Annotated in this window: 53 protein-coding genes, 4 tRNA genes, 2 pseudogenes and 1 riboswitch (2 of these 60 only partly in view); of the genes and pseudogenes, 31 read left to right on the forward strand and 28 right to left on the reverse strand. The window is 61.0% G+C overall.

Features of this window, described 5'->3' with window-relative positions; translation table 11 throughout:
• Positions 1–2808, forward strand: partial view of an EAL domain-containing protein gene (locus IB241_RS02720; protein WP_192296844.1) — the 3' portion only. Its footprint begins 471 nt before the window's first position; only the last 2808 of its 3279 coding nucleotides appear in the window; its start codon lies off the left edge, out of view; its stop codon occupies positions 2806–2808.
• A gap of 3 nt (positions 2809–2811) precedes the next feature.
• On the opposite strand, the gene IB241_RS02725 is transcribed toward IB241_RS02720, so the two are convergent.
• The 10 genes from IB241_RS02725 to gltX all read right to left on the reverse strand — a co-directional run bounded on the left by IB241_RS02725 (position 2812) and on the right by gltX (position 9388).
• Positions 2812–4065, reverse strand: a complete 1254-nt coding sequence (locus tag IB241_RS02725; RefSeq protein ID WP_192296845.1) for a hypothetical protein — start codon at positions 4063–4065, stop codon at positions 2812–2814.
• A 123-nt stretch (positions 4066–4188) separates the two neighbouring features.
• Entirely contained in the window at positions 4189–5148 is a 960-nt protein-coding gene (locus IB241_RS02730) for a tRNA dihydrouridine synthase (RefSeq protein ID WP_192296846.1), read from the reverse strand.
• Positions 5149–5203: 55 nt separating this feature from the next.
• Complete coding sequence (locus IB241_RS02735) at positions 5204–5638, reverse strand: acyl-CoA thioesterase (protein ID WP_192296847.1); 435 nt, start codon at positions 5636–5638, stop codon at positions 5204–5206.
• A gap of 38 nt (positions 5639–5676) precedes the next feature.
• On the reverse strand, positions 5677–6510 hold the full coding sequence (locus IB241_RS02740; RefSeq protein WP_192296848.1) for an alpha/beta fold hydrolase: 834 nt from the start codon (positions 6508–6510) through the stop codon (positions 5677–5679).
• A gap of 15 nt (positions 6511–6525) precedes the next feature.
• Positions 6526–7065: a TetR/AcrR family transcriptional regulator gene (locus tag IB241_RS02745; RefSeq protein ID WP_192296849.1), complete on the reverse strand. Its 540-nt coding sequence runs from the start codon at positions 7063–7065 to the stop codon at positions 6526–6528.
• 183 nt (positions 7066–7248) lie between these two features.
• A tRNA-Glu gene (locus IB241_RS02750) sits at positions 7249–7324 on the reverse strand.
• A 78-nt stretch (positions 7325–7402) separates the two neighbouring features.
• Positions 7403–7478 (reverse strand) — tRNA-Ala (locus tag IB241_RS02755).
• A 50-nt stretch (positions 7479–7528) separates the two neighbouring features.
• Positions 7529–7604 (reverse strand) — tRNA-Glu (locus IB241_RS02760).
• A 79-nt stretch (positions 7605–7683) separates the two neighbouring features.
• Positions 7684–7759: transfer RNA gene (locus tag IB241_RS02765), tRNA-Ala, on the reverse strand.
• 147 nt (positions 7760–7906) lie between these two features.
• A complete protein-coding gene (gene gltX / locus IB241_RS02770) occupies positions 7907–9388 on the reverse strand; it encodes a glutamate--tRNA ligase (protein WP_053128828.1) in 1482 nt (493 codons plus the stop codon).
• Between the two features lie 183 nt (positions 9389–9571).
• On the opposite strand from gltX, the gene IB241_RS02775 reads away from it, so the two are divergent.
• On the forward strand, positions 9572–10618 hold the full coding sequence (locus tag IB241_RS02775) for an HlyD family secretion protein (RefSeq protein ID WP_192296850.1): 1047 nt from the start codon (positions 9572–9574) through the stop codon (positions 10616–10618).
• A 49-nt stretch (positions 10619–10667) separates the two neighbouring features.
• The gene (locus IB241_RS02780) at positions 10668–12158 is read left to right on the forward strand and encodes an MDR family MFS transporter (protein ID WP_192297232.1); all 1491 of its coding nucleotides are present in this window, start codon (positions 10668–10670) and stop codon (positions 12156–12158) included.
• 121 nt (positions 12159–12279) lie between these two features.
• Here IB241_RS02780 and uvrB read toward each other — a convergent pair whose 3' ends face one another.
• A complete protein-coding gene (gene uvrB / locus IB241_RS02785; RefSeq protein ID WP_192296851.1) occupies positions 12280–14295 on the reverse strand; it encodes an excinuclease ABC subunit UvrB in 2016 nt (671 codons plus the stop codon).
• Positions 14296–14638: 343 nt separating this feature from the next.
• Here uvrB and IB241_RS02790 point away from each other — a divergent pair, with 343 nt between their 5' ends.
• Together IB241_RS02790 and IB241_RS02795 are read left to right on the forward strand one after the other, a co-directional pair.
• Positions 14639–15835, forward strand: coding sequence for an amino acid aminotransferase (locus tag IB241_RS02790; RefSeq protein ID WP_192296852.1), 1197 nt, complete (start codon positions 14639–14641; stop codon positions 15833–15835).
• A 99-nt stretch (positions 15836–15934) separates the two neighbouring features.
• Positions 15935–16144 carry a hypothetical protein gene (locus IB241_RS02795; protein ID WP_105524885.1) on the forward strand — a complete coding sequence of 70 codons (210 nt, stop codon included), beginning with the start codon at positions 15935–15937 and terminating at the stop codon, positions 16142–16144.
• A gap of 108 nt (positions 16145–16252) precedes the next feature.
• Here the strand turns inward: IB241_RS02795 and ptrR are convergent, their stop codons facing one another.
• Complete coding sequence (ptrR, locus tag IB241_RS02800) at positions 16253–17125, reverse strand: putrescine utilization regulator PtrR (RefSeq protein ID WP_192296853.1); 873 nt, start codon at positions 17123–17125, stop codon at positions 16253–16255.
• 103 nt (positions 17126–17228) lie between these two features.
• Here ptrR and IB241_RS02805 point away from each other — a divergent pair, with 103 nt between their 5' ends.
• A complete protein-coding gene (locus IB241_RS02805) occupies positions 17229–18611 on the forward strand; it encodes an aldehyde dehydrogenase family protein (protein WP_192296854.1) in 1383 nt (460 codons plus the stop codon).
• A 166-nt stretch (positions 18612–18777) separates the two neighbouring features.
• On the opposite strand, the gene IB241_RS02810 is transcribed toward IB241_RS02805, so the two are convergent.
• The gene (locus IB241_RS02810) at positions 18778–19221 is read right to left on the reverse strand and encodes a hypothetical protein (protein ID WP_192296855.1); all 444 of its coding nucleotides are present in this window, start codon (positions 19219–19221) and stop codon (positions 18778–18780) included.
• A 70-nt stretch (positions 19222–19291) separates the two neighbouring features.
• Positions 19292–19486: riboswitch (cobalamin riboswitch) on the forward strand.
• Between the two features lie 116 nt (positions 19487–19602).
• Between IB241_RS02810 and IB241_RS02815 the strand changes: the two genes are divergently transcribed.
• The 3 genes from IB241_RS02815 to IB241_RS02825 are packed head-to-tail and all read left to right on the forward strand — an operon-like array spanning position 19603 to position 22375.
• Positions 19603–20613: an ABC transporter substrate-binding protein gene (locus IB241_RS02815; protein ID WP_192296856.1), complete on the forward strand. Its 1011-nt coding sequence runs from the start codon at positions 19603–19605 to the stop codon at positions 20611–20613.
• A complete protein-coding gene (locus tag IB241_RS02820; protein WP_192296857.1) occupies positions 20610–21614 on the forward strand; it encodes a FecCD family ABC transporter permease in 1005 nt (334 codons plus the stop codon). The genes IB241_RS02815 and IB241_RS02820 overlap by 4 nt, the downstream gene beginning before the upstream one ends.
• Entirely contained in the window at positions 21611–22375 is a 765-nt protein-coding gene (locus IB241_RS02825) for an ABC transporter ATP-binding protein (protein ID WP_192296858.1), read from the forward strand. The genes IB241_RS02820 and IB241_RS02825 overlap by 4 nt, the downstream gene beginning before the upstream one ends.
• Before the next feature lie 33 nt (positions 22376–22408).
• Here the strand turns inward: IB241_RS02825 and IB241_RS02830 are convergent, their stop codons facing one another.
• The 6 genes from IB241_RS02830 to IB241_RS02855 form a co-directional block, all read right to left on the reverse strand.
• Positions 22409–22894: a GNAT family N-acetyltransferase gene (locus tag IB241_RS02830; protein WP_192297233.1), complete on the reverse strand. Its 486-nt coding sequence runs from the start codon at positions 22892–22894 to the stop codon at positions 22409–22411.
• 2 nt (positions 22895–22896) lie between these two features.
• Positions 22897–23835 (reverse strand): alpha/beta hydrolase fold domain-containing protein, encoded by a 939-nt coding sequence (locus IB241_RS02835; protein ID WP_192296859.1) that lies wholly within the window; start codon positions 23833–23835, stop codon positions 22897–22899.
• Complete coding sequence (gene tspO, locus IB241_RS02840; RefSeq protein WP_192296860.1) at positions 23835–24275, reverse strand: tryptophan-rich sensory protein TspO; 441 nt, start codon at positions 24273–24275, stop codon at positions 23835–23837. Before tspO ends, IB241_RS02835 begins: the two co-directional genes overlap by 1 nt.
• 130 nt (positions 24276–24405) lie before the next feature.
• Entirely contained in the window at positions 24406–24984 is a 579-nt protein-coding gene (locus IB241_RS02845) for a nucleotidyltransferase family protein (RefSeq protein WP_192296861.1), read from the reverse strand.
• A gap of 37 nt (positions 24985–25021) precedes the next feature.
• Complete coding sequence (locus IB241_RS02850; protein WP_192296862.1) at positions 25022–25321, reverse strand: hypothetical protein; 300 nt, start codon at positions 25319–25321, stop codon at positions 25022–25024.
• A gap of 38 nt (positions 25322–25359) precedes the next feature.
• A complete protein-coding gene (locus IB241_RS02855) occupies positions 25360–25593 on the reverse strand; it encodes a hypothetical protein (RefSeq protein ID WP_192296863.1) in 234 nt (77 codons plus the stop codon).
• A 310-nt stretch (positions 25594–25903) separates the two neighbouring features.
• On the opposite strand from IB241_RS02855, the gene IB241_RS02860 reads away from it, so the two are divergent.
• The 4 genes and pseudogenes from IB241_RS02860 to IB241_RS02875 all read left to right on the forward strand — a co-directional run bounded on the left by IB241_RS02860 (position 25904) and on the right by IB241_RS02875 (position 29413).
• Positions 25904–27319 carry a PAAR domain-containing protein gene (locus tag IB241_RS02860; protein ID WP_192296864.1) on the forward strand — a complete coding sequence of 472 codons (1416 nt, stop codon included), beginning with the start codon at positions 25904–25906 and terminating at the stop codon, positions 27317–27319.
• Positions 27316–27702 (forward strand): hypothetical protein, encoded by a 387-nt coding sequence (locus IB241_RS02865; protein WP_192296865.1) that lies wholly within the window; start codon positions 27316–27318, stop codon positions 27700–27702. Before IB241_RS02860 ends, IB241_RS02865 begins: the two co-directional genes overlap by 4 nt.
• A gap of 458 nt (positions 27703–28160) precedes the next feature.
• A pseudogene (locus IB241_RS02870) lies at positions 28161–28679 on the forward strand (suppressor of fused domain protein).
• Positions 28680–29173: 494 nt separating this feature from the next.
• Positions 29174–29413 (forward strand): DUF6124 family protein, encoded by a 240-nt coding sequence (locus tag IB241_RS02875; RefSeq protein ID WP_192296866.1) that lies wholly within the window; start codon positions 29174–29176, stop codon positions 29411–29413.
• A gap of 288 nt (positions 29414–29701) precedes the next feature.
• Here IB241_RS02875 and IB241_RS02880 read toward each other — a convergent pair whose 3' ends face one another.
• Both IB241_RS02880 and IB241_RS02885 read right to left on the reverse strand, forming a co-directional pair.
• Positions 29702–31075 carry a transposase gene (locus tag IB241_RS02880; RefSeq protein ID WP_192296867.1) on the reverse strand — a complete coding sequence of 458 codons (1374 nt, stop codon included), beginning with the start codon at positions 31073–31075 and terminating at the stop codon, positions 29702–29704.
• Between the two features lie 140 nt (positions 31076–31215).
• On the reverse strand, positions 31216–31944 hold the full coding sequence (locus tag IB241_RS02885) for a hypothetical protein (protein WP_192296868.1): 729 nt from the start codon (positions 31942–31944) through the stop codon (positions 31216–31218).
• Positions 31945–32244: 300 nt separating this feature from the next.
• On the opposite strand from IB241_RS02885, the gene IB241_RS02890 reads away from it, so the two are divergent.
• Positions 32245–32772, forward strand: coding sequence for a hypothetical protein (locus IB241_RS02890; protein WP_192296869.1), 528 nt, complete (start codon positions 32245–32247; stop codon positions 32770–32772).
• A gap of 49 nt (positions 32773–32821) precedes the next feature.
• Here the strand turns inward: IB241_RS02890 and IB241_RS02895 are convergent.
• A pseudogene (locus tag IB241_RS02895) lies at positions 32822–33142 on the reverse strand (response regulator); the annotation flags it as partial.
• A 66-nt stretch (positions 33143–33208) separates the two neighbouring features.
• Here IB241_RS02895 and IB241_RS02900 point away from each other — a divergent pair.
• Both IB241_RS02900 and IB241_RS02905 read left to right on the forward strand, forming a co-directional pair.
• Positions 33209–33571 (forward strand): hypothetical protein, encoded by a 363-nt coding sequence (locus tag IB241_RS02900; RefSeq protein ID WP_192296870.1) that lies wholly within the window; start codon positions 33209–33211, stop codon positions 33569–33571.
• 69 nt (positions 33572–33640) lie between these two features.
• Positions 33641–34900: a hypothetical protein gene (locus IB241_RS02905; RefSeq protein ID WP_192296871.1), complete on the forward strand. Its 1260-nt coding sequence runs from the start codon at positions 33641–33643 to the stop codon at positions 34898–34900.
• A gap of 181 nt (positions 34901–35081) precedes the next feature.
• Here the strand turns inward: IB241_RS02905 and IB241_RS02910 are convergent, their stop codons facing one another.
• Positions 35082–35708 (reverse strand): glutathione S-transferase family protein, encoded by a 627-nt coding sequence (locus IB241_RS02910; RefSeq protein ID WP_192296872.1) that lies wholly within the window; start codon positions 35706–35708, stop codon positions 35082–35084.
• Between the two features lie 132 nt (positions 35709–35840).
• Between IB241_RS02910 and IB241_RS02915 the strand changes: the two genes are divergently transcribed.
• The gene (locus IB241_RS02915; RefSeq protein WP_192296873.1) at positions 35841–36296 is read left to right on the forward strand and encodes a VOC family protein; all 456 of its coding nucleotides are present in this window, start codon (positions 35841–35843) and stop codon (positions 36294–36296) included.
• Positions 36297–36387: 91 nt separating this feature from the next.
• Here IB241_RS02915 and IB241_RS02920 read toward each other — a convergent pair whose 3' ends face one another.
• The 3 genes from IB241_RS02920 to IB241_RS02930 form a co-directional block, all read right to left on the reverse strand.
• A complete protein-coding gene (locus IB241_RS02920; protein WP_192296874.1) occupies positions 36388–38445 on the reverse strand; it encodes a methyl-accepting chemotaxis protein in 2058 nt (685 codons plus the stop codon).
• A 319-nt stretch (positions 38446–38764) separates the two neighbouring features.
• Positions 38765–39466, reverse strand: a complete 702-nt coding sequence (locus tag IB241_RS02925; RefSeq protein ID WP_192296875.1) for a tRNA (adenine(22)-N(1))-methyltransferase — start codon at positions 39464–39466, stop codon at positions 38765–38767.
• Positions 39467–39471: 5 nt separating this feature from the next.
• Positions 39472–40182 (reverse strand): FadR/GntR family transcriptional regulator, encoded by a 711-nt coding sequence (locus IB241_RS02930; RefSeq protein ID WP_192296876.1) that lies wholly within the window; start codon positions 40180–40182, stop codon positions 39472–39474.
• 337 nt (positions 40183–40519) lie between these two features.
• Here IB241_RS02930 and IB241_RS02935 point away from each other — a divergent pair, with 337 nt between their 5' ends.
• From IB241_RS02935 to IB241_RS02970, 8 genes are all read left to right on the forward strand, one after another.
• Positions 40520–41881, forward strand: a complete 1362-nt coding sequence (locus tag IB241_RS02935; protein ID WP_192296877.1) for an MFS transporter — start codon at positions 40520–40522, stop codon at positions 41879–41881.
• A 19-nt stretch (positions 41882–41900) separates the two neighbouring features.
• Positions 41901–43226: a glucarate dehydratase gene (gudD, locus tag IB241_RS02940; protein ID WP_192296878.1), complete on the forward strand. Its 1326-nt coding sequence runs from the start codon at positions 41901–41903 to the stop codon at positions 43224–43226.
• A gap of 613 nt (positions 43227–43839) precedes the next feature.
• The gene (locus tag IB241_RS02945) at positions 43840–44865 is read left to right on the forward strand and encodes an alpha/beta hydrolase family protein (RefSeq protein ID WP_192296879.1); all 1026 of its coding nucleotides are present in this window, start codon (positions 43840–43842) and stop codon (positions 44863–44865) included.
• A 27-nt stretch (positions 44866–44892) separates the two neighbouring features.
• Entirely contained in the window at positions 44893–45276 is a 384-nt protein-coding gene (locus IB241_RS02950) for a hypothetical protein (protein ID WP_225595210.1), read from the forward strand.
• A gap of 54 nt (positions 45277–45330) precedes the next feature.
• Entirely contained in the window at positions 45331–45483 is a 153-nt protein-coding gene (locus IB241_RS02955; protein WP_192296881.1) for a DUF2986 domain-containing protein, read from the forward strand.
• A gap of 81 nt (positions 45484–45564) precedes the next feature.
• Complete coding sequence (locus tag IB241_RS02960; protein WP_192296882.1) at positions 45565–45840, forward strand: metal/formaldehyde-sensitive transcriptional repressor; 276 nt, start codon at positions 45565–45567, stop codon at positions 45838–45840.
• On the forward strand, positions 45837–46748 hold the full coding sequence (gene dmeF, locus IB241_RS02965; protein ID WP_192296883.1) for a CDF family Co(II)/Ni(II) efflux transporter DmeF: 912 nt from the start codon (positions 45837–45839) through the stop codon (positions 46746–46748). The genes IB241_RS02960 and dmeF overlap by 4 nt, the downstream gene beginning before the upstream one ends.
• Positions 46749–46781: 33 nt before the next feature.
• Positions 46782–46961, forward strand: a complete 180-nt coding sequence (locus IB241_RS02970) for a DUF1289 domain-containing protein (protein ID WP_192296884.1) — start codon at positions 46782–46784, stop codon at positions 46959–46961.
• Between the two features lie 8 nt (positions 46962–46969).
• Here the strand turns inward: IB241_RS02970 and IB241_RS02975 are convergent, their stop codons facing one another.
• Positions 46970–47767 (reverse strand): DNA/RNA non-specific endonuclease, encoded by a 798-nt coding sequence (locus IB241_RS02975; RefSeq protein WP_192296885.1) that lies wholly within the window; start codon positions 47765–47767, stop codon positions 46970–46972.
• Positions 47768–47861: 94 nt separating this feature from the next.
• Entirely contained in the window at positions 47862–49079 is a 1218-nt protein-coding gene (locus tag IB241_RS02980; RefSeq protein WP_192296886.1) for an MFS transporter, read from the reverse strand.
• 119 nt (positions 49080–49198) lie between these two features.
• On the opposite strand from IB241_RS02980, the gene IB241_RS02985 reads away from it, so the two are divergent.
• From IB241_RS02985 to IB241_RS03010, 6 genes are all read left to right on the forward strand, one after another.
• Positions 49199–49837, forward strand: coding sequence for a TetR/AcrR family transcriptional regulator (locus tag IB241_RS02985; RefSeq protein WP_192296887.1), 639 nt, complete (start codon positions 49199–49201; stop codon positions 49835–49837).
• Positions 49838–49983: 146 nt separating this feature from the next.
• Positions 49984–51846 carry a DUF3857 domain-containing transglutaminase family protein gene (locus IB241_RS02990; protein WP_192296888.1) on the forward strand — a complete coding sequence of 621 codons (1863 nt, stop codon included), beginning with the start codon at positions 49984–49986 and terminating at the stop codon, positions 51844–51846.
• A gap of 403 nt (positions 51847–52249) precedes the next feature.
• The gene (locus IB241_RS02995; protein WP_192296889.1) at positions 52250–53101 is read left to right on the forward strand and encodes an AraC family transcriptional regulator; all 852 of its coding nucleotides are present in this window, start codon (positions 52250–52252) and stop codon (positions 53099–53101) included.
• Positions 53102–53411: 310 nt separating this feature from the next.
• Positions 53412–55724 carry a TonB-dependent siderophore receptor gene (locus IB241_RS03000; protein WP_225595211.1) on the forward strand — a complete coding sequence of 771 codons (2313 nt, stop codon included), beginning with the start codon at positions 53412–53414 and terminating at the stop codon, positions 55722–55724.
• Between the two features lie 119 nt (positions 55725–55843).
• Complete coding sequence (locus IB241_RS03005) at positions 55844–56257, forward strand: hypothetical protein (protein WP_318652579.1); 414 nt, start codon at positions 55844–55846, stop codon at positions 56255–56257.
• Positions 56244–56458, forward strand: partial view of a hypothetical protein gene (locus tag IB241_RS03010; RefSeq protein WP_192296891.1) — the 5' portion only. It continues 187 nt past the right edge of the window; only the first 215 of its 402 coding nucleotides appear in the window; the start codon lies at positions 56244–56246; the stop codon falls past the right edge of the window. The genes IB241_RS03005 and IB241_RS03010 overlap by 14 nt, the downstream gene beginning before the upstream one ends.

The raw sequence follows: 56458 nt of genomic DNA on the forward strand, positions 1-56458 counted from the left end.
AAGCGCTTCGCCACGCTGTTTCACCTATGCCCGAACATGGTGCTGCTGACCCGCCAGGCCGACGGCCTGATCAGTGAAGCCAACCAGTATTTCGAGATCCATTTCGGCTGGCCGGTCGCCGATGCCATCGGCCGCACCACCCTGGACCTGGGCCTGTGGCGCCACCCCGAGCAGCGCGCGCAGCTGGTCAAGGCTACTCAGCGCAAGGGCGAGCCGATCACCATGGACGTGCAGTTTTGCGCCAGCAACGGCCAGATCCACGATGGCACCCTCAGCGCGCAAAAGGTCGAGCTGGAGGGTGAGGCTTATCTGATCAGCACCTTTGTTGACACCACCGAACGCAAAAACGCCGATCAGGCGCTCAAGGACAGCCAGGAACGCCTCGACCTGGCGCTCAATTCCGCGCAACTGGGCACCTGGGACTGGCACATTCCCACCGGCATGCTCTACGGCTCGGCTCGCGCCGCGCAACTGCACGGCCTGCCGCCCGAGCCGTTCCACGAGTCCTTCGACGCGTTTTTCGAAGGCATGCCCAATGAAGAACGCGACAATATGCGCAATGCCTATCGCACCCTGCGCGAAGGCCCGGCCGGCAACTACCAACTGACCTACCGCGTGCCCATGGAGGACGGCAGTTCGCGCTACCTGGAAAGCCGCGCGCGCCTCTACCGCGACGAAAAGGGCGCGCCATTGCGTATGGCCGGCACCCTGCTGGACATCACCGACCAGGTCGAGCGCGAGCAACGCCTGAGCGCCTCCGAAGAGAAATTCGCCAGCCTGTTCCAGGCCAGCCCCGATCCGATCTGCGTCACCGGCCTGGACAGCGGCGTATTTATCGAAATCAACCCCGCGTTTACCCAGACCTTTGGCTGGACCGCGGCCGAAGTGCTCGACAAAAGTGCCGAGCAGATCGGCCTGTGGGACGACTCCAGCAAGCGCCTGCAACGCATCGAGCGGGTGATTCGCGAACAGTCATTGAACAATGTGGCCATCATCGCTCGCCACAAGGATGGGCGAAGCCTGACCTGCGTGATCGCCAGCCGGCTGATCAAGGTCGGCGACCAACCGTGCATCGTCACCACCTTGCGCGACATCACCCAGCAACAACGCTCGGAAGCCGCGCTCAAGGCCAGCGAAGAGAAGTTCGCCAAGGCGTTCCATTCCAGCCCCGACGCCATTTCCATTACCGAGCGCGACACCGGTCGGTATGTCGAGGTCAACGATGGTTTTTGCCGCCTCACGGGTTACCGCGCGGAAGAAGCCATCGGGCTCACGCTGTATCAAATCGGCATCTGGGCCGATGAAAACCAACGCTCGGCGCTGCTGGCTGAATTGCAGATCAAGGGGCGCATCCACCACCTGGAGATGCTTTGGCACAACAAGCGCGGCGATGTGTTGGCGGTGGAAGTTTCGGTCGAGCCGATCACCCTGAATGAAACGCCGTGCCTGCTGCTGACCGCCCGCGATGTGAGCCTGTTGAAGAATGCCCAGGCGCAGATCCGCCACCTGGCCTACCATGACCCGCTGACCAACCTGCCCAACCGCGCCCTACTGATGGACCGCCTGAGCCAGCAGATCGCCCTGCTCAAGCGCCACAACCTGCGAGGCGCGCTGCTGTTCCTGGACCTGGACCACTTCAAGCACATCAACGATTCCCTTGGCCACCCGGTCGGCGACACCGTGCTGAAAATCGTCACCGCCCGCCTGGAAGCCAGCGTGCGCATGGAAGACACCGTGGCCCGCCTGGGCGGCGATGAGTTTGTGGTACTGCTCAGCGGCCTCGACGGCACGCGTTCGCAGGTCAGTACCCAGGTGCTGGAATTGGCCGACACCCTGCGTGAGTTGCTCTCGGAGCCGATGTTCCTCGACGGCCACCGCCTGCAGGTCACCCCGAGCATTGGCGTAGCGCTGATCCCCGACCATGGCTCGACGCCGGCCGACCTGCTCAAGCGCGCCGACATCGCCCTGTACCGCGCCAAGGATTCGGGGCGCAACACCACGCAGATGTTCCACAACAGCATGCAAAGAACCGCCAGCGAACGCCTGCGCATGGAAACCGACCTGCGCCTGGCCCTGTCACGCGGCGAATTCAGCGTGCACTACCAACCCCAGGTCGATGCACGCGGCAACCACATCATCGGCGCCGAAGCCCTGGTGCGCTGGCAGCACCCGCAACTGGGCGCGCAGTCCCCTGCCGAGTTCATCAAGGTGCTGGAGGACAGCGGGCTGATCCTGGAAGTCGGCACCTGGATTCTCGATGAAGCCTGCGGTGCATTTCAGCAATTGATCTCTGACGGCCTGGTGGACCCGTTGCGCTTCAGCCTGTGCGTGAATATCAGCCCCCGGCAGTTTCGCCAGAACGACTTCGTTGAACGCGTGGTGCACAGCCTCGATCAGCACGACCTGCCCTACAGCCTGCTGAAACTGGAGATTACCGAAGGCATCGTGATCCAGAACCTGGACGACACCGTGGCCAAGATGCGCCGCCTGAAAAAGCTCGGCGTGAGCTTCGCGATGGATGATTTCGGCACCGGCTATTCATCGCTGACCTACCTCAAGCGCCTGCCGGTGGATGCACTGAAGATCGACCAGTCGTTTGTGCGCGATGCGACTCATGACCCGAACGACGCGGAAATCATCCGCGCCATCGTGGCCATGGCTCGCAGCCTGAACCTGGAAGTGATTGCCGAGGGCGTGGAAACACTGGAGCAGTTGGCGTTCCTGCAACGGTTGGGGTGCCATGTGTTTCAGGGGTATCTGCACAGTCGGCCGTTGCCGATTGAGGCGTTCAGGCGCTTGCTGGAATAGCGGTCACACCAATTTCAGCGCCCGCAAATAAGTCCCCTTCCATTGCGACGTCTGCAGCGTGTGCCGGCTCCCATAATAATCGAGCACGCCGCCAATCACCGTCATCGAGTGACCACCGTCAGACAGGGTGCCGATAGCGCCGGCAATCAACTCGTTCACATCGCTTTCGCGGATATAGGCGTACAACCCCAACCGACGCAGCGCCTGCCCGGGGTATTCACCGTCATTGAGGGTATCGATGGCAACGTCGAAACTCTGCCCGCCACGAAAGTCGTTGTTTTCCAGCTGTGCGCGCCTGGCGCTCACGGCGAACAGGAAATAGGCATCCTCCAGCATCGCACAGTCGTTGCCGCGAAAGCCGGAAGCGGCCCTCGCCTTGCGCAATTGCTCATGGGTCAGCGTCAGCCTGAAACCATCGCGCATAACGACTGCATAACCTTCGGCAGTGGCAGTGACCTCCCGAAAAATATCCGCGGGGCACTGCCCGAACCTCATCATAGCCGCCTTGATTGCCGACACCGTCACGCAGTTCCCCGGTGTCCCTTGGTAGAAACCACCCCAAATATCCAGGGGTCTTCGGCCCGCAAACACCTTCGGTGTGGGTGCGCCTCCCCGAGGCTTGTCGGCGAACAGCCTGTAACCATAGCGACCGCCTACCTGACGCGGCTTGCCGTTAGCGTGCCCAAGCCCGTCCACTACCAGCGCACTGCCAAAATTATGGGTCTCCATCACTGCCACTACGCCTTCGCCAACCATCCTGCTCGGCGGCACATACTGGGAAAGCCCATACACCCCCATACCCTGCAAGCAACGCAGAGTGGTTTCGCCCTGGAGTGACTTTGTCAGCGCCGCGTGAAAATTGGCGTAGCCACCGATCTGCTGCCTGCGCTTTACAAACACCGTCAACGCAAAGTTGGCGGCCCTGACGGCTTGCGCATCATTGCCACTGAATTTGGACACCTGCGCGACTAGCTGCAGCTCTTCGTGCGTGATGCGAGCGTTGAACTCATCCTTCATCATCACGTCGTAGCCGTTTGCGGTACGTGTCACTTGATTGAACATATCGGCAGGCGTGGGGCCAAGCGTCGCCATCATCATTTTGATGACGGCAGCATGGGTGCTTACGTCAAAGTGCTCACCAAAGCGCCGCTCGCCGACGTCGAAGGCGTTCACGACAGACTTTATGGCCTTTGATGCAGAGAGCGTCGACGGGGCAGTGAAGGCAAAGGTAGGGGATTTCAAGTTCGAAGCATTCATGGGCGAAGATTCCTGTGAGATATGCCCAGAAGTTCGTGGGATTTTGCCTTGCCCGGTTCCGAGGATCACGTTTCACAATAAGAAAAGGGCGCCGATGGCGCCCTTGCTGCAGATCTCTTCGCGTTATGCCGCCGCCGGATGGGGCATGCCCAACAGCCGGCTGACCTGCTCTAGATCGGTCTCCCGGCGCATCGCGGTGAACAGTTCAACCGCTTCAGGGTAGTTGCGCGTCAACATTGCCAGCCATTGTTTCAAACGGCCCGGCGCCTGGCGCTCGGTCAGTTGCGCCACCGATTGGGTCCAGAACTCCTGGAGCATGGGCTGCATCTGCGCCCAGGTCATTTCCACGACTTCTTCACCGGCCCGCGCCGCTGCAATCTGCCGCGCCAGGTCTGGCCGCGCCACCAGGCCACGGCCGAGCATGATGTCTTCGGCGCCGCTGACTTCGCGGCAACGCTTCCAGTCTTCAACGCTCCAGATGTCGCCGTTGGCAAACACCGGCACCTTGACCACATCCTGCACGCGCGGAATCCACTCCCAGTGCGCCGGCGGTTTGTAGCCGTCGGTCTTGGTCCGCGCATGCACCACGATATGCGCGGCGCCGCCTTCGGCCAGAGCCGTGGCGCAGACCAGGGCGCCATCCGGGCTGTCGAAACCCAGGCGCATCTTCGCGGTAACCGGGATGTGCGCGGGAAGGGCACGGCGTACGTGCTCGACGATCTGGTTGAGCAGCTCCGGCTCCTTGAGCAACACCGCGCCGCCACGGGACTTGTTCACCGTCTTGGCCGGGCAACCGAAGTTCAGGTCGATCACCTCGGAGCCCAACTCGGCAGCGAGCGCGGCGTTTTCCGCCAGGCACACCGGGTCGGAACCAAGCAACTGCACGCGCAGCGGCACGCCCGCCGCGGTGTGGGCACCGTGCAGCAGCTCGGGAGCAAGTTTGTGGAAATACGCCGGGGTGAGCAGGCGGTCGTTGACGCGGATGAATTCGGTCACGCACCAATCGATCCCACCCACGCGGGTCAACACGTCCCGCAGGATGTTGTCGACCAACCCCTCCATGGGCGCCAAAGCAATTTGCATGGAAAACACTCAACAAAAATCGTGGCGCAGTTTACTGGGTTTCCTGCGGCAACCGTTAACCCCCTGTCAGGGCGGGGCCATAACCGTCAAGAAACTCGGCGGGCATACGCTTGGGCTTGCCGCTGGACAGCTCGATGCAGACAAAGGTGGTGTGTGCCCGTAGCAGGGTCGCGCCGTCGCGGGGGCGGACCAATTGGAAGCGGCGGGTCATTTTCAGGCGCTGGTCCCAGTCGACGATCCAGGTGGCCAGTTGCAGTTCGTCGCCTTCGTAGCCGGCGGCGAGGTAATCGATCTCGTGGCGCACCACCGCCATGGCGCGATCCAGCCTGCGGTATTCGGCGAGGTCCAGGCCCAGGCGCTGGGAATGGCGCCAGGCGCAGCGTTCCAGCCAGGACACGTAAACGGCATTGTTGGCGTGGCCCAGGCCGTCGATGTCTTCGGCGCCGACCTGCAGGTCGATGATAAACGGCGTTGCCAGATCCCAGCCCATGCCTTGCTCCAGTCGATTGATCTCGGCCGGGCAGTGTATCAGGCGGTTTGCCGCGCCTGTAGACGGCGGCCGGCCAACAGCGCCAGCACCGCGTCGGTCACTCGGGGGTCGGCCAGGACTTTCTGATGACCGCCCTGCTCCAGACGCAACAGGCGGCTGTCGAACCAGGCTTCGTGGATCGCCTGGGAGGCTTTGACGGGGACGAAGGTGTCGTCTTCGGCATGCACGATCAGGCCGGGGATGTTCATTTGGTAGTGGGCCACATCCAGATGCTTCAACGGCATGCCGAAGGTGTGTTCGACCTCCTGGATAAACGCCGAGCGGGCCCGCGCCGGCAAGCCGACCATCTGGGTGAACCCTCGGAGCACATCAAGGAATCGCGACGGCGCGGCAATGCTTACCAGTGCTTCGGTACGCAGCCCCAGTTGCACCGCCAGCATCGCGCTGGCGCCGCCCATGGAGTGACCAATCACGGCGTGCAGCGGCGGCAACTCGGCCGCCGCCTCCAACATCGCGCGGGCGAACAGCAGCACATGGGCTTCACGCCCGGGCGAACGCCCGTGGGCGGGGCCGTCGAGGGCAATCACGGAATAACCGTCATTCACCAAGGCGCTGATCAGGCTGGCGAACTGCGTGGGGCGCCCTTCCCAGCCATGCATCAACAGCACGGCGGGCCCTTGGCCCCAGCGCAACGCCGACAGGCCGAAACGCAGGGTGATGCGCTCTGATTGCGCCAGCAACGGCAACTCCCAGTCGCGTGGCGGCAGCTCGCGTGGCGTCATGAACGCACGTCGCATCTGGTTGGCCACGGTTTGCGGCGCCAGATGCCCCAGGGTGCCGTTGAAGCGACGAATCCAGGTCAGCGTGCCCATCCTTAGAACCCTCTTCTAGCGCACGGCCGACTTGGCGGCACGCAATACACGGTCAGACAATTCACCAGGGCCGAGTGCCCGCGCCAGGGCCAGGCCACCGATCATCAACGCCATGTCGGCCAGGGCCTTGTCGGTGTCTTCCGGGCTGGCGGCCAATTGGGCGGCCATCAGCTCACAGTGCTCGTTCAGCGCCTGGCGGAATTCATCCGGCAGGCGGCTCATTTCGCCGACGGTCGCCGGGATCGGACAGGCCTGAACGGTGGAATCGCGGTGTTTGCGCGACAGGTAAAACGCCGCCACAAGGCCTCGGCGCTCTTCACCGGTCAACAGCGCATCCATATCGTCAATGGCCGCACGACGCTTGGCCAGCAATTGAGTGAATGCCTCCAGCATCAGCGCGTCCTTGCTTTCGAAGTGCGCGTAAAAACCACCGACGGTGAGCCCCGCCGCCCCCATGACTTCACCGACACTCGGCTCGGCCGGGCCACGCTGGATCAACGCCGCGCTGGCCGCCTGCAAAATGCGTTCGCGGGTTTGTGCTTTTTTATCGCTCATCAAAGCCTCCGGTTCTCATGGGTTGAATATTATTACCATAATAATATTTGGCAAGCGACCGACATGACCATTGGTCTGAAGAGGAAGTAGGAAGGGAGTAAAAGAATTGGCCGAACGCCAGACAAACAAAAGGGCCATTCAATAATTGAATGACCCTTAAAAATCCCGCAGAGCGGGTAATCGTGGCGTCCCCTAGGGGACTCGAACCCCTGTTACCGCCGTGAAAGGGCGGTGTCCTAGGCCACTAGACGAAGGGGACACAAACCTTCTGTACAACTGATCAGGCTGAGACTGATCGATCCAAGGACGGTGTGGCCGGAACCTTGGAACTGTAAATTGGTGGAGCTAAACGGGATCGAACCGTTGACCTCTTGCATGCCATGCAAGCGCTCTCCCAGCTGAGCTATAGCCCCGGATTTTTCGTCTCGCGACGCAGCAGACCTTGCGAACTGCTTGTTGAAACTGGCGTCCCCTAGGGGACTCGAACCCCTGTTACCGCCGTGAAAGGGCGGTGTCCTAGGCCACTAGACGAAGGGGACAAAACCTTCTGTACAACATGATCAGCGCTGAGAACTGATCGATTCAAGGACGGTGTGGCCAGACCTTGAACCTGTAAATTGGTGGAGCTAAACGGGATCGAACCGTTGACCTCTTGCATGCCATGCAAGCGCTCTCCCAGCTGAGCTATAGCCCCTCATCGGTGAGGACGGGGCGAATCTTAATGGCGGTTTGGAAGTGTGTCAAATTTATTTTCAACAATTTCCAAAGTTTTTTGCCGGGATAACAATCACTTACCGGCGAAACCCCGGAAAACCTGGGTTTCGCCGTTGCAGCAGGCTGATTAAGCGATAGCGCCCAACAGCTTTTCCCACTCTTTGTTTTCTTTCTTCGACACACCACCAAGCAAATCAAGGGCTTGGCGCAGACGGAAACGCGTGAGGTCCGGGCCGAGAATTTCCATCGCATCCAGCACCGATACCGAACTGGCCTGCCCGGTGATCGCGGCAAACATCAGCGGCATGGCATCGCGCAATTTCAATTCGAGGGATTCCACCACCGCCTGGATCGTCGCGGTGATCGCGTCCTTCTCCCATTGGCGCAGGCTTTCCAGCTTCCACAGGATCAACTGCATCAATTGGCGCACCTGATCGCCCGAGAGCTTCTTGGATTCGAACAACTTGGCATCCGGGTTCACGCCACCGGCGAAGAAGAAACTGGCCAACGGTGCGACCTGGCTGAACGTCTCCACCCTGCCCTGCACCAGCGGTGCGATCTTCATCATGTACTCGGGGTTCAACGCCCACTGCTGCACACGGCTGGCGAACTCTTCCACCGGCAGGTCACGCAGCCATTGGCCGTTGAGCCACGACAGTTTCTCGATGTCGAAGATCGGCCCCCCCAAGGACACGCGGGACAGGTCAAAATTGTCGACCATTTCCTGCAGCGAGAACTTCTCGCGCTCGTCCGGCATCGACCAGCCCATGCGGCCCAGGTAGTTGAGCATCGCTTCCGGCATGAAGCCCATGCGCTCGTAGAACGTCACCGAGGTCGGGTTCTTGCGCTTGGACAGCTTGCTCTTGTCCGGGTTACGCAACAGCGGCATGTAGCACAGTTGCGGTTGTTCCCAGCCGAAGTACTCGTAGAGCAGGATCAGCTTAGGCGCCGACGGCAGCCATTCTTCACCGCGCAGCACGTGGGTGATGCCCATCAGGTGGTCGTCGACCACGTTGGCCAGGAAGTACGTCGGCAGGCCGTCGGTCTTCATCAGCACTTGCATGTCCATGCGATCCCACGGGATCTCGACGTCACCGCGCAGCATGTCCGGCACCACGCACACGCCTTCGCTCGGCACTTTCATGCGGATCACATGGGGCTCGCCGGCCGCCAGGCGCTGGGCCACTTCTTCTTTCGACAGCAGCAGCGCGCGGCCGTCGTAACGTGGGGTTTCGCCACGCGCCTGTTGCTCGGCACGCATCTGGTCCAGCTCTTCGGCGGTGCAGAAGCATGGGAACGCGTGGCCCATGTCGACCAGTTGCTGGGTGTACTGCTTGTAGATGTCGCTGCGCTCGCTCTGGCGATACGGGCCGTGCGGACCACCGACATCCGGGCCCTCGGCCCAGGTAATGCCCAACCAGCGCAGGGCATCGAAAATCTGCTGCTCCGACTCACGGGTCGAGCGCAATTGGTCGGTGTCTTCGATCCGCAGGATGAATTCACCACCGTGCTGCTTGGCAAAGCAGTAGTTGAACAAGGCGATGTAGGCAGTGCCGACGTGGGGATCCCCAGTAGGCGATGGCGCGATGCGCGTGCGGACGGTGGTCATGGCGGGTCTCGAATTGGCGATAAAACTGGAATTGAAACAAGGCGCGAATGGTAACAGCCCTCGGCACTTGGGCTCCAGCAGAAGGGCATTTAGGCCAAGCTTCGGTCTGGAGGCCAGTCATGGCTATTGGACAGATGTTTGGCTGGCTATATTCCATTACCTCTTGTTACAGACACCTCGCCCATGCCAGCTCCACTGAAACGCCGACTGTTTATCTTCGTGTGCCTCGTAGTCCTGATCGGCCTGGGCTTCTTCGCCCAGTGGTTCTTCAAGGGCCGCTTCTATGAAAGCACCGACAACGCCTATGTGCAGGGTGAGATCACCCGCGTGTCCAGCCAGCTCGGCGCCCGCATCGTCGAGGTCAAGGTCGGCGATAACGAACACGTACAAAAAGGCCAGCTCCTGGTACAGCTCGAAGCCGACGACTTCCACCTCGCCGTCGACCGCGCCAACGCCGCCCTGGCCATGCGCGAGGCCGAACGCACCCAGGCACAGAGCAAACTCACCCAGCAAGCCAGCCTGATCGCCGCCGGCGCGGCCAAAGTCGCGTCAAGCCAGGCCAGCCTCGGCCGCGCGCAGATCGACCTGTCCCGCGCACAAACCCTGCGCAAGCCCGGCTACGTCTCGGAAGAACGCGTGACCACCCTCTCCGCCGACAACCACATCGCCCGCTCCCAGGTGACCATGGCCCAGGCCGACCTGCAGGGCCAGCGCCAGCAGGTCAACGCCCTCAACGCCGAGATCAAGCGCCTCGACGCGCTGATCGCCAACGCCAGGACCGACCTGGCCCAGGCCGAACTCAACCTCACCCGCAGCGAGATCCACGCGCCGATCAGCGGCCTGGTGGGCCAGCGCGCCGCACGCAACGGCCAGTACGTGCAGGCCGGCGCCTACCTGCTGTCGATCGTCCCCGACCAAGACATCTGGATCCAGGCCAACTTCAAGGAAACCCAGATCGGCCACATGCAGCCCGGGCAAAAGGCCAAGCTGACCTTCGACGCCTACCCTGACACGCCCATCGAGGCCCGGGTCGACAGCCTGTTCGCCGCCTCTGGTGCGCAGTTCAGCCTGTTGCCGCCGGACAATGCCACGGGCAACTTCACCAAAGTCGTACAGCGCATCCCGGTAAAACTGACCTTCGCCACGGATAACCCGCTGCACGGCAAGATCCGTCCCGGCATGTCCGTGACCGTCAAAGTGAACATCAAAGACCAGCCCGATGGCCGGTGATCAACTGCTGCGCCCACTCGGCGAACCGACCCGGCGCGACTGGATCGCGGTGATGAGCGTGATGCTCGGCGCGTTCATGGCGGTGCTCGACATCCAGATCACCAACTCGTCGCTCAAGGACATCCAGGGCGCGCTGTCAGCCACCCTGGAAGAAGGCTCGTGGATTTCCACGTCCTACCTTGTAGCCGAAATCATCATGATCCCCCTCACCGCCTGGCTGGTGCAGTTGCTCTCGGCGCGGCGGCTGGCGGTCTGGGTGTCGGTGGGGTTCCTGATCGCCTCGTTGATGTGCTCCATGGCCTGGAGCCTGGAAAGCATGATCGTGTTCCGCGCCCTGCAAGGCTTTACCGGCGGTGCGCTGATCCCGCTGGCGTTCACCCTTACCCTGATCAAGCTACCCGAACACCACCGCGCCAAAGGCATGGCCATGTTCGCCATGACCGCCACCTTCGCGCCCTCCATCGGCCCGACCATCGGCGGCTGGCTCACGGAAAACTGGGGGTGGGAATACATCTTCTACATCAACGTGCCACCGGGCCTGCTGATGATCGCCGGGCTGCTCTATGGTCTGGAAAAAAAGGCCTCGAACTGGGACTTGCTGAAAAGCACCGACTACCTGGGCATCGCCACCCTGGCGGTGGGCCTCGGCTGCTTGCAGGTGTTCCTGGAGGAAGGCCACCGCAAGGACTGGCTTGAATCGAACCTGATCGTCAGCCTCGGCAGCATCGCCCTGCTCAGCTTGATCACCTTTGTCATCGTGCAACTGTCCAAACCCAACCCACTGATCAACCTGGGCATCCTCGCCAACCGCAACTTTGGCCTGTCGAGCATTGCCAGCATCGGCATGGGCGTCGGCCTGTACGGCTCGATCTACCTGCTGCCGCTGTACCTGGCGCAGATCCAGAACTACAACGCCTTGCAGATCGGCGAAGTGATCATGTGGATGGGCGTGCCCCAGCTGTTTCTGATTCCGCTGGTGCCCAAGCTGATGAAGTACGTGTCGCCCAAATGGCTATGCACTGTAGGATTCGGCCTGTTCGGCCTGGCGAGTTTTTCCTCGGGGGTGCTCAACCCGGACTTCGCCGGCAGCCAGTTCAACCAGATCCAGATCATCCGCGCCCTGGGGCAGCCGCTGATCATGGTAACCATCTCGCTGATCGCCACCGCCTACATCCTGCCCCAGGACGCAGGCTCGGCGTCGAGCCTGTTCAACATCCTGCGCAACCTGGGCGGCGCCATCGGCATTGCATTGCTGGCGACGCTGCTGGATGCGCGCACCAAGACCTATTTCGATTATTTGCGCGAGGCGATCGTGCCGACCAACCCGCAGGTGGCGGAGCGCCTGGCAACACTGGCGCAGCAGTTCGGCAGCGACACCGCGGCGCTGGGCAAGCTCAGCGAGATCGCGCACCAGCAGGCGCAGATCATGGCCTACAACGATGCGTTTCACTTTGTCGGGTTGGCGCTGGGGGTCAGTATGGTCGCGGTGTTGTTGACCAAGGCGTTGCCGGCGGGGCTCAAGGCTGGGGAGAGTCATTGAGACCGTGGTGCCGCTTTCGCGAGCAAGCCCGCTCCCACACTTGACCGTGTTCTAACGTTGAAATGCGGTCAAGTGTGGGAGCGGGCTTGCTCGCGAAGAGGCCAGTACAGTCAGCGCAAAATCAAACGGCCAACAACCGCTCGCGCAACTTGCCAATCTCATCGCGCGTCTGCGCCGCCGCTTCAAACTCCAGATCCCGCGCCAACTGGTACATTTTCTCTTCCAACTGGCGAATACGCTTGGTGATCTCGCTCGGCGAGCGCAGTTCGTTCTCGTACTTCGCACTTTCCTCGGCGGCCTTGGCCATGCCTTTGCGCTTCTTGCTGCGCGAACCCGGTACGACAGCGCCTTCCATAATGTCGGCAACGTCCTTGAACACGCCCTTGGGCGTGATGCCATTGGCCAGGTTAAAGGCAATCTGTTTGTCGCGACGGCGCTCGGTCTCGCCAATCGCGCGCTCCATGGAGCCGGTGATGCGGTCGGCATAGAGAATCGCGCGGCCATTGAGGTTACGCGCGGCACGCCCGATGGTCTGGATCAGCGAACGCTCGGAGCGCAGGAAGCCTTCCTTGTCCGCATCGAGGATCGCCACCAGCGACACTTCCGGCATGTCCAAACCTTCACGCAGCAGGTTGATCCCCACCAGCACGTCAAAGGTGCCCAGGCGCAGGTCACGGATGATCTCCACGCGCTCCACGGTGTCGATGTCCGAGTGCAGGTAACGCACGCGTACGCCGTGGTCGGCAAGGTAGTCGGTCAAGTCTTCGGACATGCGCTTGGTCAGCGTGGTGACCAGCACCCGCTCTTCCAGCGCGACGCGTTTGTGGATTTCCGAGAGCAAGTCATCGACCTGGGTCAGCGCCGGGCGGATTTCGATTTCCGGGTCGACCAGGCCGGTCGGACGCACCAACTGCTCGATCACACGGCCGGCATGCTCAGCCTCGTAGTTGCCCGGCGTCGCCGATACAAAAATCGTCTGCGGGCTGATGGCTTCCCACTCGTCAAACCGCATCGGCCGGTTGTCCAGCGCCGAAGGCAGGCGGAAACCGTATTCCACCAGCGTTTCTTTACGCGAACGGTCGCCCTTATACATCGCGCCGACCTGCGGCACGCTGACGTGGGATTCGTCGATCACCAGCAGCGCATCGTCCGGCAGGTAGTCATACAGCGTCGGCGGCGGCGCGCCAGAATCGCGGCCCGAGAGGTAGCGCGAGTAGTTTTCGATGCCGTTGCAGTAGCCCAACTCCAGGATCATCTCCAGGTCGAAGCGCGTGCGTTGCTCCAGGCGCTGGGCTTCCACCAGCTTGTTGTTGGCGCGCAGGTAGTCGAGACGCTCGGCCAGCTCCACCTTGATGTGCTCAACGGCGTCCAGCAAGGTTTCACGCGGCGTTACGTAGTGGCTTTTCGGATAGAAGGTGAAGCGTGGCAACTTGCGGATCACCTCGCCGGTCAACGGGTCGAAGGCCGACAGGCTTTCGACTTCATCGTCGAACAGTTCGATGCGGATCGCTTCCAGGTCGGACTCGGCCGGGTACACGTCGATCACATCGCCGCGCACGCGGAAGGTGGCGCGGGCGAAATCCATGTCGTTGCGGGTGTACTGCAGGCTCGTCAGTCGGCGCAGCACTTCGCGCTGGTCGAGTTTGTCGCCCCGGTCGATGTGCAGCACCATCTTCAGGTAGCTTTCCGGGCTGCCCAGGCCGTAGATGCACGACACCGTGGTGACGATGATCGCGTCCTTGCGCTCCAGCAGCGCCTTGGTCGCCGACAAGCGCATCTGTTCGATGTGGTCGTTGATAGACGCATCTTTCTCGATGAAGGTGTCCGACGACGGTACGTAGGCTTCAGGCTGGTAGTAGTCGTAGTAGGAAACGAAGTACTCCACCGCGTTGTTCGGGAAGAACGCCTTGAACTCGCCGTAGAGCTGCGCGGCCAGGGTCTTGTTCGGAGCCAGCACCAGGGTCGGGCGATTGATCTGCGCGATCACGTTGGCGATGCTGAAGGTCTTGCCCGAACCGGTCACCCCGAGCAGCGTCTGGTGCGCCAGGCCGGCCTCGATGCCTTCGACCATCTGGCGAATCGCCTCGGGTTGATCGCCGGCGGGCTCGAAGCGGGTGACGAGTTGGAAATCCGACATAACGTACCTCTTGAAGTCACCCCAGACTGTAAACCCGTCGGGAACGAAAAAGACCACCACCCGCGAATATTCAGAGCGGGCAGCAGGAAAAAACCATGATAGCCGTAGAAGTGGTGGCGAATGTGACGGGTTTCAAGGCAATCGTCCTGCATGCCGCTGTCGATCTGCGTTGCAATAAGACTAACGGTCGGCAAATAAACCGAAAAACTTGGCCGAAAAGCCGTTTCGGTTGTCGCTCTCAGCCGTGATGGCCTCTATACTAGCTCCCCGTTTGTGCACCGCTCTAGTGCATTCGGCTGGAGCGCGACACGTCCCTCCCTTCCCCCATAGAGCTGCCGCAAAAATGAGCCTGTTCTCCGCTGTCGAAATGGCACCACGCGATCCTATCCTGGGCCTCAACGAAGCATTCAACGCCGACACTCGAACCACCAAGGTCAACCTTGGCGTAGGCGTTTACTGCAACGAGGAGGGGAAGATTCCACTCTTGCGTGCCGTTGCCGAAGCGGAAGCCATTCGCGTGGCGCAACACGCTGCCCGTGGCTACTTGCCAATCGACGGCATCGCGGCCTACGACAAGGCCGTGCAGACCCTGCTGTTTGGTGCTGAGTCGCCACTGCTGAACGCTGGCCGCGTCACCACCGTGCAAGCGGTTGGCGGCACCGGCGCGCTGAAAATCGGTGCTGACTTCCTCAAGCAACTGCTGCCAGGCGCCGTCGTCGCCATCAGCGACCCAAGCTGGGAAAACCACCGCGCCCTGTTCGAAACCGCCGGTTTCCCGGTGCAGAACTACCGCTACTACGACGCCGCCACCCATGACGTAAACCGTGCCGGCCTGCTCGAAGACCTCAACGCCCTGCCGCCGCAGTCCATCGTGGTGCTGCACGCCTGCTGCCACAACCCGACCGGCGTCGACCTGACCCCGGCCGACTGGCAGAACGTGCTGGACGTGGTCAAGGCCAAGCGCCTCGTACCGTTCCTCGACATGGCCTACCAGGGCTTTGGCGATGGCATCCACGAAGACGCCGCGGCCGTGCGCCTGTTCGCCGAGTCCGGTCTGACCTTCTTTGTGTCCAGCTCGTTCTCCAAGTCGTTCTCCCTGTACGGCGAACGTGTGGGCGCGCTGTCCATCGTCGGCGAATCCAAGGAAGAAAGCGCGCGCATCCTGTCCCAGGTCAAGCGTGTGATCCGCACCAACTACTCCAACCCGCCAACCCACGGCGCCGCGATTGTAGCTGCCGTGCTGAACAGTCCTGAGCTGCGCGCGCAGTGGGAAGCCGAACTGGCTGAAATGCGCCTGCGCATTCGTGGGATGCGTGAGCAGATGGTGTCGGAACTGGCCAAGGCTGCACCGGGCCATGACTTCAGCTTCGTCGGCCGCCAGCGTGGGATGTTCTCCTACTCCGGCCTGACCGTTGAGCAAGTCACCCGCCTGCGCACCGAGTTCGGCATCTACGCCCTCGACACCGGCCGCATCTGCGTGGCGGCGTTGAACCAGTCGAACATCGACGCAGTCACAAAGGCAATCGTCCAGGTCCTGTAAGCCTGGAGCCGTTGCACAGAAGGGGAAGCCGCTGGCTTCCCCTTTTTCGTATCCAGCCCCTAGACTGAACCTTGCCCGCCCCTTTGCTGTGAGAACCTTATGAGAAACGACGACCTGGACCTGCGTGCCGACCGCGACGAGCTGGATGACTATGTGCCCCGCGCGCCGCAACCCAAGCGCCAGAAAAGCCTGGTGTTGCAGGTAGCGCTAGGGGTGTTCCTCGGTGGCTTGGCGTTGTGGCTGGTGCAACTGGGGGCCACGGCACTGATGGCCAAGCTCGCCATGGGCACCCTCCAATTCGGCGGCTGATGAAGTTCAAAAATGTGGGAGCGGGCTTGCTCGCGAATGCAGTGTGTCAGGCGATACATGTGTAACTGAACCACCGCATTCGCGAGCAAGCCCGCTCCCACATTGGATCTACGTCGCTACTAGATTGCGTTCTTCCAGCAGCTTTACGAAGCTGTTGAGGCTCTGCGACACCGTGCCCCGCCGCCAGATCAGCCAGGTGTGCAGCACCCGGAATTTGTCCGTCAACGGCCACACACTCACCGCCGCAAACCCCGGCATGCTTTCCAACATGCTGCGCGGCATCAACGCCAATCCCGCACCGGCGCTGACGCAAGCCAACATGCCGTGGTACGACTCGATCTCGAAAATCTTCCCCGGCACCGCACCGTCCTGGGAAAACCAACGTTCGAAATGATGCCGGTACGAGCAGTTCGAGCGGAACGTGTAGATATTCTCGCCATTCACATCCTGGCCCCGGGTGATCGGCGCGTGATGCAGCGGCGCGATCACCACCATTTCCTCCTCAAACACCGCCACGCCTTCCAGGGTCGCGTGCAACACCGGCCCATCGACAAACGCCGCCGTCAGGCGCCCCGATAGCACGCCTTCAATCATGGTGCCCGACGGTCCGGTGCTCAGGTCCAGCTCGACCTTGGTGTGTTTCTGGTTATACGCCGCGAGCAACGCCGGGATGCGCACCGCCGCCGTACTCTCCAGCGAGCCCAGGGCAAACGCACCCTGGGGCTCCTCCCCCGCCACCGTGGCACGGGCCTCCTGCACCAGATCGAGAATGCGCCGCGCATAACCGAGGAAATTCCAGCCGGCCGGTGACAAGCGCAGGCGGCTTTTCTCGCGGATGAACAATTCGACGCCCAGGTCCTGCTCCAATTGCTTGATTCGGGTGGTCAGGTTCGACGGCACCCGATGAATCAACTGCGCGGCGGCGCTGATGCTGCCTTGCTCGGCAACGGCCTTGAAGATTTCCAGCTGCACCAGATCCAAGTCATTCTCCAATCGTGAATGTATTGCTCAATATTATTCAGTTTCCAGAAAAGAACCACCCCCGTAACCTGAACTCAACTTATCCCTTGCGCAGGACGGTGCCATGAACGCGACTACCCACGCCCTCTCGATCAACCCGGCCAACGGCGAAACGGTCGGCAGCTACCCGTATGAAAGCGACTCGCAGCTGAACGCCGCCCTCGACCGTGCCACCGCCGCCTTCCGCACCTGGCGCCACCAGCCGCTCAGCCAGCGCGCCGAACGCCTGCTGGCCCTGGCCGCCGCCCTGCGGGAACAAGCCGAAGAGATGGCGCAGATGATCACCCTGGAAATGGGCAAGCCCATCGCCCAGGCCCGCGCCGAAATCGAAAAATGCGCCCAGCTCAGTGAATGGTACGCCGCCCAGGGCCCGGCCATGCTCGCCCCGGAGCCGACCCTGGTGGACAACGGCAGCGCCCATATCGAATACCGCCCACTGGGCCCGATCCTCGCGGTGATGCCGTGGAACTTCCCGGTCTGGCAAGTGCTGCGCGGCGCCGTGCCGACGATGCTCGCCGGCAACACCTACGTGCTCAAGCACGCGCCGAACGTGATGGGCAGCGCCTACCTGATGCAGCAGGCATTCAAAAAAGCCGGCTTTGCTGAAGGCCTGTTCGAAGTGATCAACGTGACGACCGACGGCGTATCCAAAGCCATCGCCGACCCACGCATCGCCGCCGTCACCCTCACCGGCAGCGTGCGCGCCGGTATGGCCATCGGCTCCCAGGCCGGTGCCGCGCTGAAAAAGTGTGTGCTGGAACTGGGCGGCTCCGACCCGTTCATCGTGCTCAACGACGCCGACCTCGACGCCGCGGTGCAAGCCGCCGTGATTGGCCGCTTCCAGAACAGCGGGCAAGTCTGCGCAGCTGCCAAGCGTCTGATCATCGAAGCCGGCGTGGCCGAAGCCTTTACCGCCAAATTCCTCGCGGCCAGCCGTGCCCTGGTGATGGGCGACCCGACATCCGCCGCCACGTACATCGGCCCGATGGCCCGCTTCGACCTGCGCGACGAGCTGCACGGCCAGGTCCAGGCGACTCTTGAAGAAGGCGCGACCCTGCTACTGGGCGGCCATAAAGTCGCCGGTGCCGGCAACTACTATGAGCCGACCGTACTGGCAGGCGTCACCGACCAGATGACCTCGTTCAAACAGGAACTGTTCGGCCCGGTAGCCTCGATCATCACCGCCCGCGACGCCGACCACGCGGTAGCGCTGGCGAATGACAGCGAGTTCGGCCTGACCGCGAGCATCTTCACCACCGACGCGGCGAAGGCGCGGGATATAGCCAACCGCCTGGAAACCGGCGGGATTTTCGTCAACGCCTTCAGCGTGTCCGACCCTCGGGTGGCGTTTGGCGGGATCAAGAAAAGCGGCTTTGGCCGCGAGCTGTCGCACTTCGGCGTGCGGGAATTCTGCAACGCGCAGACCGTGTGGCTGGACCGCAAATAACCCCCCGGCCGGGCTGACACCCTTGTAGTGAGCGGGCTTGCCCGCGCTGGGTGGCGAAGCCGCCCCAAACCCAGGCAACTCGGTCTTTCTGATACACCGAGTTGCTTGGATTTGGGGCGGCTTCGCCACCCAGCGCGGGGCAAGCCCGCTCACTACAGACCGGTGGTCACTGGGTATTGATGAAGTGAAACCGCGCCTGGGCCTTCTCAACCGCGTGGCGCACTTTGTCCTGCTGCGCCTCAGTGCCCGCGTAGTAGATATTCATCCCCTGCAAACCGAGGCCTTCGCAGGCGTTCTCAACAACCGCCACGTCGATTGAACTGCGCGCCCCAATGATCAAGAACCCACTGTCGCCCAGGCGCTGGGCGTTGAGCAGTTCCTGCCTGAGTTGGCCGGCATTCGCGCCGCCGCCCAGGACAGTCGCCAGCATGTCGCCGATCACACCATGGCTGGCGATCTTGACGCTGTGCAAACGCACCTTGTTGGCGCCGGCAGGCAGCGACATGACATGGGCAGTGGCGGCCTCGTCGAAAATCTGCGATTCGCTTTTACCCTGGGTCGCACAACCGGCAAGCAGGGTGATCAGGGCGAGGGCGACTAAACGTTTCACTGTATTTTCCTTGTAGGGGGCGGTTCCGTGGCCGCGCATCATAAGAGACACGCGCCCTCACGTCCAAGATCGACTACCATACCGCGCCGGTTCCCCAACGGGACTAATAGGGAATCCGAAGCGCGGCCACCCGCGCCAACCGGAACTGCCCCCGCAACTGTAGGTGCTGAGCCTGCTCCCCACTGCCACTGGACGCTGTCCGGGAAGGCCGGAGCGTGGCGATGACGCATCAGTCAGGAGACCTGCCGGCCAAGCGTTATCACCAACCGGCGGGGTGTCCGGGAAGGGCATCCCTGGCCTGCCGGACCGGCAGCGTTCATGGCTGTATTTCCACTACCGTACCGCCCCAGCTCCCTGTACGGTCCCAACGGAGATTGCCCCATGCTGCCACGCGTTACCGCCCTGCTCACCGGCCTGAGTGTTTGTGCCCTGGCCCACGCCGCGCCGACTGACTACCCGCTGACCCTGGAAAACTGCGGCAGCACCCTCACCTTCCAGCAAGCACCGACGCGCAGCGTGACCATCGGCCAGGCCGCCACCGAGATGCTTTATGCGTTGGGCGTGGGCGACAAAGTGGTCGGCACCTCACTGTGGTTCAACAGTGTGCTGCCGCAGTTCAAGGCACAGAACGAGCGCATCGAACGCCTGGCCAACAATGAGCCGAGCTTCGAAGCCGTGATCGCCAAGCGCCCGCAGTTGGTGGCCGCCGAGTTGGAATGGGTGGTCGGCGCACAAGGCGTGGTCGGCACCCGTGAGCAATTCCACGAGCTGCAGATCCCCACCTACCTGCTGCCCTCCGACTGCGAAGGCAAGGACAACCTGGTGGGCGCCGACGGCACGCGGCTGGAGCCGTTCCGCATCGAGACCATCTACAAAAGCATCAGCCAACTGGCGGCGATCTTCGATGTGCAGGACCGCGGTCAACAGTTGAACGACGAACTCAAGGCGCGCCTGGCCAAGTCCGTCGCCACCGTGCAGAGCAAGGGCCTCAAGCAGGCCAGCGCACTGGTGTGGTTCTCCAGCGCCGAGCTGGCCAGCGACCCGTATGTCGCCGGGCACAAGGGCATTCCCGAATTCATCCTGCAAACCCTCGGCCTGCGCAACGTGGTGCAGTCCGATGAAGAATGGCCCGCCGTGGGCTGGGAAACCATCGCCAAGGCCAACCCGACCTTCCTCGTCATCGCCCGCATGGACCGCCGCCGCTACCCTGCCGACGACCATGAAAAGAAACTCGCCTTCCTGCGCAGCGACCCGGTCACCCGCAACATGGATGCGGTAAAAAACAACCGCATCATCATCCTCGACGCCCTGGCGTTGCAGGCCAGCATCCGCATGTTCGACGGCCTTGAGCAACTGGCCACGGCCATCGACGGCTACGACCTGCCGAAATGATTCGTGCCCTCCTCGCCCTGGCCCTGCTCCTGGCCGCCGTGCTCGCCGGCGTGGCCATCGGCGAAACCGCCATCTCGCCGCAGGTCGTACTTCAGGTGCTGGCCAATAAACTGTGGGGCGCCGGCTACGTGCTCGACCCCATCGACGAAGGCGTGGTGTGGAACTACCGCCTGACCCGCGCACTGGTCGCCGCCGCCTGCGGTGCCGGGCTGGCGACCTGCGGGGTGATCCTGCAATCGCTGCTGCGCAACCCGCTGGCCGACCCGTACCTGCTGGGCATCAGCGCCGGCGCCTCGACAGGTGCGGTGCTGGTGGCGCTGATCGGGGTGGGCGGCGGCTTGATTTCATTGTCGGCTGGCGCGTTTGTCGGCGCGATGGCGGCGTTTGCGCTGGTGATTTTGTTGGCGCGGGCCAGCGGCTCATCCAGCGGCACCGGGCAGATCATCCTCGCCGGCATTGCCGGTTCGCAGCTGTTCAACGCACTCACCGCATTCCTCATCACCAAATCCGCCAGCTCCGAACAGGCGCGCGGCATCATGTTCTGGCTGCTGGGCAACCTCAGCGGCGTGCGCTGGCCGTCGGTATGGCTGGCGGTGCCAGTGGCGTTGGTGGGGTTGGCGGTGTGCCTGTGGCATCGCCGGGCGCTGGATGCGTTCACCTTTGGCACGGATTCGGCGGCGTCCCTGGGCATCCCGGTGCGCCGTGTGCAATTTGTGCTGGTGGGTTGCGCGGCGTTGGTGACGGCGGTGATGGTGTCGATTGTCGGCTCCATCGGCTTTGTCGGCTTGGTGATCCCCCATGCCGTGCGCCTGCTGCTCGGCACCGGGCATTCGCGCCTGCTGCCGGCCAGCGCCTTGGGGGGTGCGTTGTTCCTGATTGCCGCGGATGTGCTGTCGCGCACCTTGATCAAGGGCCAGGTGATCCCGGTGGGTGTCGTCACCGCGCTGGTAGGCGCGCCGGTGTTTGCGCTGATCCTGATCGGCCGGAGGAATGCGCGATGAGCGTGCTCAGTTGCCGTGGCCTGGGCTTCAAGGTGCGCGAAGCCGAGTTGCTGCGCGACATTCACCTGGACGTGGAGCTGGGCGAGACCCTCGGTATCGTCGGGCCGAACGGTTCCGGCAAATCCACCCTGCTCAAGCTGCTCGCCGGGTTGCGTACCCCGGCGTGTGGCGACGTGCTGCTGGGCGGCCAGCGCCTCGGGCAGCTGTCGCGCCGCAGCATCGCGCAACAGTTGGCCGTGGTGGAGCAACAGGCCGACACCGATGACGCCATCCGCGTGTTCGACGCCGTGGCCCTGGGCCGCACGCCGTGGCTGTCGGCGCTGAGCCCCTGGTCGGATGCAGACGACGCCATCGTGCGCCAAGCCCTGCACGACGTGGACGCCACCCACCTGGCCCAACGTGCCTGGCGCAGCCTTTCCGGCGGCGAGCGCCAACGCGTGCACATCGCCCGCGCCCTGGCGCAACGGCCGCAGATCCTGTTGCTGGATGAGCCGACCAATCACCTGGATATTCAGCATCAACTGGCGATCTTGAAAGGCGTGCAAGCGCTGCCGGTGACGACGCTGATTGCCCTGCATGACCTGAACCAGGCGCTGACCTGTGATCGCCTGGCGGTGCTGGACCACGGGCGATTGGTGGCGCTGGGCAAGCCGCTGGAAGTGCTGACGCCGCAGCGTTTGCAAGACACATTCGGGGTGCAGGCGCACTACCTCACAGACCCGTTCGACGGCGCGCAGATACTGCGGCTGCGTTCCAACTAAACACGGGGAGTCTAGTGGTGCTTCTTCAGGCCACTACAGCAGCCGCTGCATGTGCGTGGTCTGCCACACCGGATCAGCTTCCACGTCCACCACCGCAAACCCCTGCCGCCGCCAAAATTCGATCGCACCCGGCAGAAACGGATGGGTGTGCAGGTACATCACCTCCACCCCCTGCGCGTGCGCCAGCGCCTCCAGCGCACGGTACAACTCCCTCGCCAATCCAGAACGGCGGAACGCTGGCAGCACAAACAGGCGCACCACTTCCACCGTCCGGCGCCCCTGGTAATCCAACTGGGGAAAACGCCCGTCATAGGGCAAGTAGCCCATCGCGGCAACAATTTCGTCGCCAGCGCGGGCGATCAGAAACCGGCCGCTGCCTTGCACGTAAACCGCCTCGAACTGTGCAAGATCGTTCGGCATACCTGCATCGCTGAGCTTGGGAAACAGCTCGCCACGGGCGTGCAGCACAAAGGCCAGTACCTCGGGAATAGCCTGCGTATCAACCGGCTGGATCAGCATCGTCACGGTTCACCCACGGCGCTTACCGCCTGAATCCGTTGCAGAATCCAAGCCCGGCTGTGCTCCAGCACCGCCGCCCCCACCCCCAGCGGAAAATGAATAAATCCATGCGCCGCCTCCGGCACCAGGTACGCCTCAGCCCCAGGCCAGCGCTCGGCGATCAACAGCGTGTCGTCTTTAAGCGGGTCCAACGTGCCCACCCACATCAACGCCGGCGGCAACCCGTTGAAGTCGCCATACAGCGGTGACAATGGCGCCTGCCGACGTTCTTCATCGCTCAACCCCGGCGTCAGCAGGCGTAGCGCCTCGACCATGCCCGGCCCGTCCAGCAACAAGGTGTGCGGCCCCGCCGCGCGTACGCTGGGCGTGCCGCTCAAATCGTAAACGCCGTAGTACAACAGCGCGCCGCACACCCGCTGGAGCAGCTCTGGCGATTGCTTCAGCGCCAGCAAGGTCGCTGCCGCCAGATGCCCGCCGGCCGATTCGCCGACAACGACCACCGGCAACCCGGCAAACTCCTCGGCGCTGAGCAACCAACGCGCCGCCGCCAGGCAATCGTCCATCAAGCCTGCCACCGGCGTGTCCACCGCCAGCCGGTAGTCCACCGACACCACCGCGACGTCGCAGGCATTGACCATGCCCAGGTTGAGATCGTCGTCCATCTGCGCGTTGCCGATCACCCAGCCGCCGCCGTGAATATCCAGCACCACGCCCTTGGGTTTGCCGAGTGGCCGCAGGATACGCACGGGGACGTTGCCGGCGAGCCGGGTTTGCGCCACGGGCGAGCGCTTGAACACCTGACCGGCACGCAACAGCGCCTGGATCAAGCGCGGCGTCACACGGTTGCGGATCTTGAAGCGCGGCAGCCACGCGAGCTTCTTGTTGAAACGGCGCATTTCGGCCAGCTGGGGTTCGCTGGCAGGCCATGGTTTATAGGGCATCAGCGGTTACTGCGCAGGATCGAGAAGTTCAGCGCCGCCGCCACACACAGCCACGCCAGGTAGGGGAACAGGATCAACCCGGTGATCAGATCCAGACGCACCGCCAACACCACCATCGTTGCCACGGTCAGCCACAACACCGCCAGGATCACCATCCCGGCCAGGATGCGATGCGCGCCGAAGAACACCGGCGTCCACAACGTATTCAACGCAATCTGCGCCGCCCACAACGCCAACACCACCTGGCTGTCCGGGATCAGGCTGAGGCGATAACCGGCCCAGGCCAGCAGCAGATAAATCAGCGTCCACGCCACCGGGAACAGCCAGTTGGGCGGCGTGAAGCTTGGCTTGACGAGGGATTCGTACCACGCGCCGGGCTTGAACAGCAGGCCGGTACTGGCGGCGACGACGCAGGCGAGCAGGAAGATGAAGAAAGTCATGGTCGGTCCTTGGCTGGGCATTTCAACTTGGACGGGCTGCACAGGGGTAAAAGTTCACGCCCCCTTCAAACACCCGCTTGCGCCGCGCCGGGTGGCGCAGCCGCCCCACCCCAGACACCGCGTTATCCCGTCAAACCGTGTCGGCAGGGTTTGGTTCCAGGATCTTGAGCCAGGGCCAGCGCGCCTGATAACTCAGCGCCTTCTGGGCAAACAACTGCGGCTCCGGGTGATGGGGATTGATCCGCAACACACCCTGCTCCACATCCTCCAACCCATACGGCGCATACACCTCGCCCGTCGCCACGTCCAAGCCAATGCACGTGCCCGCCACCAGGTAACGATCAATCCCCTGCCTGGCGGTGTGCAATTGCGGGTAAGGCCGCCCAAACCGCTGGCCATACCAAAGATGCACCCGCGCCTGGTTCCTCACCTCGACATTCACGCCCAGGTCGTCGAACAACCGCTGCGCCGCACGTATGACCTTGTCCTCAGCCTCGTAGGAAAGGTCCGTATCAAAGTAAAAAACGTCGTAGTCCTTCACTCCATGCCCAGCAGGCCGGTTCGCCTGATGGTTCCACACCGCCTGGAACAAGCAGCCGGCGGTGAGCAAACACTGATCCAACCCCAGCGTCGGCAAACGCGCGGTGATCTCGGCATTGATGGGGTTGGCCATGGCCAATTCGAGCAAGCGGTCGACGGTCAATGTCATGTGTATTCCCTTCAAACCATGTGTCGCGCCACGCCCTTCAATTCACTCCAGGGTAGGACTCCACATATTGAATGGTGAAGTCCGGATACGAATCGACAATCTGGATCTTGTAATCGGGAAACGAACTCACCGTCTGCCATTTTCCAACCGAGTCAGGGTAAATACTCACCTGTTGCACTTTGAGGTCAGGGTATTGATTCACGACCTTGACCTTGTAGTCGGGGTAGCTGTCGACGAACTGGATCTTGCCGTAAATCTTCGAGACATCCACCGAAGAAGCGGCCGAAACGCACAGAGGGGAAATCAGCAGCAGTGACGCGACAACAGCTTTAAACATGAGCATTTCATCCTGAAATATGAAGCGTCCACGGACTATCAGCCCTTCAACTCACTGGCCCGGTGGCTTGCCGCGTCATCGTAAGCCACGTACAGCGACTCGGCGACCTGGCTTTTGATGGCTTTGGTCGACTCCAGCCCCAACACAAAACCTTCCGCCTTGCCGCCGGCACGGTTGAGTTCTTCGTGGGTCGACGCACCGGTGATGGAGTCGAGGAGCTTAGCGGCGTGGGGGCCGACGCCTTTGGGCAGGCTGATCTGATCGATGGACATGGGCGATACCTTGAAAAAGAGAGGTCGGTAGCGCGTGGAACAGCTGCCGGGGGCGACATGGTAGACCTATCTGCCCAGCGCTTTGGGAAATATCTCCCCGTCGCGAGCACATCCCCAGCTCTTACCTACCGACCAGACTTTTCCTAAATGAAGCCAGGAAGCGTCCGACTGTACTTCAAAAAACCAGATCATCAGGGTAACTGCGCGATAAGCGCGCGCTTACTGATTGCCCTCGGCTGGGTGACTTACCGCTTGTTGCGCTGTGTCATGCCGTCTAACTGACCTCCTCTTTATAAAAAGGAAAATATAAATGACTGAAGGCTACTTCATTGGCTTGGGTGACAAAACCACCTGCGGCGGAAAAGTCCTGGACGGTGACCCAAGAGTAAACATATATGGCCTCCTCCATGCCTGTGAGGGGGACCGAGTGACATGTGGAAAACATCCGGGCATTTATAAAATACTCGGCGGTATTTCACACATGAACAGTCATGGCAGGCTTATGGCCGGCACGTTGGACAGTGTCAGTAGTTGCCCCTGCCGAGCCAAATTCACTCCTTCAATTTACACCGCCACCTATATCAACAAAGGCTACGAACAGCCTGTATCCAGACGAACCGTTGAAGCGGCGCCTGTGACTCAGGCCCGCGCCTCGGCCGCACCGAACCAACCGACACACACACCTTCGAGCAATTGGACACCCTCTGTTGTTAACAGCCGACAGGGTCAGGAACCTGGCTTCTATATCGTGCCCAAAAGCATGAGCCGGGAAGCACTGGAAGCCAGCCTTTTCCCCACGCCCGATCCGGCGGTGATGCGCAAGTTTCAAGCACTCAACCCGCGCAGAAGCCACGTTAAAGCCAGCTCATTGATCGTACTGAGCGATCCCGACAACAGCGCCTGCACCCGCCAAGAAGCACTGCTGATGCAGGCCGCGCAACAGGTCGATTCATCGCTCGATACCCTGACACCGGAAGAGGCCGACTTCCTGCACCGCCACGGCGCCGAAATCGCCAGCTTCATCGGCCACACTTCAACGTGGCTAGGCGTCAGTTCAGTGGTGATGGAGACCCACCTGACCAACCTGCGCGGCACACTCAACGCCATTGAACGCTTGCATCAGGAAAGCTATCGCCAGCACGGCCACCTTAGATCACCGCAGTTCCTCACCGAACGCCAGCGCTTGCTCGCCCAGTTGGATGCTCATTTGCTTAACTCCACGCGTGTGCGAGGCCAGACCACGCTGGGGGATCATCCCAAGTTGAAAACTGCGCTGGGTATTTCCAGTAAGAGCCTGGTGCATCATTGGGACAAGGCAGGCGGGCCGGGGCAGATTCCGGGGTATTCCGCTCATGTGGATGCGGTTAGCCGGGCGGCCAAGTACATGAAGGCGGGCGGTTACATCGGTATCGGGATTGGTGGCGTGTCATCCTTGATGGCAATCGAGCAGGTGTGCAGTAAAGATCCCGGTGCGGCCTGCGAGAAGGTCAAGCTTACTGAGGGAGGGAAATTCGCATTCTCTACTGCCTTCGGTGTTGCAGGTGGCGCTTTAGCAAGTTCTGCCAGCGGTTCGATCTGCCTGGCTATTGGGGTAGCAACAGGAGGTATCGGAGGAATTGCCTGCGTCGCCGCGATAGTGGGAACTGGCGCCTGGGTGGGAACCACCGTCGGTGGTATGGGCGGCGAATACATAGGTGAAAAAATCTACGAGGCCACACAACCTTGAGTATCGACACGTGGAACCCTTGGGTTGCGATTCTTTTTATCGGCGCGCCGGGTCTGCTCGCAATCGCGAGTATTGCGCACAGTCTTTACCTAAGCCGAGTCCACTTGGAGGCCATCAAGAAAGCCTTAAAAAACAGCCGTTACATTTACATCTGGGGAACGAGCTTGGGAAAAAGGGGGCTGATCTGGTCACTCTTGGAAATATCAAAAATCGCCGGGATGATCGTGTGGCCAAGAGCGTCTCTTATCATCGGTGAACTGGACCCAGTCGATTTCAAAAACTTTCCACCTTATCTGAAAAGATATCTGCTCATGAACTTGACGATGATGGGCATCTCATTCACTTGGATGGTGGTTGTGGCCGTATTGGTGAAGTTGAGGTAATCCAGGCGGGGCCTCGCGCGAGGCCCGCCAACAATTGCGGCATGGCCCTGCCACTTGTTGGCGTCAAGCAATAGCCTCGACCAACGCGTAAAAGGGCACGCCCTTGTCGAGTGTGTCGAGCGCTCCCTGGAAGCGATGCGGGCGTATATCGGTTCAGTTGGAGTGAGACACGGCTGAGTCCCGCCAACCCGTGAACAGGCAGCCCCAAGGTCCAACTACTGCAAGGATTGCGCGTGAACTTCTTCAAAAAACTGCGGGATGTATTCAACCCGCGCCCGGCACCCACCTCTAACGTCACTCCCTCTACTGCGCAGCAGCGTCCGGGCATTGGCGATTATCAAAGCGTGTACGCCTTACAAAGCGACGCGGCCCCTGGCTGGGACACCATAGACCGCGCCCTGGCGCCGCTATACGGCGAAACCGAGCCCTGGCACTGGGGCACGGCAATAAAACACGCTATGGGCGGCCCCGACCCCATCGACGGCATCAGCGCCTACTCGAGCAATGCCGCAGGTGTCACACACTTCCACTTCTGCACCTACGGCTTCACGTCCCACTACTACGACGAAGAAGCCCTCGGTAACGCGTTCAGCGGCTATGGCTTCGAGCTGACCTTTCGCCTGTAAAGCAACGGCGAACAACGCGACGCATTGATCTGGGTCTGCAACCTGCTGCAAAACCTCGGGCGTTATATATTTGGCTCCGGCAATGGCTTCAAAGCCAACTAATGGATCCCCGCCAACGGTCCCATCAACGTCGGCTACCCCATCGATATTGTCGCCCTGGCCTTTGTCGCCGACCCACAATTACCAGCCACCGACAGCCCGCACGGCCGGGTCGAATTTCTCCAACGGGTCGGCCTGACCAGCAGTGAAATGGACGACATCGAAGCCAAGCGACGCACCTGCGAAGAAGTCGTCAACGCACTGCGGCAGAACAACCCGCTGCTGATCACTGATCTGGATCGACATGATTGAGATCTTTGGCAAATTGGGGCGGGTTTATTGCGCCACGTGCGCTGCAGGCTGATGAATGGCGGGCGGGATTCAATTTCAGAAAGTGGCTACAAAAGGGCTGGCCGGAACCTACAGCGATGGCCTAAAAACTCGGCCGTTGCGCCAATCAACTGTGCAGTTCAACCCAAGATAAATCCCAAAGCCATCCGGCACCTTGCTCCGTTGCCTACGCCTGCGTCAGAATCCGCCGGCTTGTGCGCTGGGGTGGCGAAATCTAAGGTTGCGCGGTCGCTGAACTTCTCGGTGATCGGGTTTAGTAGCCTGATGGTTTATCCAAACAATGTGCACAAGCTTCATCAATCAGACGCTACCGTCTGCATTTGATGGCGGCTGTGCGCAGGGCGCCCTCGGGCGCGCCGGCTTTCGTTTGGATTCCCCGGTCTACTAACCTGCGTACAGCTGCCACCCTTTTGTTTAGTAGCTGAAGGATGGTTGCCCTAAACAGGAATGCAAACATGCTTAAAGGCTCGTCAGATCAGACTGCTCTCTTCTACGTTGCGCCAAGCGCCAGCAACGAAGCCCTCATTACCAACAGCTATGAAACCTTCACCTCGGTCAGCACCCTGCTGCTCGACCTTTCCGAAGAGTTGAACGGCAAGCAGCGCGACATTGCGCTGGCCATTCATCAGCTGAGTGAATTGGGCGTGCTACTCACCGCCAAGCTTTTGGACCGCGAGACGCCTTGTTCCGGATGAGCATTTGCCATTCGGGGTGCTAATTCGACTGGAAGCGGAATTGGAGGGTTGAAAAAGGGACGGGTTGTTTTTCAGGACATTAATTAATTCCGTGCCCTTTTTCCAGATTGGGGAAGACTGCTTTCGGCCGATTCTGTTGAAAAAGTCGGATTTTCAGATCGCCTGAACTCAGGCACGACCACTACCAGAGAACCGACTCACCACATTGAGTGGTTTCTCGGCTCTTCGTTGAGCTTCGCAGCTCGGTTATTGGGTTAGTTTGAGGTTTTTTGCTTCGTGCAGGCGCACCTATCCCGTAGAAGGTGGCCCTTGAGATGCAAGTTTGGCCAGACGTCGCAGGTTCTGCACCGCGGCCGCCAGCGTGAACTCATCGGTCGCGCCACTCATGCCACGTAGTCGCAAGCGATCCAGTTTCAGGATGCGCTTGAGGTGGGCAAACAACATTTCGACCTTCTTACGTTCGTGGCGAGAGCGCACGTACGCAGGTGTCGTTGCGATTCGCCGAGCCACATCGCGCGCGGCTTCATGGACGCTGCGGGCGATCTTGCGGAACGCAGTGTTCGGGCAGCACTTGGCTTTCATCGGACAGGCAACGCAGTCGGTCTGCCTGGATCGGAAGATAATGGTGTTGGCTTTGGTGACGTGCGAACGCTCGTTCTTGAAGGCCCGCCATTCGCTACGTAATGCATTGCCAGCCGGGCAGCAGTATTCCTCAGCCTCTTCATTCCAGTGGAAATCGTTGCTCGAAAAACTGTCGTTCTTGCGTTCGGTTTTGTCCCACACCGGCACATGTGGCTCGATGTCCTTTTCCTCCAACATCCAGGCCAGCATCGGCGCGGTACCGTAAGCGGTGTCGCCAATCAAGCGTTCCGGCTTGATGTCGAACTGCGCTTCGACCCGATCGATCATCGTCTTGGTGCTCTCGACTTCTGCGGTTCGATGAGCCGGTGTGGGTTCCACATCCATGATCACGCCGTGCTCGGTATCGATCAGATAATTCGTGGAGTAAGCGTAGAACGCTGGGCCACCTGGAGCTGCGGTCCAGCGGGCTTGAGGATCAGTCAGCGATAGGCGCTTGGGTAGTGTTTCGGCCAGAGCTTCTTCATCGAGGGCTTCAAGGTACTCGCGCACAGCGCGGGTGCTCAGGGCTGGATCGCTCCAGTTGACCTGTTCATCACCCGGTACACCGCGCTGCCGACTCGCATCCGCTTTGATGATGCTGGCGTCCACGGCAAAGCCTTCGCCCTTGACCAGGCCGGCGTCCATGCAACGACGCAGCACTTCATTGAACAGCCAGCGAAACAGATCGCTGTCCCGAAAACGGCCGTGTCTATTTTTAGAAAAGGTCGAGTGATTGGGGACTTCATCTTCAAGACTTAACCGGCAGAACCAGCGATACGCCAGGTTCAAATGGGCCTCTTCGCACAGCCGCCGCTCGGAGCGAATACCGTAGCAATAGCCCACGATCAGCATGCGGATCATCAACTCTGGGTCAATCGAAGGACGCCCAATTGGGCTGTAAAAATCGGCGAGGTAATGGCGCAAGTCGCTTAGATCGAGACACCGATCAATGCTACGCAGAAGGTGATTGGCGGGGATGTGATCTTCAAGGTTGAACGAGTAAAACAGTCGCTCCTGCCCACTCGATAACTGTCCCATCATACTGCGTGCTTCCCTGCTGGCCGATGCGCGGATTTTGCCGCAGGCCAGACAGGGGAGCTACTTTTTCAACAGAATCGGCCAAAAGCAGCCAATCGCAAACAGCACTAACCGCCCCAAACCATCACCTACCCACCCGCAAGTCAGACCATCACGGAGAACCGCTGCGCTGTTCGCCGCTCAAGCATCACGTGTTCCGTCTCGCGCGTGGCCCGTTCGCCTTTATTGGACAACTGAGTGAAAAAAGTCGCGTCTTTGAACTCTGCGGGAACCATGGTGCGCGTGTCTTTCAGCAAGGGCGCCAGATCAATAGTGCTGGCGAAGTTTTCCTTCGTCAGGCTGTAGTAACCCATATAGCTGCCCGACCACGGTGAATCGGCGTCAACCAGATCGATGGACGCATCCCGATAAGAAACGGCGGCGGCTTTGAGGCCAAGGGATTTGTTCAGCAGATCCGTGAGCCGCTGGGTGTCCGAGCGGCTGAGCTGCGCGGCGGTATCGAGTACCTTGAGATTGCCGTCGGCCTCAACAGTGAAACCATATTTTTTGCTGGCCAGGTCGGGAGCACTGTTCGACAGCGTTGCCTGGAATGCCTGGAAAGAGGCCTTCAGCGCTCCATGCGCCGCAGCGGCAATCTGAGCGAATCGAGGGAACTCCGGGGATTGGGAGCGGCCGATCCACGTGTCGACGACCTCGAGTTGTTTCACCGTGGTGCTGGTGTCTTCATTGGGATGGTAGATGACTGCGGGCGAGGCATTTGCCAGGGTGTCCTGGTTGGCATCTGTCAGCGGCTGGGGCTCGAGCTTCTGTTCAGAAGGCGTAAGCTGGGTGTTTGCTGGCGGGATGAAGGTCGAGCTGACGGAAAGTACCATTTCAATCAATCCATGATCGGTGGGTTCCTACAGGTTATCGACGGGGGTCGATTGAGCTTTAGGTTTGTCGAATGCCTATACCTAGCTGGCCTGCCCTATTTAGCACGCTGATAATGGTGGTATGGATACTGTTGGCGCGCCCTCAAATCCCAAGTTACCTTTTTTTGCAAAGCAGCAACCGGCCATCGACGGACGCCTTTTCGCCGAAAGCCCGCGCTCGCCAAAAGCCGCAATTGGCCAATGGCGAACATCCCAACGCTTGTGTAAGGTCTGCTCCACATTCGGAGACCGAGGCGCCTAATGGATAGTCGCTATTCCTATTCGCTTACAAGAGCAGCCCAAGACCTGCAAAATGCGCGTTTGCTGGTGGGTAAGCGACTGAGCGTGCTGATGCATGACCAATATTATTTCAATGGAGAGAAAGACCTGGGAGATATAGGTTCTATCGAATGGCGTTTCGGCGAGCAAGAGACGATGTCCATGTACCTCTTGAGTGATGGTGTGAGCGTAGGGGCTGACGTATTTCCCCTCAACACGCCCGACGCCTTCGAGATCGAGTCTGGCGTCATATGCTCTTGGAAGAGGGAAAACCTCCTGACAGTCTTATCTGCGCCCTACCTCGCAGGCCAGAAAATTTGCGAGGTTGAGGGCATTCTCGACGCGTTCAATGGCCGGGAGGCCCGGCTGGTGGGATTTAGAATCGAGTTTGAGTCCGGGGACTTTCTGGTTTTTCTTAACCAAGGTGACGATGCGGTCATGTTGATCAATACGCCCCCTCCTGCAATCGCCGAAATCGAAACCAGCTTCGTTACCTTCATACAACAATGACCACCATGGATTGATCGCGGCCGCACCTCCCTTCCCCCTAAACGCGCCCCTAGCTCCCCAACAACTCCCTAACCCTCCCCCCCAAAACCTCCACCGCAAACGGCTTCCTCAACACCCCCATCCCCTCCTCCAACTGCTCATAGCCCATCACCGCGTTCTCCGCATACCCGGTAATAAACAACGTCTTCAACCCCGGCCGCAGCTCCATCCCCGCCTCCGCCATCTGCCGCCCATTCATCCCGCCCGGCAGCCCCACATCCGTTACCAGCAGATCAATGTGCACGTCCGACCTCAACAGCTTCAGCCCCGCGGCGCTGTCCGCCGCCTCGATCACGGTGTAGCCCAACTCCCCGAGTACGTCGGCGAGCAGTGCCATGGCTGAAACTGCGCTCGGCCCCTGCTAACCTGCGGCCCTTGCCTTTTTCCGGAGCGTTCCATGGCCCTCTCAAAACGCGACAGCGCGCGCATCGACCGCAGCCTCGTCGCCAGCCTGACCGAAGCCTGCGAAACCGCCAAAGCCGAAATCCCGGGCTTCGAGTGGCTGACTCATACGGTCAACTACGCCGACTTCCCGCGCAGCCTGGTGATCACCTGGGTCTTCGACACCCGCGCCCACCGCGACCACGCCCTGGCCACCGGCCTGGACACGCGCATCCGCGAACTCACCGCCACGGCCCTGCACGCCGCCGACATCGCGCCCGTGCCGCTGAACCGCTGCGTCCAGTTCGACTGCGAAGAAGACTGCCAAGCCCGTCACGGCGGCAATTGGCGTTTGCGCCTGACCCGCTCCGCCAACTAGAGCCCGTCGCCCAACTGCTGGATAATGCCCCACCCTGCTCCCCGCCCTTCGATAAGGAAGTCCTGCCCCATGAAGTTGCCGTTCGCCACTGCCCTGTTGAGCTCCGCCCTGCTGCTCCCTACAGCCGCCCACGCCAGCGATGCCGCACTGACCGACACGCTCAAGGCCTTCACCCGTTGCGATGCGAGTTTCTTCAGCAGCCTGAACAGCCACCGCGACGCCTGGCAGGCCTACGCGCCGCTCAAGCAGGAAAAGAACTTCACCTGGATCGCGGTTAAAAACCGTGCCGACCACAAGGCCAACCAGGTGCCGGTCAGCGCGCCGGCCATCGGCGGGTTGAAGCTGCTGTCGTACAACGATGAGGTCACCGACCTTGGCGCGCTGGGCCTGTTTTATTACTGGGGCTTCATTGTCGATGGCGGTGTCGATGAGGTCGCACAACGCCTCACCGCGTTGCTGGAGCAGCCCGGCTCGCTGCAAAAAGGCGACAAGGAGTACACCCGCAGCGAGCTCAAGGTCGGCAACGGCTGGCTGTCGATCAAACCGCAGCCGGGCAAGGCGCCGGGCCTGCGCCAGGTGGAGCGTGTGCTGATCGTCGAACCGGAAGGCAAGCAAGGCACGCAATCGCGCATCAGCTGTTCGGTGCAGGGCGGGGTCAACGCGGGGCTGCTGGCGCAATTGCGACCGGACATTGCACCAGTGGACTACCCACGCACACAGGCCGAAACAAACATCGGCGATGTCGAGGTGCCGGCCAATGTGCTCCAGCGCCTCGACTCGCCCCTGCTGCAACCCAAGTTCAAGACACTGAGCTACACCTATTTCGCGCGCAAAGGCGATGGCAGCCAGGACCAGCCGACTTCGGTCACGTTCAAGGCCGAGGGTCGTTTGCTGGTGAAGAACGAGGTCTACGGCAAGACCTTCAACGTCGACCGCCTGACGCAGGCGGACATGATCCAGCTGAAATCGAAAATGAACGGCGTAGGCGATGGCCGGGTGCTGCAAACCCGTGAAGCCGAGCTGCACATCCCCGCCAGCTGGACCCAGGGCCAGACGCTGAGCGCGAAGTTGCACATGGTCAATGTGCCCGCCCGGCCGACCGACAAGGCCATCGACACGTCATTGACCTGCACCGTCGGCGCGCGCATTCAGGCGCGCCAGGTATTTGCAACCTTGACAGGTGACGCGATAAAGCTGGCCTGCGACCAGGGCGACTACAAGACCTCACGCGTGTTCATCGAAGATCTGGGCGTGGCCCTGACGCTGGAATCGACCTCGAGCCAAACCCATTACGTAAATGAATACACCGCGCTCGAAGTAGTCCGCTAACCCACCCTGCCTCGACGCACCCGTAGTGAGCGGGCTTGCCCGCGCTGGGTGGCGCAGCCGCCCCAAACGATGCGCCGCGGTATTTCAGGGGGACCGAGGTGCCGGGATTTGGGGCGGCTGCGCCACCCGGCGCGGGGCAAGCCCGCTCACTACAGTGGCCCGTTTGGTGTACATCAGGGGGTTATTTGGCGAATGCGTACTCGCCACCTTGCTCCACTGCCTTGCGATACGCCGGGCGTGCCTGGAATTTCTGCACCCACGCCGCCAGGTGCGGATACGCCGCCAACTTGCCCTGCGCCCCGGCGACTTCGCCAATAAAACTCATCTGAATATCCGCGCCGCTCAACTCATCCCCCAGCAGATACGGCTTCTCCTTGAGCACATCGTTCAGGTACCCCAGGTAATTGGCCACTTCCGATTCGATGCGCGGATGCAACGGCGCGCCCGCCTCGCCCAGGCGGCCGACATAGAGGTTGAGCATCAACGGCAACATCGCCGAGCCTTCGGCGAAGTGCAGCCATTGCACATACTGGTCGTAGGCGGCGCTGGCCGGGGCCGGTTGCAGGCGGCCGGCGCCGTGTCGGCGGATCAGGTAGTCGATGATCGCGGCGGACTCGATCAGCACCTGGTCGCCGTCCTCGATCACCGGGGATTTGCCCAGCGGGTGGATGGCCTTGAGTTCAGGCGGTGCAAGGTTGGTCTTCGGATCGCGCTGGTAACGTTTGATCTGGTACGGCAGGCCGAGCTCTTCGAGCAGCCAGAGGATGCGCTGCGAGCGGGAGTTGTTGAGGTGGTGGACGGTAATCATAGGGTGGCTCCGCTGGGCGACAGTAAATGACTGAGCAAGAGACTACGCCACTGGCCTGGAGTGCCAGGAAATATATTTCAGTGTGACGGGCGCCATGGTTACGATGGGGATCGGCTCGTACGGAGAGGCACCATGGATCTGAAATTCAGTCACGTCGACATACTGGTCGAAAACCTCGACGAGGCCTGCGCCTATTACGCGCACATCCTCAAGGCCCGCATCTCCAAGACGTTCGTGTGGGAACGCGGCGGCCTGCACGTGCTGTATGCCGTGGTGCTGCTGGGGCAGGAGCGCTTCATGCTGGTCCAGCCCATTGCGGGGAACTTGCGCGCATTGCTGGACGCCCACGGCGAAGGGATGATTTACCGGCATTGCTACACCACGCCGGACATCGAAATCGCCTACGACGAACTGGTCGCCGCTGGGGTGCAACCCGAAGACGAAAACGGCACGCCGCTCGCCCGCGAGAACCTGCAATCGCCGTCCGGCGGACGCATCATCTGGTTACCCAAGCGGTTCGGGCATTTCTCCATGGAAATCCTCGAAGCGGCAACGCTGGAAGCCTTTATTGCAGAGGCATTTGACTGATCGCCGCCCTCCCCCATCGAAATGCTGAAAGGCACTCAAAGATGGGAAGAGGCCCGCCCCCTCCCACACAAGCGCGCGACACAAACAGAGATCAGCTCAGCCGGAACCGTGCAGTGTTGTCACTCAACGCCTGGCTGCCCTTGCTCAAGGTATCGGCCGCCTGGTTGACCGCCCGTGCACCGTCAAGCAAGCGCCCCGCCGCCTGGTCCACCTGCTGGATATTGCCGCTGACTTCATCCGCCGTCGCGGCCTGTTCTTCTACCGCCGTGGCGATCTGCGCCAGGGTGTCGGTGACGTTCTGCACCGCGCCGGCGATCTCGCCCAGGCGCGTGCCGAGCCCGGTGACGGACTCGGCATCGGTCAGCGCTTGCTCGCACGCGGCGCCCATCAGGGTGACCGCCTGGCTCACCGTCGCGCGCAGGCTGTCCACGGTGCTGGCGATCTGCGCGGTGGAGGCCTGGGTGCGTTGCGACAGGCTGCGCACTTCATCGGCCACCACCGCAAAACCACGGCCCTGTTCGCCGGCGCGGGCGGCTTCGATGGCGGCATTGAGCGCCAGCAGGTTGGTCTGCTCAGCAATGCCACGGATGGTGTCGACCACCGATTGAATCTGCTGGCCCTGCTGGCTGACTTGCTCCAAGGCATTGGCGGTGTCGGTCAGGCGCCTGTTGAGCTGCTGGATGCTCGCCGTGGTGCGCTGGCTGTCGCGGCTGCTGTCTTCGGCGATGCGCCGGGTCTGCTGGGCGCTGCCCGAGGCTTGTTCGCAACTGCGCGCGACGCCCATGGACGTGGCGGCCAACTGGGTCGCGGCGGCGGCAATCTGGCTGATCTGTTGTTGCTGGTCTTCGACTTCGTTGAGGGTGCTGCCCGATTGCGAATTGAGGGTGAGCACCGCCGAGCCCAATTGCTGGGTCTCGTGATTGACCCCCAGCAGGCTGGTGCGCAATTGCACCACTGCGACGTTCAGCGCAGTGCTGATCGCCGCCAGTTCGTCACGCCCTTGCACCGCCACTTCCACACACAGGTTGCCGTCACGCAGCGACTCCGCCAGGGTGGTGATGCCACTGGCGCTGCGGCGGATCGAGGCTTGCAGGCACATAAACAGGTACAGCGCCGCCAACGCCAGCAGGCTGAACGTCGCCGCCACGGGAATGATCTGCTGCAGCGAGCGGTTGTGGTAATAGCTCAACCGCGCATCCAGGGACTTCAGCGTCTGGTTGCGCAGCGCGCCGAGGCTGTCGAGCATGGTATCCACACTGCTTTCGAACGCTGTGGTATCGAGCTTGATGGTGCCGCCGAACACGCCGTCGTCGAGGACCTTGAGTTGGTTATCCAGGCCTTGCAGGCTGCTGTCGTACTGCGCGGTCCACGCCTCGATGCCCGCGTATTGCTTGGCCTTGAGCGAGGCGGCGGCCTTGACCAACTGGTCCCGCGCATCGCCGATGCGGCCGCGCAGGTCGCGCATCTGCAGGCGGCTTTGCAGGGTGAACTGGCCAGACGCGATGGACGACTGGCCCACACTGGCCATGCGTCCGATGCGCTCGATCAGGTCGGGGGTGTGCTGGGTGGAAATCTGCATCAGCAGGTAGGTTTCCAGCCATGGGTCGAGGATCAGGCCGGTGTCCAGGGTCACCTGTTCGCGCAGGGTTTGCATCGCAGTCAGGGCTGCGGTGAAGCGATCATAGCCGTCCGGCCACCAGCCCACGGTGCGCAGGGCTTGGGAATCCATGCCCTTGACCGTGGCCTGCAACGCCTCGAAGCGCGCCAGGATATCGGCGCTGGCATGCTGGGCCTTGAGCGCCTCGCCGAGGGTTTGCAGGCTTTGCAGCAGCACCGGGAAGTTGGCATCGACCTTGTCCATCGCCGCCTTCGCCGCCGGCGTGGGGGCGTGCAGGATGTCGGCGGCTTTCCAGCGTGCGGCCAGGTTGCGCTGGGCGGTCAGCTGGGCGTCCAGCGCGTCCATCGCCAGCAGTTGGCGCACGCCGGACTGCTCGCTGGAGATCACAGTCAATTTGGCGCGGTAGTCCTGCCCGATCATCCACAGGCTGCCGGCCAGGGGCAGCATGAACAGGAAGAACAGGATCTGGAACTTACGCGCGAAACCAAAACGGCCGAGTAGGCGGATACCGGGTGATAAAAAGCTGTGCATGTCCGACCACTCCCTAAAACGACCCACGCGGTGCACCGCACGGTGAAGCCTTGAAATGACTAACGGCAAAACGCCATGTCATTGATTAACTTGGCTCAAGCAAGATACGGGCCGTAGGGTGGGAGGCTTGAGTTACGCGGGGTGGCACACAAAAAGCGCACGCCACTTGCCCTGAAATGGGGCAAAAGCACTCAGTACCGCTCACAGGCGTAACCATTGGTACAAAACAACGGATGTGGAACGGGCCCTGGTGCCAGTCAGTCAAGGGCGAACACTGTGCTTGTGGAGAGGGTGCAAGCGGCCTCGCCACACTTTGTTTTCACTCGCCTTTCAACAGTGCGGTGATCCAGCTGACGTGCCGCGCAAGCACTTGCAACTTGTCCTCAAGCCCCGCCTGGCGCGCCTGTTCAAGGCTGGCCAGGGTCTTTTGTTTCTCGCGCAGCGTACGTTGCCACTTGGCCAAAAACACCGGGCTGCGTGCCTGCAAGTGCAACGGGCCGAAGTATAGTTGCTCGGCGCTGTAGCGCACGGGCTCGCCGCGCTCGGCGACGATGATTTCGTAGTAGAAGCGGTTCTCGTGCAGCAACTCCTCGTGAAGGATGGCGTAGCCGTTGTCCATCAACCATTGGCGTAACGGTTGCTCACCGCCGTTGGGTTGCAGGACCAGCCGCTCGCGGCCGTTCAGGTGCGCCTTGCCGCTGGCGAGAATGTCGCGGATGGTTTCGCCGCCCATGCCGCACAGGCTGATCGCGGTGATGCCGTCTTGCGGCTCGATGGCCGCCAAGCCTTTGGCCAGACGTACGCTGACCTGTTGTTCCAGGCCGTTGTCACGCACGGTGCGCTGCGCCGCGTGAAAGGGCGTAGCCGCCACCTCGCCCGCCACCGCCGCGGTAATTGCGCCACGGCGTAACAACGCCACCGGCAGGTAAGCGTGGTCGGAGCCGATATCGGCCAGGCGTGCGCCGGCGGGCACGTTCGCCGCCACGCGCTCCAGGCGCATGGATAAAGTGTGTTCGTTCAACTGCCCTACTCTCCCGAAAATCGATCGCGACTGTTGCTCAAGTGCAGCACCATCGCGGCGCGTGCGGCGTCCGGGTCCTGGCGCTTGATCGCATTGAAGATTGCCTCATGCTCCAGGTGCGCCAACTGGCCCAATTGGGCGAAGTCCGCGCCGCCGCGCTCGGCGCCCTTGACCTGGGTGCGCGGAATCATCGCATTGCCCAGGTGCAGCATGATTTCGGTGAAGAAGGTATTGCCGGTGGCTTCGGCGATCAACTGGTGAAAGCGCTTGTCTGCTTCCACGCAACTGTCGTTGTTGGCCAGGCAAGCCTGGTAGTCACTCAGCGCCACACGCATGCGCGCCAGTTGTTCATCACTCCTGCGCAGTGCGGCCAGTGCCACCGCCTGCACCTCAAGGCCCAAGCGCAACTCGAGCACGCTGCGCACGCTGGCCACCGTGTCCACATGCAGGCGCAGGCCGGATTGCGCTTGCGGCGCGAGCACAAAGGTGCCGATGCCGTGGCGTGTCTCCACCAGCCCCGAGGCCTGCAACTTGGACAGCGCCTCGCGGACCACGGTACGGCTTACCCCGTGTTCAGCCACGATGGTGGATTCGGATGGCAGCTTTTCACCGGGCTGCAATTGCCCGAGCAGGATGCGCTGGGTCAGCGCGTCGAGCACGCCTTGGGCGAGGTTGTTGGAACGTTTACGGACAGGCGTTCCGTTTTCATTGGGCATCGTTACGGGTCCACGGGGCTGGGCTGGTGGGAGCTTAACACCCTGCCCGCAGACGAGGCCGGGCAGATTCAAAATCCCATCTACTTGTATGATGACTATCTTTTACCTGGCACAAGCTCAAACACATCACCAAGGCATCCACATCTATTCACACCCGCCAAAAAGCCTAATAAACCCCTGCAAACACTGGCAAATAACCAAAACACCAATAAACCCTACAGCCTTATAAAAACAAAAATCACAGCGCCCGATTGCGGCTTCAAGAAAAGCACTTGTATGATGTCTATCAACAAGACGCACAAACCCGCATAAAAATAATCAGGGGGAGTTTTGAACTGTGACCCATTCAAGCCATGCATCCGCCGCTTCAACCAGTGATCCCGTCCTCGCGCGCGCCGTGAGCAAAGTGAAGCGCCACGTGCTGCCACTGTTCGTGATTATGTTCATCCTCAACTACATCGACCGGGTCAACATCGGCTTCGTGCGCACGCACATGGAGCATGACCTGGGCATCGGCGCAGCGGCCTACGGCTTCGGCGCCGGGTTGTTCTTCATCGGCTACGCGCTCTTCGAAGTGCCCTCCAACATGCTCCTGCAAAAGGTCGGCGCACGGATCTGGCTGACCCGCATCATGTTCACCTGGGGCATCGTCGCCACGCTGATGGCGTTCATCCAGAACGAAACCCACTTCTACATCCTGCGGTTTCTGCTGGGTGTGGCCGAGGCGGGTTTCTTCCCGGGGGTGATCTACTACTTCACCCGCTGGTTGCCCGGCGTTGAGCGCGGCAAGGCCATCGCGATCTTTCTCAGTGGCTCGGCGGTTGCCTCGCTGATTTCCGGCCCCTTGTCGGGGGCGCTGTTGCAGATCGAAGGCTTCGGCCTGCACGGCTGGCAATGGATGTTCGGCATCGAAGGCCTGGCCTCGGTGGCGCTGGGGTTCTTTGTGTGGTTCTGGCTCGACTCCAAGCCTCACGACGCGAAATGGATGAACCGCGAAGAGCAGGACGCACTGGTCAACGCCATCGACCAGGAACAACGCGATCGTGAAGCGCTGAGCACGGTCAAGCCGACCATCGGCAAGCTGCTCAAGGACCGCCAGATCATGCTGTTCTGTGCGTTGTACTTCTGCATCCAGTTGACGATCTACGCCGCGACGTTCTGGCTGCCGAGCATCATCAAGAAGATGGGTGAGTTGAGTGACGTGCAGGTCGGTTTCTTCAACTCGATCCCGTGGCTGATCTCGATCATCGCCATGTACGCCTTCGCGTCGCTGTCGGGCAAGTTCAAGTTCCAGCAGGCGTGGGTTGCGGCGGCGTTGTTGATTGCGGCGGCGGGCATGTTCATGTCCACCACCGGCGGGCCGGTGTTTGCCTTCGTGGCGATCTGTTTTGCGGCGATCGGTTTCAAGTCGGCGTCGTCGCTGTTCTGGCCGATTCCCCAGGGCTACCTGGATGCGCGCATCGCTGCGGCGGTGATCGCGCTGATCAACTCCATCGGCAACCTGGGCGGCTTTGTTGCGCCGACCACGTTCGGCTTCCTGGAACAGACCACCGGGTCGATCCAGGGCGGCCTCTACGGCCTGGCCGGCACCTCGGTGCTGGCCGCGATCCTGGTGTTTTTTGCCAAGACCTCGCCCTCTGCCGCGCTGGCGGCACCGAGCGTCGTGCCCAGCGGCGCGGCCATCAGCAAACCTCTCTGAGCCTATTTAGGAACCTGCCATGAACACGCCTATCGTCAGCGATTTCCAAGTCATCCCGGTCGCCGGCCATGACAGCATGCTGCTCAACCTCAGCGGTGCCCACGGTCCGTATTTCACGCGCAACATCGTTATCCTCAAGGACAGTTCGGGCAACACCGGCGTTGGCGAAGTGCCCGGCGGCGAGCGCATCCGCGAAACCCTGGAAGACGCCCGCAGCCTGGTGATCGGCCAGCCCATCGGCCATTACCAGCGCATCCTCAACCAGATGCGCAGCACCTTCGCCTCGCGGGACTCTGCCGGGCGCGGCCTGCAAACCTTCGACCTGCGCATCACCATCCATGCCGTCACCGCGATGGAAGCCGCGTTGCTCGACTTGCTGGGGCAGTTCCTCGAAGTGCCGGTGGCCGCCCTGCTTGGCGAAGGGCAGCAGCGCGATGCGGTGAAAATGCTCGGTTATCTGTTCTACATCGGCGACCGCAACACCACCGACCTGGCCTACCGCAACGAAGCCGACGCCGATGACGACTGGTTCCGCCTGCGCCATGAGCAGGCGTTGACTGCCGAAGCCGTGGTGCGCATGGCCGAAGCCGCCAAGGCCAAATACGGCTTCAACGACTTCAAGCTCAAAGGCGGGGTATTGAGCGGCGACGCAGAAATCGAAGCCGTCACCGCCCTGGCCGAACGCTTCCCCGATGCACGCATCACCCTCGACCCGAACGGCGCATGGTCTCTGCAAGAAGCCATCCGCCTGTGCCGCGACCAACACCACGTGCTCGCCTACGCCGAAGACCCCTGCGGTGCGGAAAACGGCTATTCCGGCCGCGAAGTAATGGCCGAATTCCGCCGCGCCACCGGGCTGAAAACCGCGACCAATATGATCGCCACCGACTGGCGCGAAATGGGTCACGCGATCCAACTGCAATCAGTGGACATCCCCCTGGCCGACCCGCACTTCTGGACCATGCAAGGCTCGGTACGTGTCGCGCAGATGTGCCACGAGTGGGGCCTGACCTGGGGTTCGCACTCCAACAACCACTTCGACATTTCCCTGGCGATGTTCACCCAGGTCGCCGCCGCCGCACCGGGCGACATCACCGCCATCGACACCCACTGGATCTGGCAGGACGGCCAGCGCCTGACCCGGGAACCCCTGAAGATCGAAGGCGGCTACGTGAACGTGCCGGCCAAACCCGGCCTGGGCGTAGACATCGACATGGACGCCGTGGCCAAGGCCCATGAGCTGTACAAAGGCATGGGCCTGGGCGCACGGGATGACAGCGTGGCGATGCAGTTTTTGATTCCAGGGTGGAAGTTCAACAACAAACAGCCGTGCCTGGTGCGATGAGCTAAACACTGAGATCAAAAATGTGTGCGGGCTTGCTCGCGAATGCGGTGGATCAGTCTATCTATCGGGAGACTGACACTGCGCGTTCGCGAGCATGTCCATACAATATTCTTGAGTGCTGTACGGACGGCAATAGCATAACCGCAGGAAAATCCGAAGAAGTAGCATAGAAATTTGAAAAACCAACACCGGGACCGGTATCAGAATTGGATAAAATCAGCACCGGACCGGGCGCAGTGGCTTTAGTGATTGATCCCTCCCCGGCAAAAGCGGCTTCATTGTTAGAAACAACTAAAACAGCAAACAGCGCAAGAACCGCTCCAGCGAGATTTACGCGCTGAGGAAATACAATCAACCTTTCAAAATCTTCACCATAGAGTCAGGTGTCAACACATAAGGTTCCAATCAAGCCAACTGTAAGAATCACGCCACTACCTTTTTTTGCACGATTCAATAACCGAATAAACCCACACACTTCCTAAAATCAACAAAGACAACTCCGCCATACTTTAAATCAGGAGTTCGTCAGCAACTTCCTAGTCCCGCCTGCCCTCTACTCAAATCGCCGATTTCCAGCCATGATGCGCGCCTCACTTCAAGGACGATAACAACAGTGAAAACCACCCTTGCCGCGTTGTTCCTGGTCTGCCTCGCCACACCTGCATTCGCCGACAACAGCCCCATCGGCTTCCAGAACACCACCCTCCCCGACGCCCACGGCAACCGCCCGTTGCAGATGGTCGTGTGGTATCCCGCTAAAACCGCCAAAGCCCCAGAGCTGATCCGCGACGACGCCGTCTTTCACGGTGCCCTCGCCGTGCCCGACGCACCGCCCGCCAGCGGCAGACATCCGTTGGTGGTGATTTCCCACGGCAATGGCGGCAATTGGGGTAATCAGGTGTGGCTGGCCAGTGCGTTGGCGCATCAGGGTTATATCGTCGCGGCGGTCAACCACCCCGGCACCACCAGCAAAGATCGCAGCCCCGAGGCCGCCGCGCAGTTGTGGCAACGGCCCAAGGACCTGAGCCGCGCCATCGACGCGGTGCTCGCGCAGCCTAAGCAATTCGGCGCCGTGGAGAATCGTCGGATTGCCGTGATCGGCCATTCACTCGGCGGCTGGACCGTGCTGGAAGCCGCCGGCGCGCGCTTCGACCCCGCGCAGTTCGCCAAAGACTGCACCGCTCACCCGCAATTGGTCGCCTGCACGGCGTACCGGCAGATGAACCCCGACAACGCCAAGGTGGCCGCAGACTTGAGCGATAAACGCGTCAGCGCCGTGGTATCGCTGGACCTGGGCCTGTCACGCGGCATGACCGACGCCAGCCTGGCGGCACTGCCGGTGCCGGCATTGATACTTGCGGCGGGCGTGACGGAACCGCAACTGCCGGCCGAACTGGAATCCGCCGACCTGGCCAGGCGCCTGCCGAAAGCATCGACCCAGTATGTGCAGATCAGCGACGCCACCCACTTCAGCTTTATGGCGATCTGCAAACCCGGCGGCGAGGCGCTGATTGAAGAGAGTTCGCCCGGTGACGGCATGATTTGCCGCGATGGCGAGGGCGCGCGACCACGGGAGGTGATTCAACAGCAGGTGGTGGCCCTGATCAGCGAATTTCTCGCCCAACCTGCGGGCAAATAAGGCTGTGTCAACGTGAGAAAAGTAGTCTTGAGCACACTCTTAATTTGCGCAGCGCTGTGGGGCGCTTCCCAGTGGTGGGAAAAAGGCCTGGCGCAACCCTCCGGCTCCGCCCATATCAGCCCCAACGGCTGTTATCGGGTGCAGCAATTCAAACCTTTCTGGGTACTGCCCAGCGCCTTTCACCCCCAGGCCCATCCGGACGAAACAGCCGAGGTTCACCTGTTTGTGCGCTGGGAAAGCCCGGCGTTCTTTCGCCTGTACGATCAGCGCAACGGCCGGTTGATCAGTGAAAGTGCGATCTATGATCTGGTCAGTGATGGCGGGCCGTTGTTCTGGGGGATGGAGGGTATCGCTTCGGTGTCGGCCGGTATGATCGAGATTGGGCCGATTCGGCTGGATTGCGCGCTGTAGGGCTGGGATTTTTAGCTGGTATCATCCGCACCTTCACCCGTCGGATAAAACCCCATGAATCGCCAGAAAAAGCTCCAGCAACTGTTCAAGGCCAAAGCCAAAAAAGCCAGTGCCAAACTGGCGCCCAAGTCCAAAGACAAATACATCAGCAAAGCCGACCGCCTGAAACTCGCCGAAGAAGCCGCCGCGCCTGCGGAACAAGCGTAAACACCCGGCAGCGCCGCGCCTTGTTATAGGGGGGTGGGGTATGCAATGATCGCCCCCTTCATAGGTAGGGGGGGTATAGGCATGGGCCACGTCTCGGCAAACAAAGACAACCTGATCAAACGCGTCAAACGCATCGCCGGGCAGATCCAGGCCCTCGAGCGCGAGCTCGAAGCGGATGCCGACTGCGCCAAGACCCTGCACTTGGTGGCGGCCACCCGCGGCGCGATCAACGGGTTGATGGAAGAAATCATCGAAGACCACGCCAGGTCGCACGTGGCCGACCCTGCCCTCTCCGAAGAAGAACGCAGCAAGGGCGTCGAAGAATTGCTTGAAGCCATTCGGCGCTATTCCAAATGAGCCTCGCCAACAGCCATAGCCACGAGCATGTGTTCCTCGGTGCATCCCACGATGAAAACGCCAGGCGCACCCTGTGGGTGGTGATGCTGACGGTGGTGATGATGGTCGTGGAAATCGCCGCCGGTGCGCTCACCGGCTCCATGGCCCTGCTCGCCGACGGTTTTCACATGGCTACCCACGCGGGCGCCCTGGGCATTGCCGCCGCCGCATACGCCTTTGCCAAACGCCATGCGCACAGCCCGCGCTACAGCTTTGGCACCGGCAAGGTCGGCGACCTCGGCGGCTTTGCCTCGGCGCTGATCCTGGCACTGGTGTCGTTGGGTATCGGGGTGGAATCGGTGATGCGCTTGCTGACGCCCTCCGAGGTGCAATTTGGCACAGCTACCCTGATTGCCGTGGTGGGCCTGGTGGTGAATATCGCCAGTGCGCTGCTATTGGGTCACGGCCACAGCCATGATCACGGCCACGCACACGACCATCATCACCACGGCCACGACAACAACCTGCGATCCGCCTACGTGCACGTCATCGCCGACGCACTGACCTCCGTCCTCGCCATCGCCGCGTTGCTGGCCGGGCGCTACCTCGGTTGGGTGTGGCTGGACCCGGTGATGGGCATCGTCGGCGCCATCGTCATTGCGCGCTGGGCCTGGAGCCTGATGGGCGCGACCGCCGGCGTGCTGCTGGACCAGACCGATGAGCACGTCGCCGCCGAGATCCGCGAGTTGGTTGAGCAGCCCGGCGATGCGCGGATCACCGACCTGCACGTCTGGCGCGTGGGGCCAGACGCCCATGCGGCGATTGTCAGTGTGGTGGGCGCCGCAACGACGGATGCCGAGCGCATTCGCGAGCGCCTCAAGCCGGTGCACGAAGTGAGCCACCTCACCGTCGAGTTTCGTGCGGCGTAACCGCGACCACTGACGCCATCTATGGGTGCCCCCTTGGCTAAAGATATAGAAAACCCCTGCATCTCCATCTGCCAGCTCAGCGGCGACCTCTGCGTCAGTTGCGGGCGCAGCAAAGACGACATCCGTAAATGGAAAAGGATGAAACGGCCGGAGAAAATGGCCGCCGTGCAACGCGCCACCCTGCGTTTGAAAGCGCTGAAAAAGGCCAAGTAAGCGTACGACTAAGTACGCCCCACCGACCCCGACACCGGCAGGTTACCCAGCAGCTTGAGCCCGGTGCTTTTTACAAAGGTGTCGTAGTCCATCGGTTTCTGGATGCGGGTTTCGGCATTGGGCAGCACGTAGGCCCAGGCGCGTTTGGACGAAGCGTCATACACCAGCTTGAACAGGCGCGTCGGCACCCAGACCTGATTGGCGCCGATGGTGCTGTGGCCGGGGTCGAACAACGGGCCGGTGAACACATACACATCGCCGCCGGCGCGCACGGCGAATTTGCGCACGTCGGCCTCGACCTTGCTCCAGATCTTGCGGTTGTTGGTGGGGTCCTGCGGCACCATGTTCGACAGCGCGAACGACTGCGCCATCGCGTTAGCGTTCGGCGCGTCGGCAGCCGGGGCTTGGTGGCCACGGTCCACGGCCGGATGCTGGCTGCGGTAGTCGCTCAATTCCGCGCGCCCACCCTTGGGAATGCGCGGGTCAGCGTAGAACTGGTTGGTGCGCTCCTCGCCCTTGGCGTCTTTCAACTGTGCGGCGTTCAGGCGCTCGACCACCACCAGCGGGGTCTTGCTGGCTTGCGAATAGAGCACGGCGAAGTGGTCGGAGCACAGCGCCAGGGGCCTCATCGTGGCGGGCACAGTGGCGGTATTGATCGGTGTTGCAGCGGGAAACAAGTCTGCGCAATTGTCGAATGACGCCTGCTTTTGCTGCTTGGAGTAAAGGTCCGGCAGACTGCGCGCGTTGGCCCCGGAGGAAAGTAAAACAAGGGCGGTGAGACCAACTGCAATATTGCGTAGGTACATGCATTAAATCTTCGACAGAGAGTGAAGCGACAGGCGGCGGAAAACGCCGCCAAGTGGATGATATTACGAGGATTATTGACTATCGAATGTCAGATTAGTGCCCGACCGCTGCAGGTTTTCCCGCACCCCGAGGCCCTGGCTTGAACCCATGGCTGCGTGCACTCCAGGCCAGCGCGAATGACAGCGCAATCAACAGCAGCATCGCCCACGGGAACGACGCCACGCCCCAGGTCTCCAGCAACACCCCGCCGACGATGCCGCTGGCGGCAATTGCGCTGTTCCACGCCACCACATTCAGCGACAGCGCGACGTCCGCACCATCCCCCGCCGCATCGGCCAGGGCGGTTTGCAGCAGCGTCGCTGCACCGCCGAAGCTGAGCCCCCACACCGCGACACCGAGATAGATCACTGCGGGCAAGCTTCCTACAACACCAAACACCACGCTTACCCCTGCAAAGGTCGCCAGGCTGACCAGCACGGTTTTGCGCAACAGCGGCTCGACCAGCCTGGCCGTCAGCCAAATCCCCGCCAATGCTGCCAGCCCGAACACCAGCAGCACCCCATCCACACGCTCCGCCAACCCGGCCTGCGCCACGAAGGGCGCGATGTAGGTGTACAGAATGTTGTGCGCCAGCATCCAACTGATCACCACCGCCAGCACCGGACGCACGCCGGGCGTGGTCAGCACCTTGCCCACGGACAAACGCTGATGCGCGGCCTGAGGTGGATAGTCCGGGACTTTCACCAGCACCCACACAATCAGCCCCAACGTCAGCACCGACATCAGCCCGAATGTGGTGCGCCACCCCAGCAGCCCGCCCAGCCACGTGCCCAGAGGCACACCCAGCGACAGCGCAATCGGCGTGCCGACCATCGCCAATGCCAGCGCCCTGCCCTGTTGCCGGGGCGCGACCATGCGCCGGGCGTAACCAGCCAGCAGGCTCCAGGCCAAGCCCGCGGCGACGCCGGCGAAGAACCGCGCGACCAGGGTCACCCCGTAGTGGGATGACAGCGCGGTGATCGAGTTGAACAGCAGGAAACCGACGATGGTCAGCAACAGCACATTACGCCGACGCCAGCCACGGGTCGCGATGGTCATGGGGATGACTGCCAGCACCGAACCCAGCGCATAGGCGGTGACCATCTGCCCGGCCATTGCCGGAGAAATCGCCAAGCCTGCGCTGATAAGCGGCAGCAGGCCTGCGGGCAAGGTCTCGGTGACGATACAGATGAAACCGGTCATGGCCAGGGCGAGCAAGGCGCCGATGGGCAAGCGTTCTGAAGACGCGGACAAGCTGAGTGAGGGTGTCATGGGCAACTCCTGGGACGACTTAAATACTGATCGATACAAATGTTGCAAGCCTAGTGGGTGCGTTGTCAACGATTTATGTATCGACTAGTATTTATCTCGTTTTCTACTGGAGACCTCATATGGCACAGATGGGCCGCCCGCGTAATTTCGACCGTGACCATGCCGTGGAACAGGCCATGCACCTGTTCTGGCAATACGGCTACGACGCCACCTCCCTCGCCCAACTCAAGGCCGGCCTGGGTGGCGGTATCTCCGCGCCAAGTTTTTACGCCGCGTTCGGCTCCAAGGAGGCGTTGTTCGACGAATGCGTGCAGCGCTACCTGTCGACCTACGCCAGAGTCACCGAATGCCTGTGGGACGAAACCCTGTTGCCCCGTCAGGCCATCGAAACCGCCCTGCGTCAGTCGGCGCGCATGCAGTGCGAAGACGGGCACCCCAAGGGCTGCATGGTCGCGCTAGGCGTGATGAGTGCACCGAGCCCGGAAAATGCGCGGGTCGCCCATGCACTGACGCAATCACGCCTGCGCACGCGGGCGGGGATCGTCGCGTGTGTGGAGCGCGCGATCCGCGCCGGGCAATTGCCGCAACACACGCAGGCGCCGGTGCTGGCAACGGTGTTTGACAGCTTTTTGCAGGGGGTGTCGATCCTGGCACGGGATAACGTGCCCCATGCCGTGATCGACGCGGCGATTGATCAGCTGCTGATGGCGTGGGATGTGGCGGCGTCGGTTGTGGCGCCGCAACTCAAACAGCCGTAGCAGACCTGGAAAACCGCCGGGGAAGCGTGGAAAAACACTGCAGGCCTATCGCCACTTCTATATAGTAATGCTTCGCATTAAGCGGATTACCCAAGGAATGCGCGCCCTCTTACCGACGGCGCACGTCATCGTTCAGAAGGATCTTTATGCAAGGCTTTACTCTCTCCCCGGCGCGCCTGTTCGGTGTGCTGGCTGTGGTGGTTTGCGGGCTGTTCACGGCACAGGTGCAGGCCGATGACACCGACCACTCCCTCACTGTCGAAAAAAATACCCACGCCTATGTCGTCAATGCTGACGGCAGCTTTGTGCTCAACGTGGAAATGATCTCGCGGGTCAACGAAGAGCGCGCAATCAAGCTGCACGCCCAACGGCCACTGAGCTTCAACCGCACACTGGAAACCTTGAAAATCGTCGAGGCCTACACCCAGAAAGCCAGCGGTCGCAAAATCCGCGTACAGCCCAAACAGATCAAGGAGCAGCAAGAGCGCGCCTCAGCCGATGCGCCGATGTTCCAGGACTCCCGGGTCAAAGTGGTGATCTTCCCGGACGTGGCGGTCGGCGACCGCCTGGTCTTGCGCTACCAGTTGCAGCGCAACAAGCCGTTGTTTCCCCAGCAGTTCGAAGACATCAACATCCCGGACTTCTACCAGACCGAGCAAACCAGCTTTTCCTACGACATGCCAGCGAGCATGCCACTGTACGCCGATGTCAAAGGCTACAAGGCCTCCACGCCAGCGGCGGCACCCGGTCGCAAGATCTATCACTGGGAACAACTGCCCAGCGAAAAATTCCGAATCGAAAACGGTGCTGTCGCCTACAGCGACTACGGGCAATTCATGGCTGTATCGACGTTCGCCGACTACAAACAATTTGCCCAAGCCTACGCCGCCAGGGCACAGATCGAAGTGACGCCCGCCATCAGCAAACTGGCCAAGGAACTCACAAACAACCTCGACACCCCACGTAGCAAAGCCCTGGCGCTGAGCGACTGGGTGCGTAAGAACATTCGCTATGTCGCGGTTTACGTCGGCCCTGGCGGCGTAGTACCGCACCCGGCGCAGGCGGTACTGGACAACCGTTACGGCGACTGCAAAGACCATGTCGCCCTGCTCGAAGCCTTGCTCAAGGCCGTCGCCCTCGAAAGCTCACCCGCGCTGATCAACTTCGGCAACGCCTATACCTTGCCAACGGTGCCGACGCTGGGTCTGCTCAACCATGCGATCACCTACGTGCCGAGCCTGGACCTGTACCTGGACTCCACGGCGGCGCCGATTGGCGCCGGCTACCTGCCGATTCCGGACCTGGGCAAGCCGGTGTTGCTGACCCAGACCGGCGCACTGGAACGCACGCCGATCAGCCAACTGGGCAAAGTCGACAACACCCTGACCTTCACCGTCGCCGACAACGGCAGCGCCGACTTCAACCACGTCTCCACCGTGGAAGGCTGGGGCGCGGAGTTCAACCGCTTCGTATTCAAGTCGCTGCCGCCCGCCGACCTCAAGAAACTGACGCAGGAAATCCTCAGCATGTACGGCCAGTCCGGTAATGGTGAAGTCGTCAGCGACACCCTGGAAGGCAATGCGCCGATCTTCAAATCGACGATCACGGGCCACACCGACAACCTGGTCAACCTGCCCGGCCCGACCGGCGTGCCGACCCTCACCAGCCTCGCCGGCGGCATTTCACAGAACGTGTTTGCGTTTATGGCCGAGAAAGAGCGCACCCAGAACTTTACCTGCCTGTCTGGCGAAATTGCCGAACAGGCGCGCTTCGAATTTCCGAAGACGGTAAATATTCTGGCGGTACCCAAGGCGGTGTCTCTCAAGAGCGGCGGCTTCGATTACCAAGCCACGTACACCCAGGACGGCAACAGCGTGGTGGTGACCCGCAGTTACCAGTTCGCCCACACCGACGCGCAGTGCAGCGCACAGGACTACGTCGCGATGAAGCCGACGATTGAAGGGATGGTCAACGACCTGAAAAGCCAGGTGATTGTGCAGACCCTATAACTGCGCCTACCTACGCGATTGCCCAGCCAATCCCAAGGCAAAAAGAGGCCTGCATCTGTGCAGGCCTTTTCATCTGGCTATCAGCCACACCCCATTAGAAAAACACTCAACGGTTGCCGGTCAAACGGAACGAACTTACCGACGCGGCGATGATTTCGCTCGCCTGCGTTATGGGGGGGTCGACATTTCTTTTGGTGCAGGCCCTGACCAATATCCAATCGTCGAAGACCCTCGATAAGATCCGCTGCCTCATCAGAAGGCCGCTCTTTCAACACAGAAGAAAGCTCAACCTGCCTAAGCAACCCTAAGGTTAGGAACGGCTAGACGCCATTGAGCAAGTTGATCATAGTATTCTTCGATTCGGCCAAAGCCCCCTCTCTCATCCCTGGCTCTACAAGACAACATGTCCAGCATTGCGATTACCGATCTAATTGTGCCTTGGGACGTCGACAGCTTCTCGCGACCTGTTGTGGCCTTGAGTGCCACATGGGTAGCAAAGGACTGGGAAAATGCGAGGCATCAGCATCGCAAGGCGCAGCTGATCTACTCCTTACGCGGAATCCTCAACTGTGAAATTGACGACGGTATCTGGATCGTGCCGCCGCAGTGCGCCATCTGGATACCGGGGGACTTACCGCACGCGGCGCGGGGGGCGGGTGAAACGGAATGCTATTGCCTGTTCGTTGAGCCAGACGCCGCACCGGACCTTCCGCAAACCTGTTGCACGATTTCGGTATCGCCCTTACTACGCGAGTTGCTACTGAAGGTGGCCGGTTTTCCCGAACTGTACCCGCCGGGGGGGCGGGAAGACCGGTTGATTGCTGCCTTGCTCGATGAGCTGGTGGCGGCGCCGGTGGAAGACTTGCATCTGCCCATGCCACGCGATCCCCGATTGCGCCGCCTCGTAGAAATGATGCTGGCTACCCCCGCGGATAAAACCTCGAAGGCCGATTGGGCTACTCGAATTGGCATGAGCGAGCGAAGCATGAGTCGTCTTTTGCTGCATGAAATTGGAATGAGCTTTGGGCGCTGGCGTCGGCAATTGCATGTAATCCTTGCGCTGCAACGCTTGACCAAGGGTGAAAGCGTGCAAACGGTGGCATTAGAGCTGGGATACGAAAACGCCAGCGGTTTCGTGACCATGTTCCGCAAGGCAATGGGCAAACCTCCGGCACGATACCTCTCGGATCGCATCAGCGGCGCAGAGCTTGCTTCAGTGCCACACATCATGTTCACCAATGAAATCTCCCCCTGATGCATCAGGCGGATCTTGGCTCTGGGCCAGCTGCCGTCCTCCATCTCCTGCTGTCCTTCCTTGCGCAGTCGCTGATATTTCGCAACCTCGTGGTGATAGTGAAGACTGACTGCTCGTCGAGAGCAGAGCCTTTCTTGGACGCATGCGACTGCAGGTGTTCACGCAACGCCAGGTTTTCAACGAAAACCATCCTCACGCCAAGATGAAATCACGCTTGGCCTAAATGAATAATAATCTGGCCTGGTTTCGCCATCACACCCCTCTGTGTGTGTTGTTAAATGCAACATCTAAATACAAATGAGTATTGTTGATGTTCACCATCACAACTGTTGGGAAATCCCGTTGGCCAATTGATATGCGCGCAGAGCCCGATGGCTTTCCTCGTCCGGGAGGGTCTTACAAGGGAGTAATCCGGAGCGCGCCCCGCACCGTACTGGGCTCGGCCGTAGCAGCGGCCGTTCTGATCAGCGCGCAAGGCGCATTCGCCGCCGAGCCAGGGCAGATCCAAACCACGGCGGGAGGCAAGTCTCAGGAGGAAATAGCCTTGCCGGCCATCACCGTGACGGGCCCAATGGATACGGCGACCACTGAAGGTACTGGCTCCTACACCACGGGCCAGACGACGGCGGCGACGCACCTGCCGCTTTCGTTGCGGGAAACACCGCAGTCGGTGACGGTGATCACCCGCCAGCGCATGGACGACCAGCAATTGAATTCGGTGCAGGGCGTACTGGAGAACGCCACAGGCGTCTCTTCATACCAATCCGACAGCGAACGGACGAGTTTCTACTCGCGTGGTTTCTTGATCAACAACGTTCAGTACGACGGCATACCCACCGTCGTCGGCAACATCGTTAATGGGAGCGGTATCGGTTCTCTCGATACTGCGTTCTATGATCGTGTCGAGGTAGTGCGCGGCGGCTCCGGCCTGCTGACCGGCACCGGCAATCCTTCGGCCGCCATCAATCTGGTGCGCAAACGGCCGACCCGCGAATTCTCGGCGTCCGCCTCGCTCGGTGCGGGGAGCTGGGATACCCACCGGGAAATGGCCGACGTATCGACTCCGTTGACCGAGGATGGCCGTGTCCGCGCCCGCATAGTCGGGACGTCCCAGGAAGGAAACTCGTACATCGATGGGTACAAGCCGCAAAGGAAGGCGTTCTACGGCATCATCGAGGCAGATCTGACGCCGGACACGACGGTGAGCCTGGGTTATGACTACCAGGACATCACGCCGAAGGGCTCCACTTGGGGAGGTTTGCCGCTCTGGTTCAGCGACGGCACGCAGGCGGAGTATTCACGCTCCAAAAACTACGCTCAGAACTGGAGCCATTGGGACAACACCCTTAAAACGGCGTTTGCCGAGATCGAGCACCGCTTCGACAACGGTTGGAACCTCCGGGCCGTCGCTAACCAGTACCGCACCGAATACGATGCCCAACTACTCGGCCTGGTCGGTCGCCCGGATCGCGCCACGGGGCTGGGTTCCTTTCCCAACGGAGCTTATCCGGTGGCACTGGCGTCCGAAGGTCGCAGCCGTCAAAACACCTTCGACGTGATGGCGAGCGGCCCCTTCGAACTGCTTGGCCGCCAGCATGACCTGGTGGTGGGGGCGACGAGTTCGCGCCGCACCGCCAGCCAGCAAGATATCGCTCCGTTCTATGCAGGCCTTACCCCGGTCAATGTCTATGAACTGAGCCCAGCCTTTCCTCGCCCCAACTTCGATGCCATAGCTTCGATCCCGACCCGTACCCTGATCAAACAGAGCGGCGTCTATAGCGCAGCCCGGTTCTCGCTGGCCGAGCCTCTGAAACTCATTGTCGGCGGCCGCTTCAGCAACTATGAAATCGACGACGCCGTGGGCGGCTCGTCGCTGCACTACAAAAAGAGCAGTGAATTCACGCCGTATGCTGGCTTGATCTACGACATCGACAAGACCTATTCGGCCTACGTGAGCTACACGGGCATATTCAATCCGCAAACCGACTATCGCGACAGCAAGGGCAATGTGCTCACGCCGTCGAAGGGAAAAACCAAGGAGATCGGACTCAAAGGCGCTTATCTGGACGGGCGTCTGAATGCGTCGATGGCCGTGTTCGAGACCAAACTGGACAACGCTGCACAGATGGTCGCAGGAACCTATACCCCAGGTGGTGCCCAAGCCTATGTAGGCGCGGATGGCACGAAGTCGCGCGGGGTCGAGCTGGACTTGCAGGGCGAATTGGCGCGTGGCTGGAACATCTATTCAGGTATCGCCCATTTCACGGCGCAAGATGGCGATGGCGTGCGCTTGAACTCCCAAATACCGCGCACTACAGCCCAGCTTTTCACCACCTACCAACTACCTGGAGAGTGGCGCAAGTTGACCCTGGGTGCAGGCGTCAAATGGCAAAGCCGCTTCTACCAGGCGCCTAAAACCGGCACCAGTTCGTTGGGCGGGGAACAAGGTTCTTATGCGCTGGTATCACTGTTGGGGCGCTACGCCATCACGAAGAAGATCACCGCGGCAGTCAACGTCAACAACGTGCTCGACAAGAAGTATGCGTTGCAGAAGGGCGATTTTGACACCGTAGGTTATGGCGCGCCACGCAACCTGATGGTGACCCTGGACTACAGGTATTGATTCTCCCGCAGGCAAACACTTCACCCGTTAGAAATCCCAACACATACAACAGCCCACTAATTGTCGAGAAAGCTCCTATGCCCCTTCAGCCTACCCTTCACCCCGCCCAAGACACAGCCGTGAATACCCCAAACAACGTAGCCTTGTTCTGGTTGACGACAGCCGCTGGTGCCGTACTTTTTGTCAGCTTCCAGTTATTTTTCTATGTAAATGACTTTGTGAGAGCACACGCAGCGACACCGGCTATTACGTTTGAACCCGATGTACTGTGGATGTTTTCCGCCTTCTATGGTTCTTGGATCGTCACGGTGCTTATCGCACTGATGGGAACCCGCAAGGCTCAGTGGGTTGCCCTGGTTCTCGGCAGCTTACTTGTCGCGCTGAATACCCTCGGGGGAATCTCCGACGGATTGCGCGACGGTTGGCACGTTGCTTTTTCGGCCGTGTTCTTCATTACGCTGCCAGGCGTATTCGCAATCGCAGCCACTTGGCGTTGCATCAAAAGCAAAGGAGTCGACCATGTCGGTCAATAGTTCTGACTTCCCTTTTGTCTGGATGAAACTTACGCAAGAGCCCGGGCACGATCACCAAAAGGACTTCGCCGAATTCGAGGCCAACTTGCAGCGTGGGGAGCCGTTCGTGCTCCTGACTGATAAAGCACCTGCCGAAGACCATGAGCACTCGCCGGAAGAAAAGAAACGCACCGCACTCTGGATGAAAAAGCACAAAATTGA

The organism is Pseudomonas sp. PDM05 (assembly GCF_014851685.1).
GTDB lineage: Bacteria > Pseudomonadota > Gammaproteobacteria > Pseudomonadales > Pseudomonadaceae > Aquipseudomonas.

What these genes read in the sequence shown, in the direction of transcription:
- IB241_RS02890 (WP_192296869.1), top strand. Translation starts at nt 32,245, where the DNA reads ATGGATAGTCGCTATTCCTATTCGCTTACAAGAGCAGCCCAAGACCTG.
- tspO (WP_192296860.1), bottom strand. Translation starts at nt 24,275, where the DNA reads ATGACTTTCTTCATCTTCCTGCTCGCCTGCGTCGTCGCCGCCAGTACC.
- IB241_RS02730 (WP_192296846.1), bottom strand. Translation starts at nt 5,148, where the DNA reads ATGCAAATTGCTTTGGCGCCCATGGAGGGGTTGGTCGACAACATCCTG.
- IB241_RS03000 (WP_225595211.1), top strand. Translation starts at nt 53,412, where the DNA reads ATGTTCACCATCACAACTGTTGGGAAATCCCGTTGGCCAATTGATATG.
- IB241_RS02795 (WP_105524885.1), top strand. Translation starts at nt 15,935, where the DNA reads ATGAGAAACGACGACCTGGACCTGCGTGCCGACCGCGACGAGCTGGAT.
- IB241_RS02860 (WP_192296864.1), top strand. Translation starts at nt 25,904, where the DNA reads ATGACTGAAGGCTACTTCATTGGCTTGGGTGACAAAACCACCTGCGGC.
- IB241_RS02990 (WP_192296888.1), top strand. Translation starts at nt 49,984, where the DNA reads ATGCAAGGCTTTACTCTCTCCCCGGCGCGCCTGTTCGGTGTGCTGGCT.
- IB241_RS02900 (WP_192296870.1), top strand. Translation starts at nt 33,209, where the DNA reads ATGGCCCTCTCAAAACGCGACAGCGCGCGCATCGACCGCAGCCTCGTC.
- IB241_RS02905 (WP_192296871.1), top strand. Translation starts at nt 33,641, where the DNA reads ATGAAGTTGCCGTTCGCCACTGCCCTGTTGAGCTCCGCCCTGCTGCTC.
- IB241_RS02855 (WP_192296863.1), bottom strand. Translation starts at nt 25,593, where the DNA reads ATGTCCATCGATCAGATCAGCCTGCCCAAAGGCGTCGGCCCCCACGCC.
- IB241_RS02910 (WP_192296872.1), bottom strand. Translation starts at nt 35,708, where the DNA reads ATGATTACCGTCCACCACCTCAACAACTCCCGCTCGCAGCGCATCCTC.
- IB241_RS02820 (WP_192296857.1), top strand. Translation starts at nt 20,610, where the DNA reads ATGATTCGTGCCCTCCTCGCCCTGGCCCTGCTCCTGGCCGCCGTGCTC.
- IB241_RS02875 (WP_192296866.1), top strand. Translation starts at nt 29,174, where the DNA reads ATGCTTAAAGGCTCGTCAGATCAGACTGCTCTCTTCTACGTTGCGCCA.
- IB241_RS02725 (WP_192296845.1), bottom strand. Translation starts at nt 4,065, where the DNA reads ATGAATGCTTCGAACTTGAAATCCCCTACCTTTGCCTTCACTGCCCCG.
- IB241_RS02745 (WP_192296849.1), bottom strand. Translation starts at nt 7,065, where the DNA reads ATGAGCGATAAAAAAGCACAAACCCGCGAACGCATTTTGCAGGCGGCC.
- IB241_RS02790 (WP_192296852.1), top strand. Translation starts at nt 14,639, where the DNA reads ATGAGCCTGTTCTCCGCTGTCGAAATGGCACCACGCGATCCTATCCTG.
- gudD (WP_192296878.1), top strand. Translation starts at nt 41,901, where the DNA reads ATGAACACGCCTATCGTCAGCGATTTCCAAGTCATCCCGGTCGCCGGC.
- IB241_RS02850 (WP_192296862.1), bottom strand. Translation starts at nt 25,321, where the DNA reads ATGTTTAAAGCTGTTGTCGCGTCACTGCTGCTGATTTCCCCTCTGTGC.
- IB241_RS02805 (WP_192296854.1), top strand. Translation starts at nt 17,229, where the DNA reads ATGAACGCGACTACCCACGCCCTCTCGATCAACCCGGCCAACGGCGAA.
- IB241_RS02740 (WP_192296848.1), bottom strand. Translation starts at nt 6,510, where the DNA reads ATGGGCACGCTGACCTGGATTCGTCGCTTCAACGGCACCCTGGGGCAT.
- IB241_RS02735 (WP_192296847.1), bottom strand. Translation starts at nt 5,638, where the DNA reads ATGGGCTGGGATCTGGCAACGCCGTTTATCATCGACCTGCAGGTCGGC.
- IB241_RS02930 (WP_192296876.1), bottom strand. Translation starts at nt 40,182, where the DNA reads ATGCCCAATGAAAACGGAACGCCTGTCCGTAAACGTTCCAACAACCTC.
- uvrB (WP_192296851.1), bottom strand. Translation starts at nt 14,295, where the DNA reads ATGTCGGATTTCCAACTCGTCACCCGCTTCGAGCCCGCCGGCGATCAA.
- IB241_RS02775 (WP_192296850.1), top strand. Translation starts at nt 9,572, where the DNA reads ATGCCAGCTCCACTGAAACGCCGACTGTTTATCTTCGTGTGCCTCGTA.
- IB241_RS02815 (WP_192296856.1), top strand. Translation starts at nt 19,603, where the DNA reads ATGCTGCCACGCGTTACCGCCCTGCTCACCGGCCTGAGTGTTTGTGCC.
- gltX (WP_053128828.1), bottom strand. Translation starts at nt 9,388, where the DNA reads ATGACCACCGTCCGCACGCGCATCGCGCCATCGCCTACTGGGGATCCC.
- IB241_RS02845 (WP_192296861.1), bottom strand. Translation starts at nt 24,984, where the DNA reads ATGACATTGACCGTCGACCGCTTGCTCGAATTGGCCATGGCCAACCCC.
- IB241_RS02825 (WP_192296858.1), top strand. Translation starts at nt 21,611, where the DNA reads ATGAGCGTGCTCAGTTGCCGTGGCCTGGGCTTCAAGGTGCGCGAAGCC.
- IB241_RS02985 (WP_192296887.1), top strand. Translation starts at nt 49,199, where the DNA reads ATGGCACAGATGGGCCGCCCGCGTAATTTCGACCGTGACCATGCCGTG.
- IB241_RS02920 (WP_192296874.1), bottom strand. Translation starts at nt 38,445, where the DNA reads ATGCACAGCTTTTTATCACCCGGTATCCGCCTACTCGGCCGTTTTGGT.
- IB241_RS02980 (WP_192296886.1), bottom strand. Translation starts at nt 49,079, where the DNA reads ATGACACCCTCACTCAGCTTGTCCGCGTCTTCAGAACGCTTGCCCATC.
- IB241_RS02955 (WP_192296881.1), top strand. Translation starts at nt 45,331, where the DNA reads ATGAATCGCCAGAAAAAGCTCCAGCAACTGTTCAAGGCCAAAGCCAAA.
- IB241_RS02880 (WP_192296867.1), bottom strand. Translation starts at nt 31,075, where the DNA reads ATGATGGGACAGTTATCGAGTGGGCAGGAGCGACTGTTTTACTCGTTC.
- IB241_RS02915 (WP_192296873.1), top strand. Translation starts at nt 35,841, where the DNA reads ATGGATCTGAAATTCAGTCACGTCGACATACTGGTCGAAAACCTCGAC.
- IB241_RS02960 (WP_192296882.1), top strand. Translation starts at nt 45,565, where the DNA reads ATGGGCCACGTCTCGGCAAACAAAGACAACCTGATCAAACGCGTCAAA.
- IB241_RS02830 (WP_192297233.1), bottom strand. Translation starts at nt 22,894, where the DNA reads ATGCTGATCCAGCCGGTTGATACGCAGGCTATTCCCGAGGTACTGGCC.
- IB241_RS02835 (WP_192296859.1), bottom strand. Translation starts at nt 23,835, where the DNA reads ATGCCCTATAAACCATGGCCTGCCAGCGAACCCCAGCTGGCCGAAATG.
- IB241_RS02885 (WP_192296868.1), bottom strand. Translation starts at nt 31,944, where the DNA reads ATGGTACTTTCCGTCAGCTCGACCTTCATCCCGCCAGCAAACACCCAG.
- dmeF (WP_192296883.1), top strand. Translation starts at nt 45,837, where the DNA reads ATGAGCCTCGCCAACAGCCATAGCCACGAGCATGTGTTCCTCGGTGCA.
- IB241_RS02995 (WP_192296889.1), top strand. Translation starts at nt 52,250, where the DNA reads ATGTCCAGCATTGCGATTACCGATCTAATTGTGCCTTGGGACGTCGAC.
- IB241_RS02975 (WP_192296885.1), bottom strand. Translation starts at nt 47,767, where the DNA reads ATGTACCTACGCAATATTGCAGTTGGTCTCACCGCCCTTGTTTTACTT.